The sequence below is a fragment of the Streptomyces sp. NPDC054813 genome (assembly GCF_053611365.1).
The window spans coordinates 227,289-276,044 of sequence record NZ_JBSHAF010000010.1 but is presented as its reverse complement, the minus strand read 5'-3'; the positions used below and the strand labels follow the sequence as shown (position 1 = coordinate 276,044).

Genomic DNA, 48,756 nt, shown 5'->3' with positions numbered 1-48,756 from the left:
GTGTGGGCGCGGGAGTTTGGTTGAGTGTGTGTGTTTGTGTTTCGGTGGGGGGGAGAGTGCGCCGCCCCCCCCCCCCCCGCCGCGGGGGGGGCCTGCCCCCCCCCCCTGCACTCGAACTGGCCTTCGTGGCTCGAAAGTTGAGCCGTGAGGCGCTACGAGGCTGCCCAGAGCGTAAATGATCTACGCGTGACCTGACCGTGACGTGTGTTACTGCTCATGCCTCCTGAGCTGAGTACACTCGCGCGCCCCCCACGTATGTGTGCACGACGCGTGTGTCCGCGATGCGCCCGGGGTCCCCGGCGAACGGATCGCGGTCCAGGACCACCAGGTCCGCGAGCGCCCCGACCGTCACCCGGCCGGTGTCGTCGAGGTGGTTCACGTACGCGGATCCGGCCGTGTACGCCGTGATCGCGTCCCGGAGCCCGAGCCGCTCCCCGGGCAGGAACACCGGCGCGTCGCCGCCCGGTTCGACCCGGTTCACCGCGACATGGATGCCCTGGACCGGGTCGGGGCTGCTCACCGGCCAGTCGCTGCCGGCCGCGAGCCGCGCCCCGGAGCGCAGCAGCGCCCCGAACGGGTACTGCCACCCGGCCCGTTCGGACCCGAGGAAGGGGATCGTCAGCTCGTCCATCTGTGGCTCGTGCGCGGCCCACAGCGCCTGGATGTTGGCGGTGGCGCCGAGCCGGGCGAAACGCGGTACGTCGGCGGGGTGCACGACCTGGAGATGCGCCAGGTGGGGCCGCGTGTCGCTGGGGCCGTTGGCGGCCCGCGCCGCCTCGACGGCGTCCAGCGCGTCCCGTACGGCCCGGTCGCCCAGCGCATGGAAGTGGCACTGGAAGCCGAGCGCGTCCAACTCCGCCACGTACCCGGGCAGTTGTGCCGGGTCGATAAAGCTTTTGCCCCTGTTGGCCGTGGCGCAGCCGCACTTGTCGAGGTACGGGTCGAGGAGTGCGGCCGTGCCGTTCTCGGCGACCCCGTCCAGCATCAGCTTCACGGTGCCCGCCCGGAACCGGCCGTGGCTCAACGCGGCCCGCCTCTCGACGAGTTCCGGGATCTGCTCGGCGCCGCGTTCCCGGTCCCACCACAGCGCGCCCACCACCCGCGCGGTCAGCGAACCGTCCTGGGCCGCCGCCAGGTACGCCTGCGACGGGTCGTCCATGCCGAGGAAGTCCCCGACCAGCGCGTCCTGCCAGGCCGTGATGCCCAGCGCGTGCAGATACCGCTGGGCGTGCAGCAGGGCCGCGAGCCGGTCCGCCGGGGTGGCGGGCGGTGCGAGCCGGCCGACCAGCCGCATCGCCCCCTCCTGGAGCGTGCCGCTCGGCGCGCCGGACGCGTCCCGCTCGATCCGCCCGTCGGCCGGGTCGGGCGTGTCGCGGTCGATCCCGGCCAGCTCCAGGGCCCGGCTGTTGACCCAGGCCCCGTGATGGTCCCGGTTCGGCAGATACACCGGCCGGTCCGGTACGGCGGAGTCCAGCAGCTCGCGGGTCGGCGTACCGCCCTCGAACGCCTCCATGGACCAGCCGCCGCCCAGGATCCACTCCCGCTCCGGATGCGCCTCGGCATAGGCGCGTACGGCGGCCACGGACTCCGCGGCGGTCCGCACTCCCGTCAGGTCGCACTGGCTCAACTCGAGCCCGGCCGGCACCGGATGGACGTGCGCGTCCTGGAAACCGGGCAGCAGCAGCCGCCCGGCGAGATCGACCACCTCGGTGCGCGGCCCGGCCAGCTCCCGCAGCTCCTCGGCGGAGCCGACGGCGGTGATGCGCTCACCTGTGACCGCGACGGCGGTGGCCGTCGGGCCCTCGGGGGTGAGGACGGGGCCACCGGTGAAGAGCAGATCTGCGTGCATCGTTCCTGTTCCTTAGTTGGGGGTCGTGAGCAGCTGGGGTGCGTCGGCGTCCGTGCCCTCGCCGGTGCGGAAGTACGGCGAGCGGCGCACGTACTTCGCCCATCCGGCCGCGACGAACCCGGAGGCGATCATCACCAGCGGGGTGGTCAGCAGGAACCAGCCGTTGTCCGCGCTGACCTCGAAGTGGTCGGTCGAGGTGTAGAAGGACCAGCCGAGGTAGCCGCCCAGCCCCAGCAGGGCGCAGGCGCTCAGCGCCGGGAGCACCACCGCCCGGACACCCTGCCGCCAGTCCTCGCGCAGCAGCGCCCGGAAGCGCACGGCGGCGGCCAGCGCGGTGAGCGCATAGGACAGGGCGACGACGATACCGACCGCGTTCACCGTCGCCATGATCATGTCGGCCAGCCTCGGGATCACCAGGGCGAGCGCGGCGACCGCCGTGGCCAGCGCCCCGATCAGCAGTGTCCCGGCCGCCGGAGTGCCGTACCGGGGACTGACCCTGGCCCACACCGGCCCGAGGGTACGGTCCCGGCTCATCGCGAACATGCCCCGCGCCGTCGGGATCACCCCGGCCTGGAGCGAGGCCATCGCCGAGAACATGAGCGCCACCAGCGGCAGCGCGGCCCACGGCTGGGAGGCGAGCCGGTCGCCGAAGAACGCCAGCCCCTCGGCCCCGTGCCCGGCCAACTCCGGCTCCGACAGCACGCGTTGGAAGGCCACCGAGCCGAGCAGGAACAGCCCCAGCATGGTCACCAGCGTGATCAGCCCGGCCCGGGAGGCGTCCCGCGGGTCGCGGACCTCCTCGTTGACACTGAACGCGGCCTCGAAACCCCAGTAGCAGAACACCGAAAGCAGCAGGCCCTGCGCCAGCGCCGTCGCCGAGGGGATCGCGAACGGGTCGAACCAGCCCAGGCTGAAGGGGTGCGGGCCGGTGACGATGCCGTAGCCGCAGAACCCGAGCAGTACCACGTACTCGAAGACCAGCAGACCGGTCTGGAGCCGGGCGGCGGTGCGGATGCCGGTCACCGCGGTGAGGGTGACGGCGACCAGGACGACGATGCCGACGGCCGTGGTCTGCGCCGTCGAACCCGGGTCCAGGGCGAGCCCGCCGACGCGGTGCACCCCGGCCTCGCCCGCCAGTTGCAGCATCGCCGACCCGGTGACCGCCGTGGTGTACGCGAGAAAGGCCACCGTCGCCACGATGTTCACCCAGCCGACCAGGAAGCCGAGCCACGGATTGAGCGAACGGCCCACCCACACGTAGCCGTTGCCGGCGTTCGGCTCCACCCGGTTCAGCCGGGAGTAGGCGCCCGCGATACCGAGCACCGGCAGGAAGGCCAGCAGCATGATGGCCGGCAGATGCAGCCCGACCACCCCGGCCGTCACCCCCAGACCGATGCCGATGCTGGTGGTCGCGGCCGTACTGGACGCGGCGACCGCGACGCCGTCGAGGACGCCGAGGGACCTGCGCAACTCAGGGGGGTCGACTCTGTTGGGCTTGTCGGTCATGGCCAGCACTCCGCTCGCACCTGGGGGCCGGACCTGGTCGGCCCCGGTGACCGCACATGAAACTGCCCGTGCACTTCACAGGTCAACGGTGTTGTCATAAGGTGCGCCACCAGGAAGGGAGGTCCCATGAGCGAACGAGTCGTCCCGGCCGCCGACCGGCGGCGCAGGCGCCCCACCAAACAGGGCGTGGTCCTCTCCGAGGAGCTGATCGTCGAGACCGCGCTGCGGCTGATCGAGGAGCACGGCGCCGAGGCCCTGTCGGTGCGCCGCCTCGGCCGCGCCCTGGGCGCCGACCCCACCTCCCTCTACCGCTACTTCCGGCACACCGACGACCTGATGCTGGCCGTCGCCGACGAGCTGATCGGCCGCACCCTGCGGGTCTGGCGGCCCACCGGCGACTGGCGCGCCGACCTGCGCGACCTGGGCCTGCGCATGCACGCCGGCGCCCTCGCCCATCCCCGGGCGGCGGTGCTCAGCGCCCACCGGGTGACCGGGCGGACGTACGAGATCCAGGCCGTCGAGACCATCCTCGGGGTGCTGCGGAGCGCCGGTTTCCCGGACGCTGAGGCGGTCCGCGTCTATCACGCCTTCGTCGACCAGGCCCTTGCCTACAGCGCCCTCGACTCCGCCAACACCGCCCTGCCCAGGCCCGCCCGCGAGGCCGAGGCGGACGTGTGGCAGGCGACCTACGCCCGGCTGCCCGCCGCCACCCACCCGAACATCGCGGCCACCGCCCGCCAACTGGTGGCCTCGATGCGGGGCAGTTCCTACCCGGCCGCCCTGGACCTGCTGCTGACGGCGGCCGAGGCCCGCCTCACCCAGATCCGTGCCGCCGGGGAGGCACGGCCATGACAGTGCCCGGAAGCAGCCGGGCCGACTGAATCCGGTGATGGGGGACAGACGGACGGGAAGGACTTTCCCAGGGAGGAAGCATGGCACTGGTGACCGCGGCCGTCGTGATGCTCGACTGCGCCGAACCCGAGAAACTCGCCTATTTCTACCGGCAGTTGCTGGAGGGCGAGGAGGGCGAGGTGTCTGCCGACCTCGTCGAGGTGCGCGCCCCCGACGGCGGCCGGATCGCCTTCAGGCGTGACGTCAACGCCACCCCGCCCAGCTGGCCGCGTCCCGAGAACTCGCTCCAGGCCCACCTCGTCTTCCTCGTCGAGGACCTGGACGAGACCGAGCGCCGGGTGGTCGGGCTCGGCGGCCGGCCGATCGAGGCACGGGATGCGGCCGGGCCCTTCGAGGAACGTGGGTACGCGGACCCGGCCGGACACTCCTTCACCCTGCGCCTGGTGCCGCCCGTGGCACCCAAGCTGGGCTGAGACCGCTCAGTCCCGGCCGCCCTTGCGGGTCGCCGGCCATGCCCCGGTGGAGCGCTCTATGGCGGTGGCGCCGGTGCGGTCCACGGCACTGCGCACCACCGCGAAGACGGCGCCCTGGAGCGCCGCGGCCAGGAGCACCTCGCCCCAGCCGCGGTCCCGGTCCAGGGCGTCCGGCGCGTCCTCCTCGCCGCGCAGCGCCATCCAGGTCCGGCGGAAGACCAGCGCGCCCAGCGCCCCGCCGGCCCAGCTCAGCAGGAAGCCGAGCGGCGCGTAGACGAGAGGGAGCTTCTGTTTCTTCCTGCGCTTGGCCATGCCTGCCTCCGCGTTGTCAGGGTCGCCCCGCGACCGGGACCTGCTCGGCCGCCGGCACCGGGCCGGGCGGTGTCCCGTCCCCGAAGGGCCGGCCCCCCAGCTGCTCCCGGTGATGGGGCGTCAGCCACCCGGCGAGATCCGGGCCGAGGGGAACGATACGGGTGGGGTTGATCCCGGTGTGCACCTGGTAGTAGTGCCGCTTGACGTGGTCGAAGTCGACGGTGTCACCGAATCCCGGCGTCTGGTAGAGGTCCCTGACGTACGCCCACAGCACCGGGTTCTCCGTCACCTTCCAGCGGTTGCACTTGAAGTGTCCGTGGTAGACGGCGTCGAACCGCACCAGCGTGGTGAACAGCCGGATGTCGGCCTCCGTGATCGTGTTCCCCACCAGGTAGCGCTGCCCGGCCAGCCGCTCGGCGAGCAGGCCGAGCCGCCGGAACACCGCCGCGCACGCTTCCTCGTACACCTTCTGCTTGTGCGCGAACCCGGCCCGGTAGACACCGTTGTTGACGTCCTGGTAGACCTCGGCCATCACCGTGTCGATCTCGTCCCGGCGCTCGACGGGATACAGATCCGGCGCCCCGTCCCGGTGCAGTGCCGTCCACTCGGTGGCCAGGTCGAGGGTCAGCTGCTGGTAGTCGTTGGTGACCAGCCGCCCGCTCGGCACGTCCACGATCGCGGGCACGCTCACCCCGCCCGGGTAACCGGTCTCCCGGCGGTCGTAGGCCTCGCTGAGGAACCGTATGCCGAGCACCGGGTCACGGTCGTCGAGATCGAGGGTGAAGCGCCAGCTGCGGTCGTCCTGGATCGGGTCGGTGACGGCCAGTGACAGGGCGTCCTCCAGGCCGAGCAGCCGCCGTGACACCAGCGCCCGGCTCGCCCATGGACAGGCACGGCTGGCCACCAGACGGTAACGCCCGGCCGCCACCGGCCAGCCGTCCCGCCCGTCCGCCGTGATCCGGTCCGCGAAGTGACTGGGGGACCGTGTGAACGCCTTGTGCCCGAGCGAGGTGTTGCCGCTGTCACCGCTCATGCTGCCTCCTTGCCGATACGCGCCCGATGGACTGTGTTCCCCGATGTTGCCCGATTCGCTCCTCCCGTACGGTGTGATCAGCCCGTGCCGGGGCAGTCGGCCGTCGTGAGTGGGACTTCGTCGCAAGAACAGCCGAAAGAACAGCTGCGAGAACAGCCGGAAGGGCAATCGGAAGCGAAGCCGCAAGTGAAGCCGGACGAGCAGCCGGAGGCGCAGTCGAAAGGGCATACGGAGCGGTCGAACGCCGACCGCAGGACACGGCTGACCGTGTTCGTGGCACTCGCCGCCAACCTGGTGATCGCCGCGGCCAAGGCAGTCGGCGGAGTCGTCGCCGGCTCGCCCGCGCTGCTGTCCGAGGCGGCGCACTCCGTCGCCGACAGCCTCAACGAGGTGTTCCTGCTGGCCGCCCTGCGCCGCAGCCGCCGCCCGCCCGACGAACGGCACCCCTTCGGCTACGGCAAGGAGCGTTTCTTCTGGTCGCTGCTCGCGGCCGTCGGAATCTTCGTCATGGGCGGCTGCTTCTCCGTCTTCCAGGGCGTCGAGGCGCTGCGCAACGGCGCGGACGAGAAGCTCAGCGGCTATGTGGCGGGCCTGATCGTGCTCGGTGTCGCCCTGCTCGCGGAGGGTGCCTCGCTGGTCCGGGCGCTGCACCAGGCCCGCCGGGAGGACCGGGGGCTGCGGGACCCGGCGCTGCGCACGGTCGTCGCCGAGGACGGCACCGCGGTGGTCGGGGTGCTGCTCGCGATGGCCGGCATGGTGCTGCACATGGTCACCGGACAGGTGGCGTGGGAGGCCTCCGCCTCCCTGGCCATCGGCGTCCTGCTGGTGTTCGTGGCCTACCGGCTGGGCGCCGACGCCCGCGCCCAGCTGATCGGGGAGGCCGCGGACCCGGAGCTGAGCCGCACGATCCGGGAGCGGCTGGCGCAGGAGCCCGAGATCGACAGCGTGGAAGCGCTGTTCACGATGAAGCTGGGCCTCGACTCGACCCTGGTCGCGGCCCGGATCGACCTGGTGCCCGGCCTGGACAGCGAAGAGGTCGAGGAGGTCCTGGTGCGCATCAAGCGGTCCCTGGACCGGGAGTTCGGCGAGACCGACCAGATCTTCCTGGACGTGACCGACCGCTCGGCGTGGGAGGCAGGAGAAAGCCCCGCCGCGACGGGGGAACGCGGCGGGGCCTGACATTCGGCTGCCCGGCCCGATGCCGGTTCATGCCTCCGAGAAACAGATTTTTCTAAATTCCGACGTTCCCCGGCCGGAAAGGATTCCCGGAACCGTCAGTTCCCCTGCTGCGGCTCCAGCAGGAACACCGGGATCTCCCGGCTGGTCTTCTTCTGGTAGTCGGCGTACGGCGGGTAGGCGGCGACCGCCCGCTCCCACCACTCGGCCTTCTCCGCGCCGGTGATCTCACGGGCGGTCATGTCCTGCTTGACCGGCCCGTCCTGGAGCTCGACATGCGGCTGCGACGTGATGTTGAAGTACCAGACCGGATGCTTGGGCGCACCGCCCTGCGAGGCGACCACGGCGTACTTCCCGTCGTGCTCCACCCGCATCAGCGGCGTCTTGCGGATCTTCCCGCTCTTCACCCCCAGGGTGGTCAGCAGGATGACGGGCATCCCGGTGTCCATCAGGGTGGTGCCCTTCGTCCCGCCGGAGCTCTCGTACAGCTCGACCTGCTCGCGCACCCAGGCTGCCGGGCTGGGCTCGTACTCGCCCTCAAGAGGCATGTGAGGTCCGTCCCCTCATCGCTTCCAAGACTGACGCCACGATTCAACACCGGCAGCGCCCCGGATCATCCTCACGACACCGGGCCCTCCTTGCCTCACGGGTAATCGCACGTACCCCACGCCGCGGGCACAGGCGTGCACACACCCCGTCCGGCCGACACCCGAGACAGGTCGTCACCCCGTGGATCACGCACCGCACCGGGCGTGCCGGAGCCGCCGCGTGCTACCGGGACCTCGCCGCGCACCACGTACCCGAGCGGGCGGACACCCGGATCGAACGGGTGCTGGTCGACGGGGACGACGCGGTGGTGCTCGGCGAGATCCGGCAGACCGCGAATCCCACGGGACGCTCGTATCACGCCAGGTTCGCCCCGCACCTCACCGTCCGGGACGGTCCGGTCGTACGGCGCCACGTCCACGAGCACAGCCTCGCCGTGGCCCGTGCCTTCGCGCCCGGACCGCGGGCGGGGGCTCAGCCCGGCGACAGGACCATCCGGGCCGCCAGCCCCAGCATCACGCAGCTCGACAGCAGCGCTGTGACCAGGCGTCCCCGGTGGCCGGTCAGGCCCCGGCCGAGCAGCGCGCCGCCGCCCGCCAGCAGCAGCTGCCAGCTCGCGGAGGCTACGAAGGCCGCCAGGACGAAGACGCCCTGCTCCAGCGGCCGGACCGGCTCGGCGGAACGCGTGCCGACCACCAGAGCCGCGAAGTAGATCACCGTCGTGGGGTTGAGCAGCGTGATCCCGAGCAGGCCGAGATACGCCCGTCCAGGACCGGGTACCGGCCGCTCGGCCCGGGTCGAAAGACGTCGCTCCCGGTACTGGCGCAGCGCCACCGCCGCACCGCGTACCGCGAGCGCCACCAGCACGAGGGCCGAGACCAGGCGCAGCGGCCCGAGCACCGGCAGCAGCGCGGTCGCCAGCGCGGCGCCGCCGACCGCGGCGAGCAGAGCGTAGAGGCCGTCCGCGCTCGCGACGCCGAGCGCGGCGCAGGCGCCGGTCCGCAGTGACGTGCGGGCCGTGAGGGACACTAGATATGTGCCGACCGCGCCGACCGGGACGGCGATCCCGTACCCGGCGAGCAGGCCGGCGACGAGCGCGGCCGTCACGGGCGTGCGGGCTCGGGCCTCCAGGGGCGCCTCGGCTGCTGCTGGACCCGCCCCCGACCGACGGTCGCGAAGGTCAGCGGCACCACGGCGTCAGGAGTGTTCATGCGCAGATCCTGTGGTCCGCCTCGTCTCCCCGGCAAGCCAATTTCGGCGCGGAATCGCCCCCCGACCACGTGGGGTTCGGCCAGATCACCCGATTCACCGATCTGGCCGAACTTGCGGTCGTCCCATAGATGCCCCGGGCATCTAATGAAGATCGGCACGACGTACGACATTCGTCTGCGAGGTCTTCCATGAACGAACTGACGGACCTGACGGAACCCACTGTTCCGGCCCACCCGGCCGACCCCGTGGCCTGGCCGCAGGACCGCACGTGCCCCTACCACCCGCCCACCGGCTACGACCCGCTGCGCGACGGCACCCCGCTGTCCCGCGTCACTCTCTACGACGGCCGCACCGCCTGGGCGGTCACCGGCCACGGCACGGCCCGGGCGCTGCTCTCCGACCCCCGGCTCTCCAGCGACCGCCGACGGGACGACTTCCCAATGCCGAACGCCCGGTTCGCGGCGGCCCGGGAGCGCCGCAAGGTCGCTCTGCTCGGCCTCGACGACCCCGAGCACCAGACCCAGCGCCGGATGCTGATCCCGGACTTCACCCTCAAACGAGCGACCGGGATGCGGCCGGCCATCCAGCGGATCGTCGACGAACTGCTCGACCGGATGATCGCCCAGGGACCGCCGGCCGACCTGGTCAGCGCCTTCGCCCTGCCCGTGCCGTCCATGGTCATCTGCGACCTGCTCGGAGTGCCGTACGCCGACCACGAGTTCTTCGAGGCGCAGTCCCGGCGGTTGCTGCGCGGTCCGGCGCCCGCGGACTCCCTGGACGCGCGCGACCAGCTGGAGGCCTATCTCGGCGACCTGGCCGACCGCAAGAGCCGGGACGAGGCGCCCGGCGAGGGCATCCTCGACGACCTCGTCCACGAGCGGCTGCGCGAGGGTGCCCTGGACCGGGAGGAGGTCGTCGCGCTGGCCCTCATCCTGCTGGTCGCCGGGCACGAGACCACGGCCAACATGATCTCGCTCGGTACCTTCACCCTGCTCCAGCAGCCCGAGCGGCTGGCCGAACTGCGCGCCGACCCCGCGCTGGTGCCCGCCGCCGTCGAGGAACTGATGCGGATGCTGTCCATCGCCGACGGGCTGCTGCGCGTCGCCCTGGAGGACATCGAGGTGGCCGGCACCACCATCCGCAGGGGCGACGGCGTGCTCTTCGCCACCTCGGTCATCAACCGCGACGAGTCCGTGTACGACGACCCCGACGCCATCGACTGGCACCGCCCGACCCGCCACCACGTGGCCTTCGGCTTCGGCATCCACCAGTGCCTGGGCCAGAACCTGGCCCGCACCGAGCTGGAGATCGCCCTGCGCACTCTGTGGGAGCGGCTTCCGGGCCTGCGGCTGGCCGCGCCGCCGGAGGAGATTCCCTTCAAACCCGGCGACACGATCCAGGGGATGCTGGAACTCCCCGTGACCTGGTAAGAGGCTCCTGCCATGCACATCGAGATCGATACGGACGTATGCATCGGAGCCGGCCAGTGCGCCATGACGGCCCCGAACGTATTCACCCAGGACGACGACGGCTTCAGCACCCTGCTCCCCGGCAAGGAGGACGGCGGCGGCGACCCGCTGGTCCGGGAGGCGGCCCGGGCCTGCCCGGTGCACGCCATCACCGTCAAGGAACCGACGGGCTAGCGACGACCGGCGGTGCCTCCAGCACCGCCGGTTCCAGCCCGCGCAGCCGCGCCGGGTCGGCGATCACCTCGTACGCCGCCACCCGGTCGGCCTCCACTGTGATCCACAGGACGTACAGGAACCGTCCGCGCGGGCCGACCACGAGGGCGGTCCGGCCGTCCACCAGCGCCGGTACGGCGTACCGGGCGCGCCGGCACAGCAGCACCGTGCCCTCGGCGCTCGCCCGGGCGCCCCGCAGCTCCGCCGCCACTCCGGGCGGCAGGGCCGCGGGGCCGGCGCGCCGGACCACGTCCGGCGCCGGCAGGTCGAGCAGCGCGCCCAGGTCACCGCCCCGCGCGGCGGCCGCCGCCTCGCTCGCACAGGACCGGGCCGCGCTCTCGGCGCATGCCGCGGCCCGATCTCACCGGTCGCGCAGCAGTGCCCGGGCCGCCTCGCGCGCCTCGGCCGCGGGCTCCGTGCTCCCGGTGATGCCCGCGGTCACCATCGCCCCCTCGGCCAGCAGGAACAGCGGCCCGGTGAGCACGGCGTCCAGCCCGGCGTCCGCCACCAGGCCCGCGAGGTAGTCCCGGAACGCCTGCTTGTGGCTCCGTACCTGGGCCACCACCCGCTCGGAGGTGGCACCCAGCTCGCCGTACGCGTTGATCCACGCGCACCCCCGGAAGTCCTCCTCGCCGAACCACCCCGCCAGCCAGTCGAAGACGGCGAGCGGCCGCTCCCGGGGGTCCGGCTGCCGCTCGACATGCGCGGCGAGCCGCTGCCGCCAGCGCACGTCCCGGCGCTCCAGATAGGCCACCACGAGCTGTTCCTTGGCGGGGAAGAGCTGGTAGAGCCGTTTGAGGGAGACCCCGGAGGCGCCGCGTATGTCGTCCATGCCGACGGACTGCACCCCCCGTCCGTAGAACAGCCGCTCGGCGGCGTCCAGGGCCTGCTCCCGCGCGACCGCGCTGTCCATGACCACTCCCGATGGCTCCTTGACGTGAGAACGTGCGTTCTCCTACGTTAGCAGCGACCCGGAGAACGCACGTTCTCCACTTGAGGAGGAGACCATGGCCGACCGTCCGCCCCTGCCGCCCTTCACCCGCGAGACAGCCGCCCGGAAGGTCCAGGCCGCCGAGGACGCCTGGAACACCCGCGACCCGCAGCGCGTGGCGCTCGCCTACTCCGAGGACTCGGTCTGGCGCAACCGGGACACCTTCGTCACCGGCCGCGCCGAGATCGTGGAGTTCCTCACCGCCAAGTGGGACCGGGAACTCGACTACGCGCTCCGCAAGGACCTGTGGGCCTTCGACGGCGACCACATCGCGGTCCGCTTCCAGTACGAGTGCCACGACGCGGCCGGCCAGTGGTGGCGGTCGTACGGCAACGAACTGTGGGAGTTCGACCAGCACGGGCTGATGACCCGGCGCGAGGCCAGCATCAACGACGTTCGGATCGAGGAGCACGAACGCCGGCTCCACGGTCCGCGCCCGGAGTCCGAGCGGGGCCTGTCGTTCCCGCTCCGGTAGCACCCGCATAGGGTTCCCGGATGACCGATGCGCCCTCGAAGCCCTTCCTCTACCTCGTCGTCTGCGGGGCCGGCATCGCCGCAGGAGTCGGCAAGCTGATCACGGCGGCCCAGGAACGCGGCTGGGAGGTCGGGGTCATCGCCACCCCGGTCGCCATGAACGGCTTCTTCGACACCGCCGAGGCCGAGGCACGCACCGGCCGTCCCGTCCGGTCGGCCTGGCGGCGGCCCTCCGACCCGCGCCCCTTCCCGGCGCCGGACGCGGTGGCCGTCGCCCCCGCCACCTTCAACACCGTCAACAAGTGGGCCGCCGGGCTCGCCGACACCCTCGCCGTCGGCACCCTCTGCGAGGCCCTCGGCCTGGGCGTGCCGATCGCCGTCCTGCCCTGCGTCGCGGACGCGCTGGCCGCCCACCCCGCCTACCAGGAGAGCCTGACCCGGCTGCGCGGGCTGGGCGTCCGCTTCGGCGACCCGCACACCGGGGGGACCGAAGTGGACGGCCGGCGCCCCGAGTTCGCCTGGGAACGGGCGCTTGACCTGCTGGAGCAGGGCTGACGCCCTCGATTACCGCCGCCGTCACCCGCAACCGGACGGCGGAGCGACGTACGCTCGGCTCTGTACGACGTGATCTCGACGGCGGGAGACAACGATGGAGTACGTGAAGCTCGGCCGGGCCGGTCTGGACGTGTCCCGGATCTGCCTCGGCTGCATGACCTACGGCCTGCCCGACCGCGGCACCCACGAGTGGACCCTCGACGAGGAGGCGTCCCGCCCGCTGATCCGGCAGGCGCTGGAGGCGGGGATCAATTTCTTCGACACCGCCAACGTCTACTCGGACGGCACCAGCGAGGAGATCGTCGGCAAGGCGCTGCGCGACTTCGCCCAGCGCGATGAGATCGTCCTCGCCACCAAGGTGCACGGCCGGATGCGCCCCGGTCCCAACGGCGGCGGTCTGTCCCGCAAGGCGATCCTCACGGAGATCGACCACAGCCTCAGCCGGCTCGGCACCGACTACGTCGACCTCTACCAGATCCACCGCTTCGACCACGACACGCCGGTCGAGGAGACGATGGAGGCGCTGCACGACGTCGTCAAGGCGGGCAAGGCGCGTTACATCGGGGCGAGTTCGATGTACGCCTGGGAGTTCTCCAAGGCCCAGTACACGGCCGAGCGCAATGGCTGGACCAAGTTCGTCTCCATGCAGAACCACTACAACCTCCTGTACCGCGAGGAGGAGCGTGAGATGCTGCCGCTCTGCGCCGACCAGGGCGTGGGCGTGCTGCCGTGGAGCCCGCTGGCCCGGGGCCGCCTCACCCGCGACTGGGGCACGGTCACCGAGCGCAGCGCCACCGACAACTTCGGCAACCGCCTCTACCAGGACGGCGACCGCGCGATCGTCGAGGCGGTCACCCGCATCGCCGGCGACCGGGGCGTCCCCCGAGCCCAGGTGGCCCTGTCCTGGCTCCTCCACCAGAACACGGTGACGGCCCCGATCATCGGAGCATCCAAGCCCCAGCACATCGAGGACGCGGTGGCGGCCGTGGAGTTGGAACTCAGCGACAAGGAACTCGAAGAGCTGGAGCAGCCGTACGGCCCCCATCCCATCTCCGGCCACTGACAGACCCCGTCAGGGGCGCGGGGCTGTGTCGATGTGCGGCTCCGCCGCGTGGGCGCGACAAGCCCCCACCCACCCGCGCTCGAGCGACTACCGCTCAGTCCCGCAAGGACCCGCCCCCTCACTCTCCAGCAGAGGAACCCTTTCCCCACCCATGGTCAACGTCCGGTAGTACTCCCCGATCCGCACCGCCGACCGCCCCACGTAATGCCCGATGAACGACCGCCGGAACCGCCCGGCGGAGCGATTCGGCTGCGACCCGTGCACCAGACTCCCGTTGAAGAACAGCACATCCCCCGGCCCCATATCGACCGGCACCGCCACCAGCCCCTCTGGCGGTGCCACGTACTCTCGCGCGAACGACAGCTCCGCATCGGACTCCTCGGGGCAGAAGAGCTCCATCCGATGCGTCCCCGGCACCACCTCAAGGCCGCCGTTCTCCCGGCCGATCTCCTCGCAGGCGACCCAAGCGGCGACGCACGTCCCCGGCTCCACCCGCAGATAGAAGTTGTCCTGGTGCAGCGCCTGCCCCCGGGCCCCCGGCGGCTTGAAGTAGAACATGCTCTGCGCGGCCAGTACCTCCTCGCCGAACAGCCCCTCCAGGATCACCCGCAGCCGCGCGTCCAGCAGGAACCGCCGGGCGAGCGCGCTGATCTCGTGCGGCTGCATGACGCGGGGATACCGGTGCAGCGGATCCGCCGTCGGCCCCGGCTGGAAGTGGCCCGGCACGGGCCGCCCCGCCGCGTGCAGCGCCGCGAACTCCGCGCACAACCGGTCGATCTCGTCGTACCCGAACAACCCTCGTACGACGGTGAACCCGTCCTCCTCGAACTGCCGCACCATGGTGGTGTCGATGCCCGTGACGGTCATGCCCGCGCTCCTCGGTCCGGTGCCCTGGGCCTGTCACGCTAGGCCGACGCGTCCGCGGAGAGGATGTCCATGACCGCTGAGGGATTGCCCGGGACCGCTGTCCCGGCCCCGCCGCCGGGCACGGTCGTCACCGGCCACTACGACCAGGGCCCCGGCTACCGGATCAACCGTCCACAGGGATCAGGCAGTTGGCTGTTCACCTGGACCACGGACGGCCTCGGCCTGCTCCGGCAGGGGACCGCACAGGCCCGGGCCCGCCCCGGCGACCTGGTCGTCCTCGCCCCCGGAGTCCCGCACCACTACACGGTCGGGCCCGGCGCGAGCCGCTGGCGGTTCTGGTGGACGCACTGCCAGGCCCGCCCCGGCTGGGCGCAGTGGCTGGGCCCGTGCGCCGTGGGCGAGGGCGTGTACGCCGTTGGTGCCCCGGACGGCACGCACGCCCGGATCGAGGCCGCGTTCCACCGCCTGCTGGCCGACTCCCGCTGGACCGGCAGCGGCGCGCCGCCCGCGGCGGCGCCCGGCGAAGCGACAGTCGCCGTCGCCTACGGCAGCGCGGCAGGTGAACTCGCGCTGTGCGCGCTGGAGGAGGTGGTCCTGCTCGCGACGGCCGGCGCGCACCGGGCGCCGCCGGGGCCGGACGCCGGGGACGGACGCGTGCGCCGCGCCGAGGAGTTGATCGCCGCCGACCCCGGCGCCCCGCACACCGTCGACTCGCTCGCCGCGGGTGTCGCGCTCTCGCCGTCCCGGTTCGCCCACCTCTTCGCCCGGCAGACCGGCGTGCCCCCGATGCGCGCGTTGCGCGAGGCGCGGCTGCGACACGCCGCCCGACTGCTGGAGAGCACCGACCTGACCGTCGCGCGGATCGCGGCCGCGTCCGGATTTCCCAGCCCGTTCCATTTCAACCGGGTTTTCCGCGAAAGATACGGTGTCCCGCCCGGCGCCTACCGTTCCGGTGAACGTCCTTAATACTCGCGGTTATTGGTTCACGGACGCCGTCGGCTGGGCGGCCCGCGCAGGTCGGGCCATGGTTCAATGGTTGGTGCGGAGGTCGTGGTGGTCCGACCCGAATCCTCGTGCCAATTGCGATGTCGATACAACGACAAACCGCGAACGCGCTCATTGACGATTCGTCAAATTAGCGCCGGCTCCGGGCAATACGCAAAACCCTGAGGTCCCTTGTTCTGCCCTGCTGGCCTGTGCAAAGGTGTGCCGTGTCGGCATACGGAGAATTGTTTTCCCCGCATGCGCGAGGCCGCTCCCGTTCGCCCCCCACGCTTCAAAAGAGCTGCCGACGGCGGACGTTCGAGCGCCGAACCTCCAACAGGCCCATCCGATCATGGCATCGGCCGGGTCGTGTACCGGTCGCATACCAGCTGGTATGGGCCAGATTCCGCGTTGCGTCTGGAAGGAATGCCGCCGTGAATGACGCAGGCCTGGGGAATTCCCCTACCCCCGACCGGCCGTTCGACGTCACCGACGAGCAGCTCAGCGCCGAGCTCAAGCATTGGACGGGCGCCGCCCCCGCGCTGCACCCCGTCGGTGAACTCCTCGACCGGCACTGGGAAGCGGCCTTCACCTATGCCCGTCTGTGCACCGACGGGACCCGCGGCGCGGGAATGCTCACCACCGCCGCATTCACCCGGCTTTTCGGTGAATCCCTCCGTCAGACCGGCCCCACCGCCGCCTGGCGTCCCCAACTCCTTGTCACCGTCCGCCGTATCGCCGCCGAATGGGACAACGACGGCCGCGGCGAACTGCTGCATCCCGAACTCCGCGTCGGCAAGGGGGAGCGGGCCGCCTCCCGGCTGCTCCCGCCCGCCAACCGGCGGTTGCTCTCCCGCGCCTTCCAGCGCCTGACCCAGTCCTCGCGGGCCGTGCTGTGGCACACCGAGGTCGAGTCGGAGCCGCTGTCGACACCCGCCGGGCTGCTGGGCCTCGACGAGCAGGACACGCGGGTCGAACTGCGCCGGGCCCGCGAGCGGCTGCGCGAGGAGTGCCTCCAGGTGCACCGCGAACTCGCGCACGAGGACGAGTGCCAGCGGTACGTCCGGATGATCGACGTGACCTTCCGGCGCGGCGGCGTCGGTGTCGACCGTGACCTCCAGCAGCACCTCAACGGCTGCATCCACTGCCGGTACACCGCCGACCAGCTCCACCAGTTCAACGGCGGCCGCGGGCTCGGCCTCGCCCTGGCCGAGGCCGTGCTCGGCTGGGGCGCCCGTGCCTATCTGGAGTCGCGGGCCGGCCTCAACGGGCAGCCCGCCGAGCAGCAGGCCACGCCCGACGGCCGCCCCGCGGGCGGCGAGGCCTTCGGACCGGCTACGGCCGCGTCGGGCAAGGACCTGGTGGTGCATCCCGCCCTCTCCCGTCGCGCCAAGCAGCGGGCCGCCCGACGGGTGCGCCGCCGCAACCTCGCCGTGGCCGTGGGCACAGTGAGCGGGCTGGTCGTGCTGCCGCTGGTGCTGTGGTCGGTGCTCGGCTCCGGCGACGGCTCCGGGTCGGCCGCCTCCGGCAAGCCCTCCGCCACGCCCGGCACCGGCACCGCCAGCTCGGGCCCGTCCTGGATCGGCACCAGCCAGACCACCCAGGGCACCCTGCGCGGACGCCTGCACAACATCGCCTCCGGCCTGTGCATCGGCGTGGTCGGCAAGAAGCCCGCCAAGGGCGCGGAGACCGAACTCGCCGAGTGCTCCTCGGCCGCCGGCCAGCAGTGGACGTACGAGAACGACGGGCTGCTGCGCAACGGCGCCGACCCCGGCCTGTGCCTCGACTCGCACCTCGGCTACTCCGTCCAGCTCGCCCCGTGCTCGGCCTCCGCCACGACCAAGGCCGCGAAGACTCCCGCGCCGACGCCCACCCCGTCGGCGTCGCGGACGACAGCGCAGCCCACACCGTCGAGCAGTGCCCCCGGCTACAACCCGTGCGAGGAGTACCCGGGCTACTGCTACGGCGGTGGCCAGTACGGCGACGGCTGGGGCTCCGGCGGCTATGGCGGCGGCGGTGGTCATCACGGCCACTGAGCCGGTCCGGGCTCAGGGGTGGTGCGGAGGCGGGGGCGGCATCGTCGTCAGGTCCGGCGCCCCCTCCGGCCACACCAGCAGCACCGGGCAGGGCGCGTGGTCGACGGCGAACCGCGCCGCCTTGCCCAGGCTGTGCGGCCCCAGCCGGGACCGGTCGCCGTCCCGGGCCACGATCAGCAGGCCGGCGCCCTCGGCGGCGGCCACCACCTCCCGTTCGACGCGCCCGGCCCGCTCCAGCGGGGTGCACGGCCGCCCCAGCCGTGCCTCGGCCGCTTCCAGCAGTACCGCCGCCGACGTGCCGCCGAGCTCCACCAGTCGCTGTTCCGGGTCCGGTTCCGAACCCGCCCGGCCCAGCAGCCCCGCGAAGGCGCCGTGCGCCAGCCCGGCCACCCCCGGCTCGGTCACGTGCAGCAGCACCACCTCGGACGCGTCCCGCGTGTAGCCACGCGCCGCGTCCACACAGGCGGGCCAGGTCCCCTCGACCAGCCAGACGATCACCCGCATGTCCATGGCCTCCCGTCTAGATCCCGACCACCTGGAGCGCCCCCCACAGTGCCACCACCGCACCGGCCAGCGCAGTCGGCACGGCAAGCAGCCCCAGCCGGGTGAACTCCCCGAGGTCCACCCCGTGATCGTGCTGGTGCACGATCCTGCGCCACAGCAGTGTCGCCAGTGAACCGGCGTAGGTGAGGTTGGGGCCGATGTTCACCCCGAGCAGCACCGCCAGCACCGCGGCCGGCCCGGTCTGCGCGGCCAGCGGCAGCAGCACCAGCACCGCCGGCAGGTTGTTGACGACATTCGCCAGTACGGCGGCCAGGGCGGCGATGCCGAGCAGGGCCGGCAGCCCCGTCCCGCCGGGCAGGACATGCCCGAGCGTGTCGGACAGCCCGTTGTCGACGACCGCCCGCACCACGATCCCGAGCGCGAGCACGAACGCCAGGAACGCCGGAGCGGCCGCCTTCACGACCGACAGCCCGGTCGCCTGCCGCCGTACCAGCGCCCGCCCGGCGAGCACCAGCGCGCCGGCGAACGCGGCCCACGCGGGGTCGATCCCGAGGGCGGAGGTGACCACGAACCCGGCGAGTGTGCAGGCCACCGTCACCACCGCGAACAGCGGCAGCCGGGGCGGCTCGCCGGTGTCCTTCGCCCCCGGGGCCGCCGAGGACAGGTCCCGGGCGAAGAACCGCCGGAACACCAGGTACTCGGCGCCGATCGCCACCAGCCAGGGCAGCACCATCAGCGCCGCGAACCGGGTGAAGCTCAGCCCGCTCGCCGCGAACGCCAGCAGGTTCGTCAGATTGGACACCGGCAGCAGCAGCGAGGCGGTGTTCGACAGATGCGTGCACGCGTAGACGTGCGGCTTGGCCCGCACCCCGGACCGGGCCGCCGTCGCGAACACCACCGGCGTCAGCAGCACCACCGTCGCGTCCAGGCTCAGTACGGCGGTGATCACCGAGGCCAGCGCGAACACCGCGGTCAGCAGCCGCACCGGCCGCCCGCCCGCCCAGCGGGCCATCCACGCCCCGCAGGCCTGGAACAGCCCCTCCACATCGCAGAAGTGGGCGAGCACCAGGACGGCGGCGAGGAAACCGACGACGGGGCCGAGCCGTTCGGCCTCCTCCCGGGCATGGTCCAGCGAGATCGCCCCGGTGGCGATCACCACCCCCGCCGCGGGTACGGCGAGCACCGCCTCCGGCCAGCCGCGGGGCCGGATCACGGCCCAGGCGAGGACGGCGGCGAGCAGCAGGACGGACAGGGTCTCGGCGAGCGGGGTGTTCAGGGCGCGTTCCTCGGGGCGTGATCAGGTGCGGCCCGCCCATGAAAGCAGACGGACCCGCTTACGAGGACGGGGTACCCGCCGCGCCGAGGAACTCCCCCCAGCCGCCCGTCGGCTCCTGCCCCGGGTTCAGGGTGCGCAGGGTGCGCAGCACCGCCGGGTCCTGCGCCTCCAGCCACGCCACCAGCTGCTTGAAGGAGACGAAGCGTACGTCGTCGTACTCGGCCATCTTGCCGATCGCCTCCTCGACGGCGTCCATGTAGATGCCGCCGTTCCAGCGCTCGAAGTGGTTGCCGATGAAGAACGGCGCCCGGTTGGTGGAGTACGCCCGCTCGAAGCCCGCCAGGTAGGTGTCGCGGGCCTGGGTGCGCCAGGCGTCGTACTGGGACTTGTCGCCCAGCGGGTTGCCGGCCGACTGGTTGTACATCATGTTGTAGTCCATCGACAGGACCTGGAAGGAGTGCCCGGAGAACGGTATGGACTGCAGCGGGAAGTCCCAGATGCGGTTGCCCTGCACCTTGCCCGGCCAGATCTGCAGACCGCCGGGGGAGCTGGCGTCGTACTTCCAGCCGAGCGCGGCCGCCGTGGGCAGCAGGTTGGTCTGGCCCTCCAGGCACGGGGTACGGCCGCCGATCAGCTCCTTGTGGTAGTCGAAGGGCAGCGGGTCCAGGTCGGTGAAGCCGGTGTTGGTCTTCCACTTGGTGACGAAGTCGATCGCCTGGTCGATCTCGCTGCGCCACTCGGCCGGGGACCAGTTGCGCACGCCGTCGCTGCCGCAGAAGTGCCCGTTGAAGTGGGTGCCGATCTCGTGGCCCTCCAGCCAGGCGGCGCGCACCTGCTGGAGCGTGTTGTGGATGTGCCGGTCGGAGAGGTAGCCGATCGCGGAGGCGCCGACCTCGTGCTGCGGCGGCCGGTAGAGGTCCTTCTTGGACTCCGGCAGCGTGTAGATGCCGGACAGGAAGAACGTCATCTTCGCGCCGTGGTCGGCGGCGACCCTGCGGAACCGGGAGAACAGCTGGTTGCTGAGCTCGCCGGCGCCGTCCCAGGAGAACACCACGAACTGCGGCGGCTTGGCGCCGGCCGCCAGGCGCGTCGCCTTCGGCTGGTGCGGCTGGGCGCCGGTGTCGGCGGTGGAACCGTCCCCGATGAGCTTCAGCGGCTTGGTCGGTACGCCGCTGCTCTTGCCGCTGTCGGCGGAGCTGCCGCCCACCGTCCACTCGCCGTTCGAGCACCCCGACACCGCGCCCAGTGCACCCAGGGCGCCCGCCGTCGCGCCCGCCGTCAGGATCCGCCTGCGGGAGATGCCGCTCATGTCCGTCCCCGATTCCGTCGTCCCGGCCCCTCGCGGGGCCTTCTTCCTGTGTGGTCGACGGGTTCGATGGGCGGACCGGCGAAAAAGATCGGAGCCGGGGACGCGTGTTGCACGCCTGTGACAGTCGTGGCCCGGACATGACGAACCCCGCTGCCCGGGGGAGTGGGCAGCGGGGTCCGGGTGTGGGGGATCAGGCCCGGGGCGGCCGGCGTTTCGGCAGGTCAGGCACCGGAACCGGCGCTGAGCACGGTCAGCCGTACCGAGGAGGAGTTCCCGGACACCGGGACCGTGCCGCCCTTCCAGGTGACCTTCAGCGAGTCACGCTCGTCCGGCGGGGTGACCTCCAGCGCGGCCGGCGTCGCCGTCTTGGCGCCGCTGATCTCCGGGTTGGAGAAGGTCAGCCCGGCCCAGGCGCTCTGGCCGGGCTTGAGGGTGACCGTCGTGGGGGTGCTGGCGGAGGTCTCCCTCTTCGGGTCGGGACCGAGCTGGGTGCCGGCGGCGTTCACGAAGGCGGCGCCGGGGAAGCCGCGGACCGTGCAGGTGCGGCCCGACTTGTTGGTGAACACGATCGGGAAGTTCTCCTGGCCGGCCCCCGGGTCGTTGCCGCCCACCGAGGCGGTCAGCTCGGAGGTGTGACAGCGGCTGCTGGACGCGGTGCCGGCGGTAGTCGTGCCGCCGCCCGTCGAGGAGCCGCCACCTGTCGACGAGCCGGTGTTCTGGGACGCGGACGAGGACCCCGTGCCGGACGGCGCGGAGCCGCTGTCCGACGCGCTCGAACCCGCCGAGTCGCCGGTCGCGGGCGCGGCCGTGCCCGACACCGACTCCGGCGACTTGCCCGGGCTGCCGTTGCCGCAGGCGGTCAGGAGGCCCAGGGCGGCGACCGTGCTCGCGAGCAGGGCCGCCCCGCGCCGCAAGGACTGGGACGTGTGCGCCATGTCTCTCCACACTCCTGGATGTTCGCGGCACGCTGCGAGGCGTGCCCGAGGCGCTCCGTGCGCCGTCACTCCCATCCGATGCGAGAAACGGCGGAAAAGTTCGGGGGCACGCCGTGATTCGCCGAGTCAGGTGACCCGGATCGACCGAAGTATGCCGTCAGTGGCGGTTTTGTCGGCGGCTCCCTTCTGCCGTACCTGCACATACACCTGGGGCTGGTCGTCCCCGCCGGCCGGGGCGAGGGCCGCCTCCTGGATCGAGCCGCCGGCGCCGGAACAGTCGCTCCAGGTCCGGACCCGGCCCTTCCAGGTGCTGCTCGTGAAGGCACGGCTGCCGTCGTAGTGGCACTGCGCATGGGACAGGGCGTTCACCTTGGCCGTCACGTCGCCGTGCTCGCTCAGGCCGATGAACACGCCGTTCACCGCCGTGGTGAGGTCCTGCCACTCCGACACGTCGTCGGCGACCTCCAGCCCGGGCTCGTGCCCCGAGGCCAGCCCCAGCGCCTTCGGATTCCAGCCGGAGTTCCGCAGTTCGCCCGCCCACCCGGACGGCACCTCGGCCACCACCCGTCCGGTGGAGTCGGCGACCTTCGTCTCGTCGCCCGCCGAGCCGTTCCGGTCGACCAGCGTGACCGCGAGGGCCGTACCTCCGGCCGCGAGGAGCGCGGCGACCGTCAGCGTGATGACGTTGAGCCGTCTGCGGACGCCGTCCAGGCGCCGCGGCCGGCGTGCCGCCGCGGCCGCCGCCAGCCGGTCCAGCTCGTCCGCGAAGGCCTGCGCGGACGGCCAGCGCCGCTGCCGGTCCGGCTCCAGAGCCCGCATCAGCGCCCGCTGGACGTCGTCCCCGAGGTCCGGCCGCAACCGCTCCGGCCGGACGACCTGCCCGGGCGCCCCCGGTACCGTGCCGGTGACCAGTTCGTAGCCCACCGCACCCAGCGCGTACACGTCGGCACGCGCGTCGATGCCCTCCCCGGGCTGGGCCTGCTCCGGCGGCTGATAACCCGCCGAACCGGCCGCCAGGGTCAGCCCCGACGCCTGCGCCAGGCTCTTCGCCAGCCCCAGGTCGGCCAGCAGCACCCGCCGGGTGCCGTCCTGCGCGGTGCGCAGCAGCACGTTGGTCGGCTTGATGTCCCGGTGCACGATCCCGGCCCCGTGCAGGTCCGCCGCGCCGCGTGCCGCCAGCGCGGTCAGCAGCAGTGCGTCGGGGATCGGCAGCGGGCCCGCCCCGAGCAGGTCGGCGAGGGTGCCCGCGTCGGCGTACTCCATCACGAAGTACGGCCGCCCGTCCGGGAGTTCGCCGATGTCGTAGACCTGCACCACCCGCTTCGAGTCGGCCCGGCGCAGCAGCCGCGCCTCGGACAGGAAGCGGTCGTGGATGTCGAGACGGTGGGACCAGTTGTCGGCGAGCACCTTCACCGCCACCGAGGCGTCCAGCTGGTCGTCGTGGGCGAGCCAGACCGTCCCGAAGGCACCGGTGCCCAGGCGCCGTTCGAGGCGATAGCGGCCGATCCGCTCCAGGGGTTGCATACGACTATCATGCCTGGCCTGAGATCGACTTCGAGGGGGACCTCCCGTGCCGGACGCCGCGCTGACCGAAGACCTCGCCCGGCGGGCCGCCGCCGGCGACCAGCTGGCCCTGAACCAGCTGCTGACCGAGGTCTGGCCCGACGTCGTACGACGCTGCGGACGGTTTCTGCCGTGCCGGGAAGATGCCGAGGAGGCGGCCCAGGACGTGCTGCTCCAGATCTCCCGGAAGATCTCCACCTTCGAGGGCCGCAGCCGCTTCAGCACCTGGCTGTACACGGTCGTCGCCAACTGCTCCCGGCAGAAGTACCGGGACCTGAAGCGGCGGTCGGCGGAGCAGCCGGCGGACATCGAACCGGCCGAGCACGTCGATCCACGCACCACCAGCGTGATCGCCGGTTCCCGGATCGATCTGCTGGAGGCGCTGGACCGGCTGGAGCGGGAGCATCCGCAGCTGGTCGCGCCGCTGGTATACCGGGACATCTGCCAGCTGGACTACGCCGAGGTCGCCGAACGGGTGGGGATTCCGCTGGGGACGCTGAAGTCGCGGCTGCACGAGGCGCGCAAGCAGGTCCGGCCCTGGCTGAGCGCGCCGTGACGGAACCGGCAGGCGCGCCGTGACGGGACCGGCAAAAAAATAGGGCAAGGAGTTCAGTCGCTCCTCGCCACTCTCAACTTATAGCGCACAGGGGGGCTTGCGGCAAGGCCCCCCTCGTCCCGCAAAATCGCAGGCCGAAGCCAGAACCAGCGGTATTTGGGGGATTCACCACGTGCGTGTGTTGTTGATGGGATACGGGTCGCGCGGGGACGTGGAACCGATGGCGGGACTCGGGCTGGCGCTGCGGGAACTCGGCGCCGAGGTACGGGTGTGTGCCCCGCCGGACCAGGAGTTCGCGGACCTGCTGGCCCGGGCGGGCGTCACGTATGTGCCGTTCGGGCCGTCGGTGCGCTCGGTGGTGACCAGGCCGAATCCGCAGCCGTCGGACGCGTTCCGGCTCGCCGCCGAGCTGGTCGCCGCGCACTTCGACGCGGTCGCCGCGGCGGCCGAGGGGTGCGACGCGGTGGTGGCGAGCGGCCTGATGCCGGCCGGCGTGCGGTCCGTGACCGAGAAGCTGGGCATCCGGTACGTGTTCGCGTGCCCCCATCCGTTCGGGATGCCGTCCTCGCACTTCCCGCCGGCCGCCCGGCCGGGCCGCCCGGCCCCGCCCGACGCCGACCTGCGGACGCTGTGGAAGGTGGACGCCGAGCGGGTGGACGCGCTGTACGGCGAGGCCCTGAACACCCATCGGGCGGCGATCGGGCTGCCTCCGGTGGACGACGTCCGCGCCCACGTCCTCACCGGCCGGCCGTGGCTGGCGGCGGACCCGGTCCTGGGACCGTGGCAGGACCTGACGGACTTCGACCTGGTGCAGACGGGCGCGTGGCTGCTGCCGGACGAACGCCCGCTGCCGGACGAGTTGGCGGCCTTCCTGGCGGCCGGTGAGCCGCCGGTGTACGTCGGCTTCGGCAGCATGGCGATGCGCGGCGCGCCGGACGCCGCCCGGACGGCCGTCGAGGCGGTGCGCGCCCAGGGCCGCCGGGTGCTCGTCGGGCGCGGCTGGGCCGACCTCGCCCCGGTCGACCGCCGGGCCGACTGCCTCGCGATCGGCGAGGTCAACCACCAGGCGCTGTTCCGCCGGGTGGCCGCCGTCGTCCACCACGGCGGCGCGGGCACCACGACGACCGCCGCCCTGGCCGGCGTGCCCCAGGTGATCGTCCCGCAGATCGTGGACCAGCCGCACTGGGCCGCCCGGGTGGCCGAGCTGGGCATCGGCGCGGCCCACGACGGCCCGACCCCGACCACCGACTCCCTCTCCGCCGCGCTCACGACCGCCCTCGCCCCCGGGACCCGAGCCCGGGCGGCCGCCGTGGCCGCCGACATCCGCACCGACGGCGCGACGGTCGCCGCGCGCCTCCTGCTCGACGGGGACGACGGGGACGACGCGGCCGACAGGGAGTCGCCGCCCGCCTCCGTGTGAACCGTGGGGAAGCAGAGCCGCCCACACCGGCGCCCGGCACCTCCGGACGGGGCCGGCCGGGAGGCACCGCCCGTCTCCGCACGAACGGCAAGAAACCAGAACCGCCCCCGCCTGTCGCCGAGCCCGGCACTCCGGAACGAAGTGGAGCCGCCCGCACCAGCGGGCGCGCCCCAGTCCCTCGAAGATCCAGAACCGCCCCCGCCTGTCGCCGAGCCCGGCACTCCGCGAGGAAGCGGAGCCGGCCGTATCCGCCGTCGCGCCCGGCACCCCAATGGAGCTGATGCAGTGAACCCCCTGACCACCCGTGTCTTCGATCTCCCCGAGCAGTCGTCCGCCAAGGCCGACCCGGCCCTGATCGCCGACGACGAGCGGCACTTCGTTGCCATCGCGCGGTGTCTCGACGAGACGATCGCCGAACTTTCCGACCGGCTCGACACCGAACTCAAGGCGCCGGGCGGCACCGGCCGGGCCGCGATGGACCGGGACATCGAGGTCCACCGGCTGACCGGACGGCTGCGCACCCTGCGCCGTTTCGGCCTGGACCTGTGCCTGGGGCGCGTCGTGGGCGCGGACCACCCCGAGCCCGTGTACATCGGCCGGCTGGGCCTCACCGACAGCGAGGGCCGCCGGCTGCTGCTCGACTGGCGGTCACCCGCGGCCGAGCCGTTCTTCGCGGCGACCCACGCCGGCCCGATGGGGCTGCGCAGCCGCCGCAGATACCGCTGGACGGACGGCCGGATCAGCGACTACTGGGACGAGGTGTTCACCGCCGACGGGCTCGAAGGGCATGCCGCGCTCGACGACCAGTCAGCGTTCATCGCGAGCCTCGGCGCCGACCGGTCGGAGCGGATGCGGGACGTGCTCGCCACCATCCAGGCCGACCAGGACGCGATCATCCGCGCCGGATCCCGCGGCGCCCTCGTCGTCGACGGCGGCCCGGGTACCGGCAAGACCGTCGTCGCCCTGCACCGCACCGCCCACCTCCTGTACTCCGACCCGCGCCTCGGCCACCGGCGGGGCGGTGTCCTGTTCGTCGGCCCGCACCGGCCCTACCTGAACTACGTCTCCGACGTGCTGCCCAGCCTCGGCGAGGAGGGCGTCCAGACCTGCGTCCTGGCCGACCTCGTCGACGAGGGAGCCGCGGCGACGCCCGAGGCCGACCCGGAGGTGGCCCGCCTGAAGTCGTCCGCGGACATGGTGCGGGCGATCGAGACGGCCGTCCGTTTCTACGAGGAGCCGCCCGCCACGGGCATGACGGTCGCCACCGACTGGGGCGACCTGTGGCTGAGCGCCGACGACTGGGCCGACGCGTTCCGGGCACCGGGGCCGGGCACACCGCACAACGAGGGCCGTGAGCAGATCTGGGAGGAACTCGCGACCATCCTGCTGGACAAGCACACCGGCGACGACGTCCCGCCCGAGCGGTTCCGTAGGTCGCTCCAGCAGGACAGGGAGCTGACCGACACCCTGAACGGCGCCTGGCCGCTGCTGGAGGCCGGTGACCTGGTCGGCGACCTGTGGTCGGTGCCCGCCTATCTGCGGATGTGCGCCCCCTGGCTCGACCGCGACGACGTACGGCTGCTCCAGCGCGCCGACGCCCAGGCCTGGACCGTGTCCGACCTGCCGCTCCTGGACGCGGCCCGGCAGCGGCTCGGCGACCCGGCGGCGGCCCGGCGCAGGCAGCGGCAGGAGGCCGCGCTCGCCGCCCAGCGCGAGCGCATGGCACAGGTCGTCGACAACCTGATCGGGGCCGCCGTCGACTCCGGCGCCGACGGGGACGACGGCGAGGGCCTGGTGCGGATGCTGCGCGGCGAGGACGCCAAGGTCAGCCTGGTCGACGAGTCCGAACTGCTCACCCTCGCCCCGGACCTTCTGGCCGGCCCGTTCGCGCACATCGTCGTCGACGAGGCCCAGGAACTGACCGACGCCGAATGGCAGATGCTGTTGCTGCGCTGCCCGTCCCGGAGCTTCACCATCGTCGGGGACCGTGCCCAGGCCAGGCACGGGTTCGCGGAGTCGTGGCGGGAACGCCTGGAGCGGGTCGGATTCGACCGGATCACCCTGGCCTCGCTCAGCATCAACTACCGCACACCCGAGGAGATCATGGCGGAGGCCGAGCCGGTCATCCGGGCCGCGCTCCCCGACGCCAACGTGCCGACCTCGATCCGCGGCAGCGGCCTGCCCGTCGTCCACGGATCCGTCGACCGGCTGGCCCCGATCCTCGACGGCTGGCTCGCCGCGCACGCCGAGGGCATCGCCTGCGTGATCGGCGATCCCGCCTTCACCGCGACACCCCGGGTCCGCTCGCTCACCCCGCAGCTGTCGAAGGGGCTCGAATTCGACCTGGTCGTCCTCGTCGACCCGGAGGACTTCGGCACGGGCGCCGAGGGCGCCGTCGACCGCTATGTCGCCATGACCCGGGCGACCCGGCAGCTGGTCGTCCTGACCAGCACCCCCTAGGGAAGATCCTCCGGGAACAGGGACAGCTCGGCCCAGATCGTCTTGCCCTCGCCGGTGTGCCGGGTGCCCCAGCGCTGGGTCAGCTGCGCCACCAGCAGCAGGCCCCGGCCGCCCTCGTCCCAGGTCTTGGCCCGGCGCAGGTGCGGGGCGGTGTGACTGGTGTCGGAGACCTCGCAGATCAGCCTGGTCGTGTCGTGGATCAGGCGGAGCCGGATGGGGCGGGCGCCGTAGCGGATGGCGTTGGTGACCAGTTCGCTGACCACCAGCTCCGCCGTGAAGGCGGCCATGGTCAGGTCCCACACGTCCAGCTGCTCCACCACCTGCTTGCGGATCGGCGCGACCAGGGCGGGGTCGGCGGGGACGTCCCAGGTCGCCACCCGGGACGGCGGCAGGCCCTGGGTACGGGCCAGCAGCAGGGCCACGTCGTCGGCCGCGCCGCCCGACGGCAGCAGGGCGTGCAGGATCCGGTCGCAGGTCTCGTCCAGCGAGTCGCTGTACGCCGCCAGCGCCTCGTGGAGGAGCCGGCGACCGGTGTCCGGGTCACGGTGCGGGGAGGCGATCAGCCCGTCCGTGAACATGGCCAGCACGGTGCCCTCGGGCAGTTCGATCTCGGTGGACTCGAACGGCAGCCCGCCCAGGCCCAGCGGGGGACCGGCGGGCAGGTCCACCTCGTGGAGGCGGTGACCCGGGCGCAGTACGACGGGGGGCGGATGACCGGCGCGGGCCATGGTGCAGTGCCGGGACACCGGGTCGTAGACGGCGTACAGACAGGTCGCGCCGAGCTCTCCGGGGCTGCCCTCGCCGCCCAGCTCCTCCGACAGCCGGACCACCAGGTCGTCGAGGTGGGTGAGCAGCTCGTCCGGAGCCAGGTCGATGTCGGCCAGGGTGCGTACGGCGGTGCGCAGCCGGCCCATGGTCGCCGAGGCCTGCACACCGTGGCCGACGACGTCCCCGACGACCATGGCGACCCGCAGCCCGGACAGCGGGATCACGTCGAACCAGTCGCCGCCCACCCCGGCCCGGGCGGCCGGCAGATAGCGGGAGGCGGCCTGCAGGGCCGCGGTGTGCGGCAGCGTCCGGGGCAGCAGGCTGCGCTGCAGGGCCAGGGCGGTCTCGCGCTCGCGGGAGTAGCGGCGGGCGTTGTCGATGCAGACGGCGGCCCGGGCGGTGATCTCCTCGGCCAGCAGCACGTCGTCCGGGTCGAACGGGTCGGGCCGCCGGTGGCGGGTCAGCACCGCGACCCCCAGGGTCGTCCCGCGCGCCTGGATCGGCACGGCCATCGAGGAGTGGATGCCGAACTCGCGCACCCGCTCCCCGCGCAGCTTGTGCCAGGTCAGCCACTGGGTCATCTCGCCGGACGCCACCTGGGCCACGATGGTGTGTCCAGCGGTCAGCGAGTCGGCCTGCGGGGAGGAGGCCGGGTAGGACTCGTTGTGACCGGGCTTGAGCACCGCCTCGGGGACGCCGGGCAGCACGGACTGGTGCGCGACACGGCGCAGCGTGACCGGCACCGTCAGCCGGGTCGGGAGGTCGCCGCCGTTCTCCGGCGGGTCCAGCAGGTCGACGGTGACGAAGTCGGCGAGGGCCGGCACGCAGACGTCCGCCAGCTCCTGCGCCGTACGGGTGACGTCCAGGGTGGTGCCGATGCGCACGCTCGCCTCGTTGACCAGCTGGAGCCGTTCCCTGGCCAGGTAGTTCTCGGTGATGTCGTGCGCTGCCAGGCTCACCCCCAGCACGCGTCCCGCGGCATCGGTGACCGGCGCCATCCGGGCCAGCCAGGCGTGTGCCCGCTCCTCGCCGCCGGTACGCATATAGCTCTGCACGTCCAGCGGGCGGCCCGTGTCCAGCACCTGGAGCATGTTCCGCTCCAGCTCCTCGCTCTGCGGCTTGCCGCCGATCTCGGTGATCCTGAGCCCCTGGATCCGCTCCTCGGGCAGGCCGATGACCTCGGCCATCGCGTCGTTCACCCGGCGCAGCCGCAGTTGCGCGTCGTAGACCGCGATCGCGCACGGCGACTGGATCAGCGCGGCGGTGGCCAGCGGATCGTCCGGGGCGGGTGGGGTGCCACCGGGCACCGGGGAGAAGACGAGCCAGCGTCCGGCACGCTCGTCGTGTGCCGTGCGGTGGTGGGCGACCAGCCAGACCGGGACCGTACGGCCGTCCCGGTGCCGGAGTTCGAGGGTGCCGTCCCAGCGGATGCCCACGGGCACGGGCGGCGGGTCCCCGGCCAGCAGCAGCGCCGCGGGCCGGCCCACGACTTCGGCGGCCGGGTGGCCGAGGAGCCGCCGTGCGCCCTCGTTCCACTCGACCAGTGTGCCGTCCTCGTCGATGACAGCCCGGGCCGTCGCCGCATCGTCGAACGGATAGACCCGGCTCATCTCGCCACTCCCAAGCGCACACTCACAGTCAACAGGTGCACCACAGGTGTTCAGCCTAGTGCGTCGGGACCGCCCGTGACCGCCAGGCACCGGCGGCCGTTCGGGCAGGACAGGCCCCTGTCCGGGGAGCCGAACGGGGACCGGTCGACGGGACGAAAGCCAGGGCCGACCGCCTCCGGACCCTTGACTATCGCAAGTGGTACACCGTCAGAATCTGTTTGTTCACGATCAGTTGTGAGTAGTTCTGGGCCCTGATGAGGGAGAGCCGCACCATGACGGTCACTCGCAGATCGGTTCTGGCAGCCGCCACGGCAGCCCCGACGGCCGGCGCCCTGCTGGGCGCCCCGGGCGCCTGGGCGGTCCCGGAGCCGGATACGGCCACGCAGGTCACCGGCCGCCGCACGGTCGCCCTCCGGGACGGCTGGCGGTTCGCGCTGGTCGACCCGGGCGGGATCACCGACCCGACGGGCGCCTACGCGGACGCCGCCGACCCCGGGTACGACGACTCGGCCTGGCGCCAGGTCGCCGTACCGCACGACTGGAGCATCGAGCAGACCCCCACCACCGAGCACGGCACCACCAGCGGCACCGGCTTCTTCCCCGGCGGCCTCGGCTGGTACCGGCTCGCCTTCACCCTGCCGCCCGGCTACGCCGGCAAACGGATCTCGGTGGAGTTCGACGGCGTCTACATGGACTCGTACGTCTACTGCAACGGCACCCAGGTCGGACGCCACCCGTACGGCTACACCGGGTTCGCCCTCGACCTCACCGGGCTGCTGCACACGGACGGCAGCACCGAGAACGTCCTCGCGGTCAAGGTGCAGAACCAGCTGCCCAGCAGCCGCTGGTACTCGGGCAGCGGCATCTACCGCGAGGCCCGCCTGGTGGTGACCGACCACGTGCACGTGGCGCGCTGGGGGACGTACGTCACCACACCGGACATCACCGCCGAGCGGGCCGTGGTGCGGGTGCGGACCGCCGTCGTCGACGAGTCCGGAGCGGGCGCGGACGTCACGGTGGTCTCCCGGATCGTCGACCCCGACGGCCGTACGGTCGCCCGTACCTCCTCCACGGTCACCGTCACCGGATCCGGCTCCGGCCCCGGTGAGACCGTCGAGACCCATGAACTGACCGTCGTACGACCGAAGTTGTGGTCCATCGAGACCCCGCACCGCTACACCCTGCACACCGAGCTCCGGGTCGGCGGCACCACCACCGACACCTACCGCACGGTCTTCGGCGTCCGCGGCTACCGCTTCGACCCCGACGAGGGCTTCACCCTCAACGGCGTGCACACCAAGATCAAGGGCGTCGACCTCCACCACGACCAGGGCGCCCTCGGCGCGGCGATCAGCGCCGACGCGGTGCGCAGACAGATGACCATCATGAAGTCGATGGGTGTCAACGCCTTCCGCACCTCGCACAACCCGCCCTCGCCGCAGATGATCGAGGTCTGCGAGGAGCTGGGGATCGTGATGATGGTGGAGGCCTTCGACTGCTGGCGGACCGGCAAGACCAAGTACGACTACGGCCGGTTCTTCGACGAGTGGTGCGAGAGCGACGCCACCGAGATGGTCCTCGCGGCCCGCAACTCACCCGCCGTCGTGCTGTGGTCCATCGGCAACGAGATCCCCGACTCCACCTCCACCGCCGGCCTCACCATGGCCGACCGGATCATCGCCGCCGTCAGAGCCGCCGACGACACCCGCCCCCTGGTGATCGGCTCCGACAAGTACCGCGGGGTGCCGAAGCAGGGCTCCGCCGCCGACCTGATGCTCGCCAAGCTCGACGGACTCGGCCTCAACTACAACACCGCCAAGTCGGTGGACGCGCTGCACGCCGCCTACCCGCACCTCTTCCTCTTCGAGTCCGAGTCCTCCTCGGAGACCTCGACCCGCGGCGCGTACCAGGAGCCGGAACACCTCAACACGGGGGAGAACCACACGCCCGGGCGGCGGGCGACCTCGTCGTACGACAACAACCTGGCCTCCTGGACGATGAGCGGCGAGTACGGCCACAAGAAGGACCGGGACCGGAAGTGGTTCGCCGGCCAGTTCCTCTGGTCGGGCATCGACTACATCGGCGAGCCGACGCCGTACAACGTGTTCCCGGTCAAGGCGTCCTTCTTCGGCGCGGTCGACACGGCCGGCTTCCCGAAGGACATGTACCACCTCTTCCGCAGCCAGTGGGTGAGCGAGCCCATGGTGCATCTGCTGCCGATGAGCTGGAACCACGAGGCGGGCGACACGGTCGAGGTGTGGGCGTACGCCAACGTGCCCGCCGTCGAGCTGTTCCTGAACGGGAAGTCCCTGGGGGTGCGGGAGTTCGACACCAAGACGACGACGGACGGCCGTACCTACCTGGAGACCACCGAGGCCACCGGCGACGACAAGACCTTCACCACCGGCCCCTACCCGGGCAGTTACACCAGCCCGAACGGCAGCGCGGGGAAACTGCACCTGACCTGGAAAGTGCCCTACCGGCCGGGCGAGCTGAAGGCGGTGGCCCGGCGCGACGGCAAGGCGGTCGCGACCGACGTCCTGCGCACCGCCGGTGCCCCGCACACCGTCCGCCTCACCGCCGACCGAAGGTCCCTGGCCGCCGACGGGCGGTCACTGGTCTTCGTGACCGCCGAGATCGTCGACGCGCACGGTGTGGTGGTGCCCGACGCCGAGCACCTCGTCTCCTTCGCGGTTTCCGGCGGCTCGCTCGCCGGGCTCGACAACGGTCGCGAGGAGAGCGCCGAGCGCTACCAGGCCAGCACCCGGACCGCCTTCCACGGCAAGGCGCTCGCCATCGTCCGCGCCGGTACGGAGCCGGGCGCCCTCAGGGTGACCGCGCGGGTGGACGGCCTGAGCAGGGGCACCGTGACCGTCCACACCACGCCCGCCCGCTCGGTGGCCCGCACCCCCGCCCCCGACTTCGGCCCGGACCATCCGGCCCCGCCCGGCCATCCCTCCGCGGACGCCAGTTACTCGGGCCGTCCGGACACCCTCCCGGCCGCCATGCTGGACGGCGACGCGGCCACCGGCTGGTCCAACGCCTTCGCCAAGTCGGCCACCGCCCTGCTGCCCGCGTTCAGCGGCGCCCGCACCGAGGACTGGGTGTCGGTGGACTTCGGACGCACCCGCACCTTCGACCGGGCGGACGTCTCCTTCACCGTGGACGCGACCCATGCGCTGCCCGCGTCGGTCGAGGTGGCGGTCTGGGACGGCGGGGCGTACCGGGCGGTGGAGGGTACGACGGTGGACTGGGCCACCGCCTCGGACGCCCCGACGGTCATCACCTTCACCCGGGTACACGGCTCCCGGCTCCGGCTGACCCTGACCAGCGCCCACCCGGGGGAGACCTCGGGGGCGCTGCGGATCAGCAGGCTCGACATCTGACGCCGACGGGCGCGGCGCGGACGTCCGGCCGCCGAGCCGCGCCCGGAGGTACCGCAGGATTCCGCTCTGACCTGCGGGTATTTACGGGCGAGTACCCGCGCGGTACCGTGAAGGGCATGCCAGCTCTCAACGTGGAGTTCAGCGACCGCGAGCTAGAGGACCTGCGGCAGATAGCCAAGGAGCGCGGTACGTCCATGAAAGCCCTCGTCCGTGAGGCGGCCGCCGCCGACATCGCCCGGCACCGGGCGTTGCAGGAGGGGGCGGAGGAGTTCCGCCGGTTCTTCGCCGCGCACGCCGCCGAGTTCGCGGCCGCCTTCCCGGACGACGAGCCGTCCGCGAAGGGCGAGGCCGCCTGAGCCATGCCGCCGGTCATCCATATCGACGTGCCCTGGCTCCTGCAGCGCCATGAGGAAGTGCTGCCGGACCAGCCCACTGTCGACGACTTCTCCACCCTGGTCGCCGCCGTCGCCCGGCACCGCGTCGACCCGCCCCGGCTCGGTGTGGACTCCGACCCGGCCTGGCGGGCCGCCGCCCTGCTGCACACCCTCGCCCTGCTCAAGCCGCTGCCCTCGGCCAACGCGCGGTTCGCCTGCGCGACCGCCGTGGCCTACATGTTCGTCAGCGGCGTGGGCATCGACCCGCCTTACGGAGCCCTCGTCGACCTCGCCCGCGACCTGATCGACGGCAAGGCCGACGTCTACGCCGCGGCGGACCGGCTCCGTTCCTGGCAGCTCTGACCCGCCCGGACCTGCGGGTAAGGCTGCCTCCGGCGCCTCGGGGGCCGCCGGCCACGGGCGGGAGGAACGGGGCCGGCGGCCTGTTTCGCGCAGAAGAGCCGCCGTTCTGCGCGGGGCCGTACGAGGAGGGCCGGTCACCAGTGGACTACCCGTACGGATGGGCCGGGAGCGTGCGCGCGGGACCGGAGCGGGTGCACCGTTCACACGGGGTGTGCGTAAAAGTGAATACGGCCGTGACAGGACAATGGCCACGGCCGCCTTTCTGACATTCTGTCAATGCTGTCGATGTTGTACAGGCGCCTTGTTGCTTGTGTGAGACTTGTGCGAGGGTGAAACATCCCCGCGGGGGGTAATGGCCAGGAACTATTCCGCAGTTGGGGAACGCGACCGACGCCATGCCGGTCAATTCCCGCTCCCCGTACGCGCACCGAAGAGGTACGCACCACCGCACCAAAGGAATCCGCTCAGTGCCCACCCCCCACCCGCCTCGACCCCCCTATCCGCCGCCGGGCGGTGACGCCGGGGAGTCCGACGAGTCCCTCGCCGCCCCGCTGCGCGCCGGATCCGACATCGAGGCCTCCCGGTCCGCCGCGCTGCTCATGGCCCGGCACTGGCGCCCCGTACAGGAATACGCGGTCATCTGTCTGGCCGCCTCCGGGCCCGTCGCTCACATGGTCGCGGCCGCCGCCTTCCACCAGGTTCTCGACCGGGTGGCCCTGGGGGAGAGTGCCGACACGCTCCGGCCCCGACTGCTGGTCTCCGTCCGCGACACGGTCGCCAACTGGTCCGCCGAGGACCGAATATCGGAGGTTCTTCCGGACCTCGGGAAACCTGCCGGCGGCCGCGGTATGCGCGCCGCGAAGTCCATGACACCGGAAAACCGCACCCTCGCGGAGCGTTCATTCCTGGGTCTTCCGGCGCTCGCCCAGAGTCTGCTGTGGCACATCGAGGTCGAGGCGGAACCGATAACCGTACCGGCCGGTCTGTTGGGCATGGACACGGCAACCGCGGGGGCCGCGCTCGAAGACGCCCGGGAGAAATTCCGGGAGGGCTGTGTCCGCGCCCACCGGGAACTCGCGCCGTCCCAGGAGTGCCGCTACTACAACCGGCTGCTGGACGTTCCGCTGCGCCGGGGCGGCGCGCTGCTGCCGGATGTCCAGCAGCATCTCGCGGAGTGCCCGTACTGCCGGGCCGCCGCCGAACAGCTCGGCCAGGTCGAGGGCGGTCTGGGGGCGCTGCTCGTCGAAGCGGTGCTCGGCTGGGGAGCCCGCCGGTACCTCGACTCCCGTCCGGGACGCAAGGGCGGCGAGGGAGAGCCCCGTACCCGTTCCTCCTCCCGGCGCTCCGGAGGCGGCCGCCGCCGTGCGACGGCGCGGAACCGGATCCTGGCCCGTATCACCGTGCCGGTGCGCCGTCCGCCGGGGTCCTGGTCGTCGAAGACGCTGCTGACCAGCGTCGGTGTCGCCGGGGCGGGCCTGCTGGCCTCCGTCCTCGCGGTCAGCGCGTTGTCGGGCGGCGGCGACGGCAGCGACGCCGTGGCCTCCGCCGGCCTGGTGCCCGGCGACTCCGACCCCGAGGCGACGCCCACCTCCGGTACGGCCGCCGGGCTGCCCGCCGCCGACCACGAGACCAGGCTGCGCAACGTCGCCGCCCAGCTGTGCCTGGACATCAACGGCGCGCCGAAGGCCGGGGCGAGTGTCGTCCTGGCGGTGTGCTCCTCCTCCTCGACCCAGGAATGGACGTACCAGAACGACGGCGAGCTGCGCAGCGTGGCCGACCGCGGGCTGTGCCTGGACTCGCACGCGGACGGCGGAGTGGTCATCCTCGGCACCTGCGCGGACGCCGGTACCGAGCGCGGTGACGACGTGCGCTACGACCTCACCGTCCAGGGCGAGCTGCTGCCCCGCTGGGACCAGACCCTCGCCCTCGCCACGGCCGGCGAGGACGCGGGCGCCGACATCGTCGTGAAGGTCCGCGACCGCTCCAGCGCCCAGCACTGGCTGACCGACCCGCCGGCCCCGTCCCAGAGCTCCGGCTCTCTCTCCATCGCCGGAACCGGCGGTCCTTCGGCCCAGCCGGCGGAACTCTCCGGCAACTAGACGCTTCACACAAGACGCCGTGCCGGGCCGGTTGTCGTGCCGCCGATCAGGGCGAGCGGACAGACCGGCAGGAAGGACCGGTCCGGGGAGATGGCCGGCAGCCCGCCGACGAAGTCCGGCGTCGCCGGGCCGACGTACTTCGGCGCCTTCGCGGCGATGATGCTCGCGGTGGCCAGGCCGACGACGAACGGCCGCGGCGTGGCGATCCACGAGAGGAACGCGGCCCCGGCAGCGCGGCGAGGCAGGCTGCGTGTGCCGCGAGGACGAGGGGGCTCCAGCGGGGAACGGCGGTGGGGCGCGGCGGCGGGTGGACGGCCGAGGGTTCCGTGTCGCGGGGCCTGCGACGGACCGGAGGCCGTCCCCGAGGGGTTCCGCCGACGCCGGAGCCGGGTCAAGTCGACGGCCAGAGGGCTGTTCATCCGGCTTTCGCGGCTGCAGTGGATGATTCGGCCGTCGCCGGAGGGTCTCAGTCCTGATCGGCGTCCGGTCCCTGGGCCCGGACCCGTTCGACGTGCTCCAGCGAGTCGCGGAGCTCGGCCAGCCAGTCGTCGGTGTGCTTCTGGACCAGCCGCACGCACCAGGCCAGTGCCTCACTGCGGCTGCGTGCCACACCCCCGGCGATCAGTGTGTCCAGCACCTGGCGCTCGGGCTGGCGCAGCCGGGTCATCACCGGCGCGGCCACGTGTGTGAACAGCGCCCGCTGCCCGGCGCACTCCACGCCCCACGCCACCTTGCGGCGGAACTGGTGCTCCGCCTCCTGGGCCACCCCGATCCGGGTCTCCCGGGTGCGCTCCCGGAACTCCTGGATCCGGCCCTCCACGGCGGCCTCCCGCTCGGCGTCCGAGACACCGTCCGCCAGCTTGGGCCCGGGGATGCGCCCGACGACGGTGATCTCCTCGCGGTCCACCGTCACCTCGACCAGTTCCTCGAACAGGTCGTCGGGCAGCCGGCCGGCGAACCAGCCGCGCAGCTTCTCTCGTTGCTCTTGAGTAATCATGTAATGACGATTACTCCGTTGCATCGCAAAGACAAGGGCTTGCGGAGAAGTCCGCCGACAGCGGAAGCGGAATGTTTCAGGACGATTAACGAGGCGATGAGAACCGGCCATCCGGCTGTTTCGGGCGATCAAGAACCGCTCCGTTGGGCGGTCGACGCGCGTGAACTCCGTGACTTCACGCCACTGATTCAATACGCAAGGTTACTGAAACCTGTGGGTTGGATGTGTGTTTCGCCTGCGGACTCGGCAGAGTGGCGCCCGCCGCCCCGGCACCCACCGGGTCGTGGGCGGCACCCGTCGAATCAAGCGGAAGGATGCACACAATGCGAACCACCGCGCGCTGGGCAGCGACCCTCGGCCTCACGGCCGCCGCCGTCTGCGGACCCCTGACGGGGGCCGCCGTCGCCGCCCCGAGCTCGCTCTACGCGCCCTCGGCCCTGGTGCTCACCACCGGCCACGGCACTGACGCGGCCACCGCCACACCCGAGCGCGCCGTCACCCTGAACTGCGCCCCCGCCGCGTCCGGCACCCACCCGGCGGCCGCCCAGGCCTGCGCCGAACTGAGCGGCGCCGGCGGCGACTTCGACGCCCTGGCGCCCAGAACCGACGTGTGGTGCACCAAGCTCTACGACCCCGTCGTCGTCACGGTCGACGGCGTCTGGCAAGGCAAGCGCGTCTCCTATGAACGCACCTTCGGCAACCAGTGCATGAGGGACGCCTACGGCGTCAGCGTCTTCTCCTTCTGAGCCCGGGATCGCACGGTCCTCGTGACTGCCGGAACAGGTCCGCAACTGGGGAGTGCGGCCCCTGGAACGGGGAACCTGCGATCTCGCACCGGGGGCCGGCGGGCAGTGTGGGGCTGCCCGCCGACCCCCGGCATCACCGCCGCGCCCCCGCGCTCCCGTCCCGGGGAAGCCCGGGGAGCGGCGGAAATCGCCCCAGCAGACCAGAGGCCCTGAGCAGCCGCGGAATGCGGGGCCCCTCGCACACCAGTCGGAGCCGCCCGCCCCGCTCCCTGGCCCGCGTCTCGGCCCGGCACAGCACCCGCAGCCCCGAGCAGTCGAGAAAGTCCAGCCGCCGCAGATCGACGAGGACATCCGGCTCGGTCCCGGCGGTGGCCGCGAGCAGATGCCCGGCGACCAGATCCTCGGTGGCGATGTCCACCTCGCCGAAGACCTCGACGACGAGATACGTCCCGCACCGGCGGCTGCGCGCACAGGAGTTGGCGGCGGGCAGCCCGGGTTCGTCCGCTTCCGGCGTCATCTCTGCTCCCCCTGGTACAGGGCGCGTACGGGACCGGTTGGTACCCGTCGAGGGCGCCTGCCATCCCTGATGCGGGCGGCGCAAGATCAGGTTCACTCGACCCGGTGAATTTCTCTCAAATGGCTTGACTGGCAGCGCTTTGCGAAAGGCGAAGGGCCGCCGTCTCCCTGCTGACGGCGACCCCTCGGTCTTCGGCGGCTCCGAGAAGTTCACGTCACATGTGAACGACCGGTGCCGCGTCCGCGTCCTGCTGCGGCACCCCCTTGCGGAACAGCAGGAAGGCGATCACCGCGCCCGCGGCGAACATGCCGGCCGACCACCAGAACGCGGTCGTGTAGCTCTCGATCGTCGCCTTGGCCTGTACGAGCTTGCTGGTCGCGTCCCGCCCGGCCAGGTAGTCCGTCGCCGCGCTCGCCGCGAGCGTGTTGAGCAGCGCCGTACCGATCGAACCGCCCACCTGCTGCATGGCGTTGACCGTCGCGGAGGCGACGCCCGCTTCGTCGGCCGTCACCCCGCCCGTGGCCAGCTGCATGGACGCCGGCATGACCAGGCCGAGGCCGAGGCCGGTCACGATCAGCTGCGGCAGCACCGCGCTGACGTAGCTGGAGCCGACGTCGATCCCGGTCAGCCAGGCCATGCCGAGCGCGGAGACCGCGAAGCCCAGCGGGACAACCGCCTTCGGGCCGATCCGCGGCACCAGGACCTGGGTGCCGACCTGCGCGGTCACCATCAGGGCGCCGATCATCGGCAGGAACGCCAGACCGGTCTTCGTCGGGCTGAAGCCGAGGTTCAACTGCAGGTAGTAGGTGAGGAAGAGGAACACGCCGAACATGCCGCCCGCGGAGATCAGCACGGCGAGGAACGAGGCGGCCCGGTTGCGCTCCAGCAGGATGCCCAGCGGCAGCAGCGGGTACTTGGCCTTGGTCTGCCACCAGGCGAAGGCCGCAAGGAGCACGACGCCGGCGAGCAGGAAGCCCCAGGTCAGCGGCGAACCCCAGTCGTGCGTCTCGGCGTTGGAGAAGCCGTAGACCAGCGAGAACAGACCGGCGGCGACCAGGACCGTGCCCGGCGCGTCCAGCTTGGAGTTCCCGGCGTCGCGGTGGTTGTGCAGCAGCGCCATACCGCCCGCGAAGGCGACGACGGCGATCGCGACGTTCACGTACAGCGTCGAGCGCCAGTCGAACGTGTCGGTCAGGACACCGCCGAGCAGCAGACCCACCGCGCCGCCGGCGCCGGCGATGGCGCCGTAGACGCTGAACGCCCGGGCCCGTTCACGGGCGTCGGTGAACGTGGTGTTGAGCAAAGAGAGGGCGGTCGGGGCGAGCAGCGCGCCGAAGGCGCCCTGCAGGGCGCGTGCGGTGACCAGCATCCCGAAGCCGTTCGCGGCACCGCCCAGCGCCGACACGGCGGCGAAGCCGACGACTCCCACGAGGAAGGCGGTCTTGCGGCCGAACAGGTCGGCGATGCGTCCGCCGAGCAGCAGCAGGGAGGCGAAGCTGAGGGCGTACGCGGTGACGATCCACTGCCGGTTGCCGTCGGAGAACCCGAGGTCGGCCTGGGCCGACGGCAGGGCGATGTTCACGATGGTGGCGTCGAGCACCACCATCAGCTGGGCGACGGCGATGACCGCGAGGATCCACCACCGCTTGGAGGAGGCGTCGGCGGGCGGTGCCGCCGGGGCACCGACGCGGACGTCGTCGGTCAGAGTCTTCTCAGACATGGGGGAACCACTCCAGGGAAGCCGTTCGGGATTTACCGGGAAACCGCTTCGGCGCGACGGCCGTCCCCCGGCCGCGAACGAAACGGTTTCGTACACATCGACAGTAAACCAGTTTCAGCGAAACGGCAACGTTTCGCAGAGGGTAGAAGTCGATCAAGGGTTACGGCAGGCTCGCGATCGACGCCGCGGAGCTCTACTGCGAGGTGCGGGGCGCCGTTCCGGCGCTGCTGATGATCGGCGACGCGGGCGGGAGCACCGGCCGCGACGGCACCCGGACGGCCGCGGGCGAACAGGCGGCGGACACGCGCCCGGCCATCACGGCCCTGGCCGCCGGCCGCACCCTGGTGTTCGGCAGCGGCGTGGGCGCGAGATCACCTGCGCCACCCGGCTCCGTCCGTCATCCCCCGCTCAGTCGGTGCCGGGTTCCTCGTAAGGGATGCGGTTCCGGTGCAGGACCTCGCCCAGAGTGCCCCATTCATCGCCGCCGAGTTTGGTGAGCGGACGCAGCAACTCGCTGCTGGGGCGGCCGTTGGCGAGGTAGTCCTCGTCCACCACGGCATGGAGTACCCGGCCGAAGACCAGGGTGCAGTTGCCCATGCGCAGGGTGGTGTGCGAACGGCACTCCAGGGCCACATGGGCTGCTGCCACTCTCGGCGGACTCACACACCTGCTGGCCTCGCGCTCGATGCCCGCCGTGTCGAATTCGCTGACGGAGCGAGGGAAGTCGGTGGCGGTGGCGTTGATCAGCGGCAGGAGCGGTTCGGACGAGAAGTTGACGACGAACTCCCCGGTGTCCTCGACGTTTCGCAGGGAGTCCTTCCGGCCGATCGAGGTGAACTGGACGATCGGGGGATCGGTGCTGGCGATGCTGAAGAAGGAGTGCGGGGCCAGGTTCTCGGTGCTTCCGTCCGGTGTGATCGTGGACACCCAGGCGATCGGCCGCGGAATGACGACCGATGTCAGGAACCTGTAAAATTCCGTGCTGCTCATCGCCCCAGGGGCGTAGTCCACACGCATGGAGCGAGTATCCGACCGGCGGGCGTGGGCGTACCGCAATTGGCATACGCGTGTCGTGGGACATGCGACGGCGACCGAGTCGCGTAGCTACAGAACCCCGGGGGACGGCGGTCACGGCGGGCCCGGGTCGGCAGATCGCGGCGGGCGGGCCCACCCCAGGGACCGTTCGACGGCCCGCAGCCAGTCGGCGTACTCCTCCTCCCGCCGCTCGGGGTCCATGTCGGGCAGCCACTGGGCGGCCCGGTGCCAGTTGTGACGCAGCACTTCCAGGTCCGGCCAGTAGCCCGCGGCGAGCCCGGCAGCGTAGGCCGCGCCCAGGGAGACCGTCTCGGCGACCATGGGCCTCACCACGGGCACGTCGAGCACGTCCGCCACGAACTGCATGAGCAGGTTGTCCGCGGTCATGCCCCCGTCCACCTTGAGCTGCTGGAGGGCGACCGGGAAGTCGGCGTTCATGGCGTCGACGACCTCACGTGTCTGCCATCCGGTGGCCTCCAGGACCGCGCGCGCCAGGTGTCCCTTGGTGATGTAGGAGGTGAGTCCGACGATGACGCCGCGTGCGTCGCTGCGCCAGTGCGGCGCGAACAGGCCTGAGAAGGCGGGGACGATGTAGCAGCCGCCGTTGTCCTCGACCGTCCGCGCCAGGGTCTCGATCTCCGGAGCGCTGCTGATCAGACCCAGGCGGTCACGGAACCACTGGACGAGTGCTCCGGTGACGGCGATCGACCCTTCCAGGGCGTAGGCCGGCCGCTGGTCGTCGATCTTGTACGCGACGGTGGTGAGGAGTCCGTGCCGGGACCGCACGATGTCGCTGCCGGTGTTGAGCAGCAGGAAGCTGCCCGTACCGTACGTGCACTTCGCCTCGCCCGGGGAGAAGCAGGTCTGGCCGAAGAGTGCGGCCTGCTGGTCGCCGAGCGTGGCCGTGATGGCGACACCCGGGAAGAGCGAGCGGGCTTCGCCGTAGGTCTCGGCGGAAGACCTGATCTCAGGCAGCATCGAGCGGGGCACCCCGAAGAAGGCCAGCAACTCTTCGTCCCAGGTGAGCGTGCGGATGTTCATCAGCATCGTGCGGCTGGCATTGGTGACGTCGGTGATGTGCAGGCCGCCGTCGGCCCCTCCGGTGAGGTTCCAGATCAGCCAGCTCTCCATCGTTCCGCACAGCACCTCGCCGTTCGCGGCGCGCTGCTCGAGACCCTTGACGTGGTCGAACAGCCAGCGGATGCGCAGCGCGGAGAAGTAGGTCGACGGCGGCAGACCGCACCGTTCCAGGAAGAACTCCTCGCCGGGGCGCTGCCTCAGCTCCTCGACCAGCGGCGCCGTGCGGGTGTCCTGCCAGACGATCGCCCGGCCGAGCGGGGCCCCGGTCCGCCGGTCCCAGAGCACGGTCGTCTCGCGCTGGTTGGCCAGGCCGATGGCGGCAATCTGCCCCGTGTCGACACCCGCGCCGCCCAGCGCCTCGGGTCCGATGCGCCGCAGGTTCTGCCAGATCTCGACGGCGTCGTGCTCGACCCAGCCGGGCCTGGGGAAGTGCTGCTGATGCTCCTTCTGCGCGACCGAGACCAGTCGGCCGCGGTGGTCGAACAGGATGCATCGGGTCGAGTTGGTGCCCTGATCGATGGACATTACATACCGTTCAGCCATGATCGGGTCTGCCTTCCGACGGGGCGATGTGGCGGCCGGCCAGGCCTGCTACCAGCGGGCGGCTCCCAGATCCTTGGAGATCGCCCGCGCGGCATCACGGGTCAGGGTGATCAGACTCTGCCGGGGCCGGCCCTGGCTGTCGCAGATCCGCTCGACCGGCCCGGACAGCCCGATGGCGCCGACGACGAGGCCGCCGTGACCTCGGATCGGCGCGGCGAGCCCGGCCTCGCCCATGGTCATCTCCTGGATCTCGGCGGCCCAGCCGAGTTCCCGGACCTCGGCGAGAGCGCGGGCGAGCTGGTCGCGATTGGCCAGGGTGTGCCGGGTGTAGGTCTCCAGCCCCGGCTGCCGGTCGGGCTCGATCGTCGCCGTCCCGTAGGCCAGCAGTACCTTGCCGAGCGAGGAGGCGTGCAGCGGCAGCAGGGAGCCCACGTCCAGGGTCTGGAAGGTGTCGTCCGGCCGGAACACGTGGTGGACGACGAGCACGCTGCCTTCCAGGGGTGTCCCCAGGCGGACCGACTCCCCGCTGCGGGCCGCGAGGGCATCGGCCCAGTTGAGGGAGCGGGAGCGCAGCTCGTTGATGTCCAGATAGCTGGTGCCGAGGTGCAGCAGTGCGGCTCCGAGCTGGTATTTCCCGGTCGCCGCATCCTGCTCGACGAAGTCGACGTGCTGGAGCGTGCGCAGAATGCCGTGGGCTGTGCCCTTGGCGAGCCCGAGCGAGGCCGCCACCTCGCCGAGCCCCAGTCGGCGGGGGCCGCCGGCGAGCAGGCGCAGAATCGCCGCCGCCCGTTCGATCGACTGGACTGGGCCGGCCATGAAGCGAGCCTATTACCGTGACGGACGCTTCGCTTCACGTGCGGGAGGCCGCCGCCGCGGCATCGGGAAGATCCGCGTTCGGTAATGGCGACCGCCGTTCATTGACCGCCCCGGTTTGAGTCCTTAGCTTGCAATGAGGCCGGAATGCGTGGACATATGACGCCGTACCGGTAGACAGACCACCGGGAGAGACCATGGCGGTACAACTCAAGGCGCTCCTTAGGCCGGTATACGAACACGTGTGTCCGGTACCGCCCGTCGCCGGGGCTGTCTCGACCGTGCGCCGACGTGCGGCGGCCGTACTCGCCGACTGGAACGTGTCTGCCGAGATCGTCGAGGACGCATTGCTCGTGGTGTCCGAACTGGTGACCAACGCGATCATTCACGCTTGCCCCCCGGCCGTGCTGCGGCTGTCCTGGGTACCAGGTGACGGTGTTCGCACCCTGCGTATCGAGGTATCCGACGCGGGGCCCGCGCTCCCTTCGGGGTGGTGCCCCGCCGGGGTCGACCCGGACGAGCACGGCCGCGGCGAGACGATCGTCCACGCCCTCGCGACCCGTCATGGGATACATGTCCACCCCGGCGGGACCACCCGGTGGGCCGACATCGCCCCGGGACAGAGCCTCTAGAGCACCTCTAGAGCGCGGCCTCTGCCGGGGTCGGCACGGATATCTGGCCGTCCGCGGTCTGCTTGCGGAGCAGGAGCAGGGCGGCGTCGTCGTGCAGCCGCCCGCCCACGTGGGTCAGCAGCTCGTTGTGGAGCGCGGTGAGCATGTGTGCCGGGTCCTCCGACACATGACGGGCCACGCCTTCGGCCAGCGGATAGAACTCGCGAGCGTGATCGCGGGCCTCGGTGACCCCGTCGGTGTAGAGCAGCAGCTGGTCTCCCACCGTGAAGGACAGGTGCTGGAGGCGGGGCACCTCGCCCGAGAGGGCGCGCAGCCCGAGCGGCGGCGCGGGATGAGCGGATTCCACCGCCGTGACGTCTCCAGCCGCTGATATCAGCAGCGGGGGAGCGTGTCCGCAGTTGACGACCTCCAGGTGGCCCGACCGGGGGCATCCGGCGACCACGGCGGTGACGAAGTCGTCCGGGCCGAGATTGCGGGCCAGGCTGCGCTCGATCCTGCCGACGACGGCCAGCAGGTCGGGCTCGTCGTAAGCGGCCTCGCGGAACACTCCGAGCACGAGTGCGGCGGTCCCCACCGCGGGCAGCCCCTTACCGCGCACGTCGCCGACGATCAGCCGGATGCCGTGCGGGGTGGACACCAGGGCGTAGAGGTCCCCGCCGATCCGGGCCTCCGCCGCCGCCGCGCTGTACCGGACGGCCACCTGGAACGGGCCGACGGTCTCCGGGACGGGCTGGAGCAGTGCGTGCTGGGCGGCTTCGGCGACCGAGCGTACGGCGGCGAGCACGCGCTCCCGGCGGCGACGCAGCCCGCTGGCCAGGGCGCTCGCCGCGGTGACGGCCAGCAGGGCGGACAGTACGGCCGCCACCTCACCAGCCGGAACGTTCTGCTCCATACCCAGCGTCGAGCCCAGTGCCACGGCGAGAAATCCGACGCCGAGCACACCGCGCGGCCCGTTGGTGGCGGCGGCCAGCGCGGGCCCCGCCGCCAGCAGGGGCAGCCAGATCATCCCCGCCCCTCCGGTGTTGTCCACGAGCACGACGACGGCGATGACCAGAACCGGCAACAGGGACAGTCCCGGCACCGGCTGCCCGGTGGCACGCCGGCGCCCCGGTCCCCGGGCACCGGCCATACGGTGCCCGAACAGCCGCATCGACGCGTGGTCGCCGTCGTGATGGGGGGCCTGGCTCATGTTTTCGTCCGCAGTCCTCACCTGATGTGCATCCGGAATGTCCGTTTCATCAAGCAAACGGGCTGGGCGTGGGCAGCCACAAGGAGCGGAATTTCAGATAGTGAACGAGAGACTCCTCGTCACACGGCTCGCGATCGGGAGCAGGCGCGCCGGGATCTCCCGCAACTGGGCCTGCCGCTCCACCGGCAGAGAGACTCCGAGCGAGCCCAGGATGTCCCCGCAGTACACGGGAACGGCGACGCACACCGTGCCGAGCGCGTACTCCTCGAGGTCCGTGACCGCCGGCGCCGAGGGGGACGACTCGATCCTGCGCAGCAGCTCCGGAACACTGGTGATCGTGCGCGGTGTGAGATCGGGGAGGTGGTGCCGGGAGAGATAGTCCCGGCGGGCATCCGCGTCCAGCTCGCGCAGCACGGACTTGCCCAGGGCGGTGGCATGACCGGCGTCCTCGAACCCCACCCACAGATCCACCCGCGGAGTACGGGGGCCGTCCACGATCTCGGCGACCCGGATCTCACCGTCCTCGTAGAAGGTGAGGTAGGCGGCAGCGGACAGCTCGTCCCGCAGGGCGGCGAGCGCCGGACGGACCCGGCTCAGCTGCGTCTGCGCGTGGCCCGCCGAATACAGGGACTCCACCTTGTCGCCCAGGATGAAGCCGCCGTCATCCAGTTTCCGCACGTACCCGTCGTGCACCAGCGTGCGCAGCAGGTGGTAGGCGGTGGCCAGGGGCAGCTCCGTCTCGCGTGCCAGCTGTTTCGCCGGCGCGCCGTTCTCGTGCGCACTCACCGCCTCCAGCAGGCGCAGGGCCCGCTGCACGGATGCGATGAGAGTGGGGCCATCGTGAGCGCCCATGGGACCAGACTGCGCCGGGCAGGCGGCACGGGCAAGGCAGGGATCAGCACACGACGGCGGCGAGGCGCCGCACGCGGTCCGGGCTGGGGGTGTTACCCGCAGGTCAGAGCGGGAATACGAAAGCGACCGCACACTCCTCGAAGGACTGATCCCCATGGCCGCCGAAGTCACCGGCACCTATCTCACCCTCGACGACGGTCGCCCCGCCGTCCGGTTTACCCGTACCTACGACCACCCCGCCGAGCGCGTCTGGTGGTTTGTCACCGACCCGGACGAGTCTGCCCACTGGTTCCCGTCGCGTCTCGACATCGAGCCGCGCGACGGCGGCACCGTCCGGTTCAGCGGCGACCCCCGCCAGGCGAACGCCACGGGCACGGTGCTCGCCGCCGATGAACCGCGGTACCTGTCCTTCACCTGGGGCGGCGACGAACTGCGCTTCGACCTCGAGGCGCTGGAGGAGAAGCGCACCCGCTTCACCCTGACCCAGGTGCTGGCCGAGGAGAACGCGGCCGCCCGCAACGGCGCCGGCTGGGAGGTGTGCCTGCTCGCCCTCGACGCCCTGGCCCGCGGCGAGGGACACGCCGGCCCGCACTCCGAGGACGCGGCCGACTGGCGGGAGTTCTACGACGCCTATCTGGACGCCGGGATCCCCTCCGGCGCCCCCATCCCCGGCCTCGACGCCTGACCGGTCACGTCAGCTGCCGCCGTACCAGCTCGTGCAGCCGCCCGCCGGTGTCGGCGAGCAGCTGGGCCGGCGGGCCCTGCTGGGCGACCTTGCCGTCCTCCATGACGACCACCCGGTCGGCGTCCATGACCGTCGACAACCGGTGGGCGATCACGATCCGGGTGGCGTTCAGCTTGCGGGTGCTCTCGATGACCGTGCGCTGGGTGTCGTTGTCCAGGGCGCTGGTGGCCTCGTCGAAGAACAGGATGCGGGGCCGCCGGATCAGCGCCTGGGCGATCATCAGCCGCTGCCGCTGGCCGCCCGAGATCGCCCCGCTCCCGGCGACGATCGTGTGCAGCCCCATAGGCATCCGCTTGATGTCCTCGGCGAGGCCCGCCATCTCGGCCGCCGCCATCGCCTCCTCGGGCGTGTACGGCTCGGTGCCGCAGATGACGTCCAGGATCGAGCCGGTGAACGGCTGCGCGTGCTGGAGCACCACCCCGCACTGCCGGCGCACCGCGGACTGGTCGAGCGCGCCCAGGTCCTGGCCGTCGTACAGCACGCTCCCCGAGACCGGCTTGTCGAAGCCGATCAGCAGCCGCAGCAGCGTCGACTTGCCGCAGCCGCTGGGGCCGACGATCGCCACGAACTCGCCCGGCCGTACCTCGAAGGAGACGTCGTCGAGGACGAGCGGACCGTCGTCGGAGTACCGGAAGGAGAGCCGGCGGGCCTCGATGCCGCCGGACAGCGGGCCGGGGCGGGTGCTGGCGGTGCGCACCTCGGGGGCGGCCTCCAGGACCGGCTTGATCTCCTCGAACAGCGGCAGCGCGGCCACCGCCGACACGAAGGAACCGGTCAGCTGCGTGACCGAGGTGAGCAGCATCGTCACCGACGTGTTGAAGGTGAGGAAGGCCGCCGCGTCCATGGCGCCCTTCGCCGGGCCGGCGAGCAGCATGAACATCAGCAGGGTGCAGACCGGGAGGTACACCGAACCCAGCACGGAGGTGAGGTTCTTGATCCTTCCCACCTTCTGCTGGAGTTCACGACTGCGCGCGAACTCGCCCGCCCAGGCCGCGTAGGCGTAGTTCTCGGCCGCCGCCACCCGCAGCTTGGGCAGGCCCCGCAGGGTCTGGAAGGCCTGGTTGTTCAGCTTGTTGCCGAGTACCACGAGCCGGCGCTGCCAGCGCACCTGCCACAGCCCGAGCCCCAGGAACAGCGCGCCGATGACGACGAGCATGCCGAGCGCCGCCAGCGCCATCGGGACGCTGAACCAGAACAGCAGGCCCAGGTTCATCGCGCCGACCGTCACCGACTGGGCGACCACCGGGCCGACGCCCGCCAGCAGCCGGCGGATCGCGCTGATGCCCATCGCCGCGCTGGCCAGCTCACCGGTCGAGCGCTGGGTGAAGAACCTCGTCGGCAGCCGCAGCAGCCGGTCCCAGACGGCCGGCTGGAGCGTGGCCTCGATCCGGCCCTCCAGGCGGAGGATGGTGAGGTTCTCCAGGAGCGTGAATGCCGCCGACACCACCGCGCTGATCATCACCGCCAGACAGACCTGCACGATCAGGTTCGTCTGGGCCTTCGGTACGTACTCGCCCAGCACCTTGCCGGGGGGGGGGGGGGGCCCCGGGGGGGGGGGGCCGGGGCCCCCCCCCCCCCGCGGCGCCCCCCCCGGGGGGGCCCCCGGGGCCCCCCCGCCGCGCCCCGGCCCCCCCCGCCGGGGGGGGGGCGCGG

The 48,756-nt window shown here is 72.0% G+C and carries 43 protein-coding genes and 3 pseudogenes; 21 read left to right on the top strand and 25 right to left on the bottom strand.

The window, feature by feature from the left end:
• Positions 1-214 precede the first annotated feature (214 nt).
• On the bottom strand, positions 215-1,849 hold the full coding sequence (locus tag ACWGJB_RS22320; RefSeq protein WP_453381870.1) for an amidohydrolase: 1,635 nt from the start codon (positions 1,847-1,849) through the stop codon (positions 215-217).
• Between the two features lie 12 nt (positions 1,850-1,861).
• The gene (locus ACWGJB_RS22315; protein ID WP_453381869.1) at positions 1,862-3,355 is read right to left on the bottom strand and encodes an APC family permease; all 1,494 of its coding nucleotides are present in this window, start codon (positions 3,353-3,355) and stop codon (positions 1,862-1,864) included.
• A 126-nt stretch (positions 3,356-3,481) separates the two neighbouring features.
• On the opposite strand from ACWGJB_RS22315, the gene ACWGJB_RS22310 reads away from it, so the two are divergent.
• Positions 3,482-4,207 (top strand): TetR/AcrR family transcriptional regulator, encoded by a 726-nt coding sequence (locus ACWGJB_RS22310; protein WP_453381868.1) that lies wholly within the window; start codon positions 3,482-3,484, stop codon positions 4,205-4,207.
• A gap of 80 nt (positions 4,208-4,287) precedes the next feature.
• On the top strand, positions 4,288-4,680 hold the full coding sequence (locus ACWGJB_RS22305) for a VOC family protein (protein WP_453381867.1): 393 nt from the start codon (positions 4,288-4,290) through the stop codon (positions 4,678-4,680).
• Positions 4,681-4,686: 6 nt separating this feature from the next.
• On the opposite strand, the gene ACWGJB_RS22300 is transcribed toward ACWGJB_RS22305, so the two are convergent.
• Together ACWGJB_RS22300 and ACWGJB_RS22295 are read right to left on the bottom strand one after the other, a co-directional pair.
• Positions 4,687-4,992, bottom strand: coding sequence for a DUF4235 domain-containing protein (locus ACWGJB_RS22300; protein WP_360493951.1), 306 nt, complete (start codon positions 4,990-4,992; stop codon positions 4,687-4,689).
• A 16-nt stretch (positions 4,993-5,008) separates the two neighbouring features.
• On the bottom strand, positions 5,009-6,025 hold the full coding sequence (locus ACWGJB_RS22295; protein WP_453381866.1) for a glutathione S-transferase family protein: 1,017 nt from the start codon (positions 6,023-6,025) through the stop codon (positions 5,009-5,011).
• A 186-nt stretch (positions 6,026-6,211) separates the two neighbouring features.
• Here ACWGJB_RS22295 and ACWGJB_RS22290 point away from each other — a divergent pair, with 186 nt between their 5' ends.
• Positions 6,212-7,204, top strand: a complete 993-nt coding sequence (locus ACWGJB_RS22290; protein ID WP_453381865.1) for a cation diffusion facilitator family transporter — start codon at positions 6,212-6,214, stop codon at positions 7,202-7,204.
• A 95-nt stretch (positions 7,205-7,299) separates the two neighbouring features.
• On the opposite strand, the gene ACWGJB_RS22285 is transcribed toward ACWGJB_RS22290, so the two are convergent.
• Complete coding sequence (locus ACWGJB_RS22285; RefSeq protein WP_453381864.1) at positions 7,300-7,749, bottom strand: nitroreductase family deazaflavin-dependent oxidoreductase; 450 nt, start codon at positions 7,747-7,749, stop codon at positions 7,300-7,302.
• A 170-nt stretch (positions 7,750-7,919) separates the two neighbouring features.
• Here ACWGJB_RS22285 and ACWGJB_RS22280 point away from each other — a divergent pair.
• Positions 7,920-8,198 (top strand): annotated as a pseudogene (locus tag ACWGJB_RS22280) (nuclear transport factor 2 family protein); the annotation flags it as partial.
• 23 nt (positions 8,199-8,221) lie between these two features.
• On the opposite strand, the gene ACWGJB_RS22275 reads toward ACWGJB_RS22280, so the two are convergent.
• Positions 8,222-8,854 carry a LysE family transporter gene (locus tag ACWGJB_RS22275; RefSeq protein ID WP_453381863.1) on the bottom strand — a complete coding sequence of 211 codons (633 nt, stop codon included), beginning with the start codon at positions 8,852-8,854 and terminating at the stop codon, positions 8,222-8,224.
• 293 nt (positions 8,855-9,147) lie between these two features.
• Here ACWGJB_RS22275 and ACWGJB_RS22270 point away from each other — a divergent pair, with 293 nt between their 5' ends.
• Together ACWGJB_RS22270 and ACWGJB_RS22265 are read left to right on the top strand one after the other, a co-directional pair.
• A complete protein-coding gene (locus tag ACWGJB_RS22270; protein ID WP_453381862.1) occupies positions 9,148-10,389 on the top strand; it encodes a cytochrome P450 in 1,242 nt (413 codons plus the stop codon).
• Positions 10,390-10,401: 12 nt separating this feature from the next.
• The gene (locus ACWGJB_RS22265) at positions 10,402-10,602 is read left to right on the top strand and encodes a ferredoxin (RefSeq protein WP_362579320.1); all 201 of its coding nucleotides are present in this window, start codon (positions 10,402-10,404) and stop codon (positions 10,600-10,602) included.
• On the opposite strand, the gene ACWGJB_RS22260 is transcribed toward ACWGJB_RS22265, so the two are convergent.
• Entirely contained in the window at positions 10,583-10,891 is a 309-nt protein-coding gene (locus ACWGJB_RS22260) for a hypothetical protein (RefSeq protein WP_453381861.1), read from the bottom strand. The two genes, ACWGJB_RS22265 and ACWGJB_RS22260, sit on opposite strands and share 20 nt — an antisense overlap.
• A 111-nt stretch (positions 10,892-11,002) precedes the next feature.
• Positions 11,003-11,554, bottom strand: a complete 552-nt coding sequence (locus ACWGJB_RS22255; protein ID WP_453381860.1) for a TetR/AcrR family transcriptional regulator — start codon at positions 11,552-11,554, stop codon at positions 11,003-11,005.
• 94 nt (positions 11,555-11,648) lie between these two features.
• On the opposite strand from ACWGJB_RS22255, the gene ACWGJB_RS22250 reads away from it, so the two are divergent.
• The 3 genes from ACWGJB_RS22250 to ACWGJB_RS22240 all read left to right on the top strand — a co-directional run bounded on the left by ACWGJB_RS22250 (position 11,649) and on the right by ACWGJB_RS22240 (position 13,724).
• Complete coding sequence (locus ACWGJB_RS22250) at positions 11,649-12,107, top strand: nuclear transport factor 2 family protein (protein WP_453381859.1); 459 nt, start codon at positions 11,649-11,651, stop codon at positions 12,105-12,107.
• 20 nt (positions 12,108-12,127) lie between these two features.
• Entirely contained in the window at positions 12,128-12,661 is a 534-nt protein-coding gene (locus ACWGJB_RS22245; protein ID WP_453381858.1) for a flavoprotein, read from the top strand.
• A gap of 94 nt (positions 12,662-12,755) precedes the next feature.
• A complete protein-coding gene (locus tag ACWGJB_RS22240; RefSeq protein WP_453381857.1) occupies positions 12,756-13,724 on the top strand; it encodes an aldo/keto reductase in 969 nt (322 codons plus the stop codon).
• Positions 13,725-13,811: 87 nt separating this feature from the next.
• Here ACWGJB_RS22240 and ACWGJB_RS22235 read toward each other — a convergent pair whose 3' ends face one another.
• A complete protein-coding gene (locus ACWGJB_RS22235) occupies positions 13,812-14,591 on the bottom strand; it encodes a phytanoyl-CoA dioxygenase family protein (protein ID WP_453381856.1) in 780 nt (259 codons plus the stop codon).
• Between the two features lie 69 nt (positions 14,592-14,660).
• Here ACWGJB_RS22235 and ACWGJB_RS22230 point away from each other — a divergent pair, with 69 nt between their 5' ends.
• Positions 14,661-15,557 (top strand): helix-turn-helix domain-containing protein, encoded by an 897-nt coding sequence (locus ACWGJB_RS22230; protein ID WP_453381855.1) that lies wholly within the window; start codon positions 14,661-14,663, stop codon positions 15,555-15,557.
• 452 nt (positions 15,558-16,009) lie between these two features.
• Complete coding sequence (locus ACWGJB_RS22225) at positions 16,010-17,611, top strand: ricin-type beta-trefoil lectin domain protein (protein WP_453381854.1); 1,602 nt, start codon at positions 16,010-16,012, stop codon at positions 17,609-17,611.
• Positions 17,612-17,623: 12 nt separating this feature from the next.
• On the opposite strand, the gene ACWGJB_RS22220 is transcribed toward ACWGJB_RS22225, so the two are convergent.
• The 5 genes from ACWGJB_RS22220 to ACWGJB_RS22200 all read right to left on the bottom strand — a co-directional run bounded on the left by ACWGJB_RS22220 (position 17,624) and on the right by ACWGJB_RS22200 (position 23,159).
• Positions 17,624-18,115, bottom strand: coding sequence for a universal stress protein (locus tag ACWGJB_RS22220; protein ID WP_453381958.1), 492 nt, complete (start codon positions 18,113-18,115; stop codon positions 17,624-17,626).
• Between the two features lie 16 nt (positions 18,116-18,131).
• Entirely contained in the window at positions 18,132-19,391 is a 1,260-nt protein-coding gene (locus ACWGJB_RS22215) for an arsenic transporter (RefSeq protein ID WP_453381957.1), read from the bottom strand.
• A gap of 58 nt (positions 19,392-19,449) precedes the next feature.
• Positions 19,450-20,700 carry a hypothetical protein gene (locus tag ACWGJB_RS22210; protein WP_453381853.1) on the bottom strand — a complete coding sequence of 417 codons (1,251 nt, stop codon included), beginning with the start codon at positions 20,698-20,700 and terminating at the stop codon, positions 19,450-19,452.
• 221 nt (positions 20,701-20,921) lie between these two features.
• The gene (locus ACWGJB_RS22205) at positions 20,922-21,635 is read right to left on the bottom strand and encodes a DUF4232 domain-containing protein (protein WP_453381852.1); all 714 of its coding nucleotides are present in this window, start codon (positions 21,633-21,635) and stop codon (positions 20,922-20,924) included.
• A gap of 126 nt (positions 21,636-21,761) precedes the next feature.
• Positions 21,762-23,159 (bottom strand): serine/threonine-protein kinase, encoded by a 1,398-nt coding sequence (locus ACWGJB_RS22200; protein ID WP_453381851.1) that lies wholly within the window; start codon positions 23,157-23,159, stop codon positions 21,762-21,764.
• Positions 23,160-23,205: 46 nt separating this feature from the next.
• Between ACWGJB_RS22200 and ACWGJB_RS22195 the strand changes: the two genes are divergently transcribed.
• The 3 genes from ACWGJB_RS22195 (at position 23,206) to helR (ending at position 27,634) form a co-directional block, all read left to right on the top strand.
• On the top strand, positions 23,206-23,754 hold the full coding sequence (locus tag ACWGJB_RS22195) for an RNA polymerase sigma factor (protein ID WP_453381850.1): 549 nt from the start codon (positions 23,206-23,208) through the stop codon (positions 23,752-23,754).
• A 172-nt stretch (positions 23,755-23,926) separates the two neighbouring features.
• A complete protein-coding gene (locus ACWGJB_RS22190; protein ID WP_453381849.1) occupies positions 23,927-25,174 on the top strand; it encodes a glycosyltransferase in 1,248 nt (415 codons plus the stop codon).
• A gap of 285 nt (positions 25,175-25,459) precedes the next feature.
• A complete protein-coding gene (helR, locus tag ACWGJB_RS22185) occupies positions 25,460-27,634 on the top strand; it encodes an RNA polymerase recycling motor ATPase HelR (protein WP_453381848.1) in 2,175 nt (724 codons plus the stop codon).
• On the opposite strand, the gene ACWGJB_RS22180 is transcribed toward helR, so the two are convergent.
• On the bottom strand, positions 27,631-30,012 hold the full coding sequence (locus tag ACWGJB_RS22180) for a SpoIIE family protein phosphatase (protein WP_453381847.1): 2,382 nt from the start codon (positions 30,010-30,012) through the stop codon (positions 27,631-27,633). The two genes, helR and ACWGJB_RS22180, sit on opposite strands and share 4 nt — an antisense overlap.
• A 272-nt stretch (positions 30,013-30,284) precedes the next feature.
• On the opposite strand from ACWGJB_RS22180, the gene ACWGJB_RS22175 reads away from it, so the two are divergent.
• The 4 genes from ACWGJB_RS22175 to ACWGJB_RS22160 all read left to right on the top strand — a co-directional run bounded on the left by ACWGJB_RS22175 (position 30,285) and on the right by ACWGJB_RS22160 (position 36,234).
• Positions 30,285-33,398, top strand: coding sequence for a glycoside hydrolase family 2 TIM barrel-domain containing protein (locus ACWGJB_RS22175; protein ID WP_453381846.1), 3,114 nt, complete (start codon positions 30,285-30,287; stop codon positions 33,396-33,398).
• A gap of 116 nt (positions 33,399-33,514) precedes the next feature.
• A complete protein-coding gene (locus tag ACWGJB_RS22170; protein ID WP_360494007.1) occupies positions 33,515-33,754 on the top strand; it encodes a hypothetical protein in 240 nt (79 codons plus the stop codon).
• Positions 33,755-33,757: 3 nt separating this feature from the next.
• A complete protein-coding gene (locus ACWGJB_RS22165) occupies positions 33,758-34,135 on the top strand; it encodes a toxin Doc (protein ID WP_453381845.1) in 378 nt (125 codons plus the stop codon).
• A gap of 467 nt (positions 34,136-34,602) precedes the next feature.
• Positions 34,603-36,234 (top strand): RICIN domain-containing protein, encoded by a 1,632-nt coding sequence (locus ACWGJB_RS22160; protein ID WP_453381844.1) that lies wholly within the window; start codon positions 34,603-34,605, stop codon positions 36,232-36,234.
• Between the two features lie 26 nt (positions 36,235-36,260).
• Here the strand turns inward: ACWGJB_RS22160 and ACWGJB_RS22155 are convergent.
• Positions 36,261-36,473: pseudogene (locus tag ACWGJB_RS22155) on the bottom strand (cytosine permease); the annotation flags it as partial.
• Positions 36,474-36,700: 227 nt separating this feature from the next.
• Entirely contained in the window at positions 36,701-37,231 is a 531-nt protein-coding gene (locus ACWGJB_RS22150; RefSeq protein ID WP_453381843.1) for a hypothetical protein, read from the bottom strand.
• Between the two features lie 323 nt (positions 37,232-37,554).
• Between ACWGJB_RS22150 and ACWGJB_RS22145 the strand changes: the two genes are divergently transcribed.
• Complete coding sequence (locus ACWGJB_RS22145) at positions 37,555-37,977, top strand: subtilase-type protease inhibitor (RefSeq protein ID WP_453381842.1); 423 nt, start codon at positions 37,555-37,557, stop codon at positions 37,975-37,977.
• Positions 37,978-38,110: 133 nt separating this feature from the next.
• Here the strand turns inward: ACWGJB_RS22145 and ACWGJB_RS22140 are convergent, their stop codons facing one another.
• The 5 genes from ACWGJB_RS22140 to ACWGJB_RS22120 form a co-directional block, all read right to left on the bottom strand.
• On the bottom strand, positions 38,111-38,494 hold the full coding sequence (locus ACWGJB_RS22140) for an STAS domain-containing protein (RefSeq protein WP_453381841.1): 384 nt from the start codon (positions 38,492-38,494) through the stop codon (positions 38,111-38,113).
• Positions 38,495-38,708: 214 nt separating this feature from the next.
• Positions 38,709-40,214 (bottom strand): MFS transporter, encoded by a 1,506-nt coding sequence (locus tag ACWGJB_RS22135; RefSeq protein ID WP_453381840.1) that lies wholly within the window; start codon positions 40,212-40,214, stop codon positions 38,709-38,711.
• 408 nt (positions 40,215-40,622) lie between these two features.
• Positions 40,623-41,231 carry a flavin reductase family protein gene (locus ACWGJB_RS22130; protein WP_453381839.1) on the bottom strand — a complete coding sequence of 203 codons (609 nt, stop codon included), beginning with the start codon at positions 41,229-41,231 and terminating at the stop codon, positions 40,623-40,625.
• A 111-nt stretch (positions 41,232-41,342) separates the two neighbouring features.
• Positions 41,343-42,872: a glycerol kinase GlpK gene (gene glpK, locus ACWGJB_RS22125; RefSeq protein ID WP_453381838.1), complete on the bottom strand. Its 1,530-nt coding sequence runs from the start codon at positions 42,870-42,872 to the stop codon at positions 41,343-41,345.
• Between the two features lie 48 nt (positions 42,873-42,920).
• Positions 42,921-43,688, bottom strand: coding sequence for an IclR family transcriptional regulator (locus ACWGJB_RS22120; RefSeq protein ID WP_453381837.1), 768 nt, complete (start codon positions 43,686-43,688; stop codon positions 42,921-42,923).
• 194 nt (positions 43,689-43,882) lie between these two features.
• Between ACWGJB_RS22120 and ACWGJB_RS22115 the strand changes: the two genes are divergently transcribed.
• Positions 43,883-44,317: an ATP-binding protein gene (locus ACWGJB_RS22115; protein WP_453381836.1), complete on the top strand. Its 435-nt coding sequence runs from the start codon at positions 43,883-43,885 to the stop codon at positions 44,315-44,317.
• A 7-nt stretch (positions 44,318-44,324) separates the two neighbouring features.
• Here ACWGJB_RS22115 and ACWGJB_RS22110 read toward each other — a convergent pair whose 3' ends face one another.
• On the bottom strand, positions 44,325-45,506 hold the full coding sequence (locus ACWGJB_RS22110) for a PP2C family protein-serine/threonine phosphatase (RefSeq protein ID WP_453381835.1): 1,182 nt from the start codon (positions 45,504-45,506) through the stop codon (positions 44,325-44,327).
• 93 nt (positions 45,507-45,599) lie between these two features.
• Positions 45,600-46,358: an IclR family transcriptional regulator gene (locus tag ACWGJB_RS22105; RefSeq protein ID WP_453381834.1), complete on the bottom strand. Its 759-nt coding sequence runs from the start codon at positions 46,356-46,358 to the stop codon at positions 45,600-45,602.
• A gap of 154 nt (positions 46,359-46,512) precedes the next feature.
• On the opposite strand from ACWGJB_RS22105, the gene ACWGJB_RS22100 reads away from it, so the two are divergent.
• Positions 46,513-47,043, top strand: a complete 531-nt coding sequence (locus ACWGJB_RS22100; protein WP_453381833.1) for an SRPBCC family protein — start codon at positions 46,513-46,515, stop codon at positions 47,041-47,043.
• Between the two features lie 4 nt (positions 47,044-47,047).
• Here ACWGJB_RS22100 and ACWGJB_RS22095 read toward each other — a convergent pair.
• Positions 47,048-48,642 (bottom strand): annotated as a pseudogene (locus ACWGJB_RS22095) (NHLP bacteriocin export ABC transporter permease/ATPase subunit); the annotation flags it as partial.
• Positions 48,643-48,756 lie beyond the last annotated feature (114 nt).

What these genes read in the sequence shown, in the direction of transcription:
- ACWGJB_RS22320 (WP_453381870.1), bottom strand. Translation starts at nt 1,849, where the DNA reads ATGCACGCAGATCTGCTCTTCACCGGTGGCCCCGTCCTCACCCCCGAG.
- ACWGJB_RS22315 (WP_453381869.1), bottom strand. Translation starts at nt 3,355, where the DNA reads ATGACCGACAAGCCCAACAGAGTCGACCCCCCTGAGTTGCGCAGGTCC.
- ACWGJB_RS22310 (WP_453381868.1), top strand. Translation starts at nt 3,482, where the DNA reads ATGAGCGAACGAGTCGTCCCGGCCGCCGACCGGCGGCGCAGGCGCCCC.
- ACWGJB_RS22305 (WP_453381867.1), top strand. Translation starts at nt 4,288, where the DNA reads ATGGCACTGGTGACCGCGGCCGTCGTGATGCTCGACTGCGCCGAACCC.
- ACWGJB_RS22300 (WP_360493951.1), bottom strand. Translation starts at nt 4,992, where the DNA reads ATGGCCAAGCGCAGGAAGAAACAGAAGCTCCCTCTCGTCTACGCGCCG.
- ACWGJB_RS22295 (WP_453381866.1), bottom strand. Translation starts at nt 6,025, where the DNA reads ATGAGCGGTGACAGCGGCAACACCTCGCTCGGGCACAAGGCGTTCACA.
- ACWGJB_RS22285 (WP_453381864.1), bottom strand. Translation starts at nt 7,749, where the DNA reads ATGCCTCTTGAGGGCGAGTACGAGCCCAGCCCGGCAGCCTGGGTGCGC.
- ACWGJB_RS22270 (WP_453381862.1), top strand. Translation starts at nt 9,148, where the DNA reads ATGAACGAACTGACGGACCTGACGGAACCCACTGTTCCGGCCCACCCG.
- ACWGJB_RS22265 (WP_362579320.1), top strand. Translation starts at nt 10,402, where the DNA reads ATGCACATCGAGATCGATACGGACGTATGCATCGGAGCCGGCCAGTGC.
- ACWGJB_RS22255 (WP_453381860.1), bottom strand. Translation starts at nt 11,554, where the DNA reads ATGGACAGCGCGGTCGCGCGGGAGCAGGCCCTGGACGCCGCCGAGCGG.
- ACWGJB_RS22250 (WP_453381859.1), top strand. Translation starts at nt 11,649, where the DNA reads ATGGCCGACCGTCCGCCCCTGCCGCCCTTCACCCGCGAGACAGCCGCC.
- ACWGJB_RS22245 (WP_453381858.1), top strand. Translation starts at nt 12,128, where the DNA reads ATGACCGATGCGCCCTCGAAGCCCTTCCTCTACCTCGTCGTCTGCGGG.
- ACWGJB_RS22240 (WP_453381857.1), top strand. Translation starts at nt 12,756, where the DNA reads ATGGAGTACGTGAAGCTCGGCCGGGCCGGTCTGGACGTGTCCCGGATC.
- ACWGJB_RS22235 (WP_453381856.1), bottom strand. Translation starts at nt 14,591, where the DNA reads ATGACCGTCACGGGCATCGACACCACCATGGTGCGGCAGTTCGAGGAG.
- ACWGJB_RS22230 (WP_453381855.1), top strand. Translation starts at nt 14,661, where the DNA reads ATGACCGCTGAGGGATTGCCCGGGACCGCTGTCCCGGCCCCGCCGCCG.
- ACWGJB_RS22220 (WP_453381958.1), bottom strand. Translation starts at nt 18,115, where the DNA reads ATGCGGGTGATCGTCTGGCTGGTCGAGGGGACCTGGCCCGCCTGTGTG.
- ACWGJB_RS22210 (WP_453381853.1), bottom strand. Translation starts at nt 20,700, where the DNA reads ATGAGCGGCATCTCCCGCAGGCGGATCCTGACGGCGGGCGCGACGGCG.
- ACWGJB_RS22205 (WP_453381852.1), bottom strand. Translation starts at nt 21,635, where the DNA reads ATGGCGCACACGTCCCAGTCCTTGCGGCGCGGGGCGGCCCTGCTCGCG.
- ACWGJB_RS22200 (WP_453381851.1), bottom strand. Translation starts at nt 23,159, where the DNA reads ATGCAACCCCTGGAGCGGATCGGCCGCTATCGCCTCGAACGGCGCCTG.
- ACWGJB_RS22180 (WP_453381847.1), bottom strand. Translation starts at nt 30,012, where the DNA reads ATGAGCCGGGTCTATCCGTTCGACGATGCGGCGACGGCCCGGGCTGTC.
- ACWGJB_RS22175 (WP_453381846.1), top strand. Translation starts at nt 30,285, where the DNA reads ATGACGGTCACTCGCAGATCGGTTCTGGCAGCCGCCACGGCAGCCCCG.
- ACWGJB_RS22170 (WP_360494007.1), top strand. Translation starts at nt 33,515, where the DNA reads ATGCCAGCTCTCAACGTGGAGTTCAGCGACCGCGAGCTAGAGGACCTG.
- ACWGJB_RS22165 (WP_453381845.1), top strand. Translation starts at nt 33,758, where the DNA reads ATGCCGCCGGTCATCCATATCGACGTGCCCTGGCTCCTGCAGCGCCAT.
- ACWGJB_RS22150 (WP_453381843.1), bottom strand. Translation starts at nt 37,231, where the DNA reads ATGATTACTCAAGAGCAACGAGAGAAGCTGCGCGGCTGGTTCGCCGGC.
- ACWGJB_RS22145 (WP_453381842.1), top strand. Translation starts at nt 37,555, where the DNA reads ATGCGAACCACCGCGCGCTGGGCAGCGACCCTCGGCCTCACGGCCGCC.
- ACWGJB_RS22140 (WP_453381841.1), bottom strand. Translation starts at nt 38,494, where the DNA reads ATGACGCCGGAAGCGGACGAACCCGGGCTGCCCGCCGCCAACTCCTGT.
- ACWGJB_RS22135 (WP_453381840.1), bottom strand. Translation starts at nt 40,214, where the DNA reads ATGTCTGAGAAGACTCTGACCGACGACGTCCGCGTCGGTGCCCCGGCG.
- ACWGJB_RS22130 (WP_453381839.1), bottom strand. Translation starts at nt 41,231, where the DNA reads ATGCGTGTGGACTACGCCCCTGGGGCGATGAGCAGCACGGAATTTTAC.
- glpK (WP_453381838.1), bottom strand. Translation starts at nt 42,872, where the DNA reads ATGGCTGAACGGTATGTAATGTCCATCGATCAGGGCACCAACTCGACC.
- ACWGJB_RS22120 (WP_453381837.1), bottom strand. Translation starts at nt 43,688, where the DNA reads ATGGCCGGCCCAGTCCAGTCGATCGAACGGGCGGCGGCGATTCTGCGC.
- ACWGJB_RS22115 (WP_453381836.1), top strand. Translation starts at nt 43,883, where the DNA reads ATGGCGGTACAACTCAAGGCGCTCCTTAGGCCGGTATACGAACACGTG.
- ACWGJB_RS22110 (WP_453381835.1), bottom strand. Translation starts at nt 45,506, where the DNA reads ATGAGCCAGGCCCCCCATCACGACGGCGACCACGCGTCGATGCGGCTG.
- ACWGJB_RS22105 (WP_453381834.1), bottom strand. Translation starts at nt 46,358, where the DNA reads ATGGGCGCTCACGATGGCCCCACTCTCATCGCATCCGTGCAGCGGGCC.
- ACWGJB_RS22100 (WP_453381833.1), top strand. Translation starts at nt 46,513, where the DNA reads ATGGCCGCCGAAGTCACCGGCACCTATCTCACCCTCGACGACGGTCGC.